Here is a 55,586-nt window from a genome sequence, read left to right as displayed (position 1 = left end):
TGATGCCGCGCCGAGAGTTCCTGCCACAACCCGGGTGTCTTCGAGGTCGTGGTGTTTGCCAGCGGGCCGAGCACGATCCCCGATGCCACCGTGTACGGGGCGCCCAACTTCGCCGTGGCGGCGGCGCGGGCGAACTGGCGGGCGAGCATCGCGTCCTTCACCCGCTCCGTCCGGCCCAGGCTCTTCAAGCCGACGGTGTGGGTCTTGTGCACGAACTTCGCCCACACGTACGTGGCGGTCAACGCGGCGAACGGCACCCCGAGCGCAAGCATCATCCGCAGCCCCGACCAATCACCATCGGCGAGCTGGCTGGCGCCAGACCACAACAGGGAGGCAGGCGTGGTCCAGGAACCGCCGGCCAGTGCCGAGGTGGCGGGCAGCAGCAGGGAGGCGATGGCGAAGTTCCGCAGCCGGTGCGGCGCCAGCGGCCACCGCGCCGCGACCGCGACGATCATGACCAGCATGGCCACGATCACCAGACCACACACCGTCGCCGTGGCCGCGACGTGGCCGACCGCCGACAGATCGGGCAGGTCGATGCCGTCGAGCTGGTGGATCGGCGGCTTCTCGGGGTGAATCCCGATGGACGGCGGCGGGTTTTGCACGACCATCGGCGGCGGCCCCTGGCTGATCGACGGCGCGGCCGGAGTCGCGGTGTGCAAGGGATCGCAGTCGTCGGGAGTGAGGATCGGGGTGCAGTTGGGGTTGCTCATGATGCTGCTTCCTGAGGGAGATGAATGAGGGTGCGGCGACGGCGCCGGTTGGGGCTTTGCTGCTTGGCGGCTTCGCGCATCGCCGCGTAGCGGGGCAGGAATTTCGCCCATTCGCTGTCGAAGTCACGGATCACCAGATCCAGCGCGAGGTCGCCGAATTCGTTGTCGGGCAACCGCTCCGATGCCGCGGTGACGTTCTTGAACACCGCGGGGGTGCGGCACAGGTACAGCACGCCGACCATCGCTTCTTCGCGGCTGTCGCGGGCGGCGCGGATCGCGCCTCGCAGCGCGATATCCATGTACTCGGGGTCCTTCTTCGACAACTCGACCTCGACCGCCCACCAGCCGTGGCGGCCCTTCACCACACCGAGGAACCGGCCGTCGTGCACGTGCGGGCGACCCAACCGCGGCTCCCGGCCGGTGGACACCTCCACCTCGCCGGTCTTGGGCGTGGCGGGGGCGGTCGCGCCGACCCGGTGCCGCAACACGCGCTCGGACACCCACAGCTGCGGGTCGGAACCGATGAGCATGATCCGGGCCTGGGCCACCGCGCGGTAGTGCTCGGCCAACCCCAACGGCGGATGCCAGTCGGCGGGACGCCATCCCAGGTAGCGGGCGGCGGTCACCCGCGTCGGGACCACCCACTTCTCCCCGGCCTGGACATCGTCGAGGTCGTAGATGCGGCCTTCGGCGTGCAGCTGCTTGGCCAGGCTGTAGACGTGGTTGCGTTCCATGCCCAGAAACCAGCCCAACACGTCCAACTGCATGGCGTGCATATCCACCAACCCGCGCAACGCCTGCGTCTTCCGCGGCGTCGACCGGGCCACCCGCTCACTACGCAGCAAGTCCTGCACCGTGGTGCGCGGCAACCCGACCCGGCGGGCGATCTCGGCCTGACTGACCTCCCGGGCCCGCAACGCCGCGACCTCACCCAGGACCTGCTCGACCTGCCGCGCTCGCACACCGAGCGTCCGGGCGATCTCCTGATACGCCGCGCCGGCCGCCCGCAGTCCGGCGATGATCTGATCGCGGTAGTCGAACTCCAACCCCGCGTAGCGATCCGGCCGTGGCGCCGTCCTCGTGTTGTGGTTCATCGGGTTCGCTCCCTTCGATCGATGGGGGCCGCGCGGCGGGCGGCGATATCGCGGCGCGCCTGCACGGCGACTTCGCCCATGACGTCAATCTCCGAATCCCGCCGCGCAGGCGCCGGTTGCGTGGTCGTCGCTTCGCTGCGGTCGCGGACGACGGTGCGTGCCGTGATCCCGAGTTGCTCGGCGATCTGGTCGGCCGACAGCCCTTGTGCGGTCAGCGCCGCCACTTGCTCCCGGCGCGCGTCACGGCGCTCGGTCCTCTTCGGCGGTGTCCAGCGCCCGCGCTGCGGCCGACCGCGCGGGTCGTCCAGCGCGGTTTCGTCCCACTCGAACGGCAGCGGCCACTTCCGTGTGCGGCCGTAGTCGCGGGCCCGCTGCGACGGCCCCGGGGTCAGCTGCAAACGGTCGAACAGCGCCTTGATCGCCCGTTCGCGCTCAGCCGAGATGGTCTGACCGGTGTGGTCGACCGGCAGACGGCGCCCCACCAAGGCCGAGAACGTCGCGTGACTAGGATCGAGCCCCAGCTCCCGCGCCAGATGCGATTGCGGATAGCCGAACGCCACCAGCGCCTGCACCCGACGACGAGCCCCGACGATCGGCACCCGCGCGTTCGCCTCGGTTACGTCCGCGACGCGTTCGGGGACCTCGACAGCGAGCAGGGCGCGCTCGATATCGGCGCTGATGCGTTCGGTGTCCGCGCGGGTGACATTGACGACCGTGGCCTTCGAGACTCCCGCCAACGCCGCCACATGCGTCTTCCGCAACCCCGCACCCAGCAACCGCTCCACGTGCGCCCGCGCCTCGCCGGCCTCGACGCGCGGCTGCCACCGGCCGTAGGCCATCTGCCGACGCCGCAACCGGTTGTAGGCAGGCGAACACAACCCCCGCCCCTCAGACCCGGGACCGCCGCACCCGCACGAGCACATGGGGGACCGGCCCGCCGCGCTCATCGGCTGCGCTCCCTGCCCTCACGGCCGTGACCAGCCGACCGGCGACGCGCGGCGATATCCGCCCGAGCCTGCAAGATGAACTCCCGCATCTCGGTCGCATCGATACCGCGGCGCTCACACGCGTTGACCGAGCGCTGCCAGCGCGCCAGCTGCAACGCCTCCAACTGCGCCTCGCTCCGAAACCGTTTCGGCACCGCCGATTCCGCGTCATACAGGTGCGCCTTCAACGGCCCTCGCGAACCACCCCGAGCACACAGCACCTGCGCCTCGTACTCACCACCAGGGCTCTTGCCCTCACGGGCGAGCTGGCGGCGGGTCCGCAGATGCTGCGGCGCCAAACCCCACGGCCACGTCGGGATACCGAACCGCTTGCCATCCGGATCGTGAAAACGGCTGCTCATCGCGACCGCTCGATCCCGCGGGAACGCTCCCGACGCAAACGGTCCCGATCAGCCGCGAGCTGGTCGCGGATCTTCACCGCCAACGCCGGACCATGGCGGTAGTCGAGCAACCGGTCCCACACCTCAGTTCGCTCGGCGTGAACCTGCGCCTGATGCTCACCGACGTGCCGCGCCCTCGACATCTCGAAGTCGTTGTCGCGGTAGCCCTTCGCCTCCGACACATCGCCAGCGGAGAACACCATGTCGGCCAACACCCCGTGAACGAGATCCAACCGAGCCTTCTCGGCCTCCAGCTCCGCCCGCTCCCCGCGACGGTCCTGTGCGCTCACCGCGCCACCCCCTCAGGCAGCTGCGACCGCGGCACACACGACCCCGCCGGTTCAGCCGGAACCCCGGCATCCACCGGACGGCAGATGTTCGGCGACGGCACGTAGTCCTGATGATCGATCCACGCAGCGGTGCAGCCGCCCATGCCGATGAGCAGCAGCACACCAAACGCGGCGAGCCGCACCATCGGCGGCAAGAACCCCAGCGGGGCGAACACCGCGCTCGTGCCGGTGAACTCCGGCCCGGCCATCGAATGCAACGGGTTGTGTCCGCCACGGCGGTCGAAATGCGTGACCGTGTACCCCTGAACAGGTGGGTCCTGCCTCCACTGAGTGCTCATCGCCGCACCCCCCACCGACGCTGCGCCCGCCAGAACCAGACCGCACCGGACACCATCAGGACGAAGCCCACAACCCCCGGCGCCGTCAGCACCGTGTAGCCCACTGCCACCGCAGCGAGGGCCAAGCCGAAGGAGCGCATCACGCTGCCCTCCGATCGGTGCTGCGGCCCAAGACGGCCGCCAGACGCGCACGCGCATCGGACGAGATAGGCGGCGCCGTGGCGACAATCTCGGCGACGTACTCCGCCAAGCGCTCGGCCTCGTTCTGCTGCTGGTCCACAGCCTTCTTCGCGGTGCTCATGCCACGTCCTCAGGTACGGGCGCAAGCACCGGCTGAACCAGCGCCAGCAACTCGGCGTGGTTGACCCGCAGCAGGTGGCCGTTGATCCGGAAGCCACGGAGGTGGCCCGCGGCGATCCAATTGCGAATCGTCTTCGCGTCGACGTCGACCAGGTTGGCCGCTGTCTTGAGGCTGATCAGTCGGCGGGCGTCGGACCCACTGACATCACCGAACGTCTTGTGCGACACGGTCGATCACTCCTTCGAGAAGTAAGGGAAATGCGTTGCAATTCCTCACTTTTCGGGAAATCGACAGACGTAATCAGTAGCTGGCGACATCAGGGGTGGACGTCGACAGAACGTCTCCTGTACAGTCAAGACGTCCCTAGTCGTCCCAAGGGGGTTGCGATGCCCAACGACCGGCTTCGAGAAGCACTGCTGCGCAATGGCCTGGATCTCGCCGAAGTCGCGGTAGCGACGGGCGTGGATGAGAAGACCGTCGAACGATGGATCACGCAGGGCCGCAGACCCTATCCCCGCCACCGCCATAAGGTCGCGTCGATGGTGCGCGAGACGGAGAACTATCTCTGGCCGGACGCGCTGCCCGCGGAGCGCCGAATCGAGATGGCACAGTCAGAATTGATCCAGGTGTATCCGCACCGGAACTCGATCCCCCTCGACGTGTGGACGCGCCTACTCACACAAGCGAAAGAACGAGTCGACGTGCTCGTTCTCGCGGGCCTGTTCCTTGCGGAAGAACCATCCTTCGCAAGGACTATCAGGCAGAAGACCCGTGAGGGCCTGAAAGTACGCATGCTGTTCGGCGATCCCGACGAGGACGAAGCGACCAAGCGAAGCGCCGAAGAACGGCTTGCTGCCGGGACCGTGCCAGCGAGGATTCGCAATGCATTGGCCCTCATCGAACCACTGGCGGAGATCGACGGTGTCGAAATTCGCTACCACCGGACCACGCTCTACAACTCAATTTTCAGGTTCGACGACGAGATGATCGTCAACATGCACGTGTACGGGCAGCCGGGCGCGTACGCCCCGGCGATGCACCTGAAGCTGTTGCCAGCCGCCGATCTCTTTGAGACGTACACAACCAGTTTCGAACAGGTATGGACTGGAAGTTACGAAACCAACTTGGGGAGCCACTCATGACCCGGACCGACTACTTTCACGATCCAGACGCCCCGTCTGCGAACAGCATCAAGGTGGCAGTGAGTGCGCTCGTTCAGGACGACAAAGGGCGGATACTCCTTATTCGTCGCACCGACAATGGCAAGTACTCAATTCCTGGCGGCGGCCTCGAGGCCGGTGAGACGGTGAGCGAAGCCGTAGCGCGCGAGGTGCGCGAAGAAACGGGAATCGAGGTGGCCGCCACCCAACTCGTCGGCGTGTTCTCTGATCCCGACCACGTCATCGCCTACGACGACGGCGAGGTTCGGCAAGAGTTCTCCATCTGCTTCCGCGCTGAGCCGGTTGGTGGTGCACTACGGCCAAGCGAGGAGTCGTCAGAAGTCGAGTGGGTAACACCGGACGAACTACCCGGACGTGATATCCATCCGTCTATAGAGCTTAGAATCCGCAAGGGACTCGAGGACAAGACAGCGCCATATTTCACCTAGGCGCGCGATGGAGCCAGCCCCATCCGCCACTCCGTCCGCTCCGCTGCGGCAATCAGATGCGGCGCCGCCTCGGCGACGGACTGTGACACCACATGCTCGGGTCCGTACCGCTCCCGAACCTCGGCGATTCGCTCGCGAACGCTTGTGACGTCTCCCTCCGGTGTCGTGGTCATGTCCGCCCACCAGAGCGCATCCCGCAAGGCGGATTCCTCGTCGGGCCATTCGAGAATTACTCCACGGCGTCGCGCCTCGATGCAAGCGCACGAATGATGCGCGACCAGTGCACACAGCCGATCGTCGACGCCCCGACCACGGAGGAACTCGGCCCCGTCGACAGGGTGGAATCCGAGTCGCATGAGCGCTGGGGCGTACCCGATGTCGTGCAACCATGCTGCCCTCACCAGCAGATCAGGATCGTCGACCACCGCTGCGGCACGTACCGCCTGTCGCGCAACACCCTCTACGTGAGCGAGCCGACGCGGGAGAGACACTAGGTAGCGGCGAGCCAACTGCATAGCCCATGCGACGCTATCGACAGCAGCCATACTGCGAACCTAGCTCCTTCGAATGTAGCGCAGAACGTTGGCCCGACTTTGGTCAATATGCTCCACAGCTGTGCGCGGATTCTTCGCACTCGGCCATGCCGGAACACCCACCCTGCGGAACGACGGCCGCCACGCCGCGCGGTCCAGGTCTTCGGACTCACGGGCCTATTCTGCGCACTATGAAACGCCAAGCCAAAGAATATTTGTGATCTCGATCACTAGATTATTTGATCGCATGATATCATGATATCATGCGATCAAATTCATGACCTGCATGAATGCACTCTTCGCCATTGAATAATGGCGATCTCACTAAAAACCGGCACAGAAGTGCCAGATATTGCGCCGTAATCACATCAGCATCAGCCGCTATAGTGCGTATCAGCACTGCGGGTGACTGATCCGCTAATCGGCTTGGACACTGTCCGATACGAGCCGTGCTCCGCCCTGACCAGAGGGCGGAGCACGGATTCGGCGGTTGTCGTGGTGCGCTCATAAGGATCAACACAATCGAGGAGCCGCCAATGGCGACCATATCGGCTTGTCCACATTCATGCAATCTCACGCGCGTGATAAACCCTGGCTTGATTAATGACTATGGGCAGTCGCCAGCTACCGCTTCAACTCTGACGTCCTCCCCCGGTCCATCTATGGACGTTCACGCTCGCCTACAGGACAATCCTCCGGCCTTCGCGCTGTCGATACTCCTGGTCTTCGCGATCTCGGCCATCATCGGTCTTGTTGCCGGGATCGTCCACCGAGCTGACGGAACCAGCCTCGCTCAGGCATTCATCCGAGGTAGTGGCGCAGCTGGTTTCAGCGTGGCCGCAGGCGCGGCAATCGTCACGCTCATCTGTCTAGCGTTCTAACTGGAAGCTAGCCTGCTGCTGGGCGACGGCAGCGCCTCGCCCAGACAGCACGCATCATCCGCGAATTCTTCGATCTCAAGACAAAATCGGCCGAGGAACGCGCCGCTGGTCCGTATCTGAGATAACCTCACCGCGCCGACCTCACCCGTGTGGACGCACTGGCTGCGCAGGTGCGCGACACTTTCGCCTATCTTGCAGCGACGAGAAGCCGCTCACGGAGTTGGTGGCGTAACACCCTTGGGTCTTCACCGCATGGCAGTCCCGGCGCAGCGCAATCATCCGCACTGGAAATCGTCGCCACCTGTGGCGACGTCGACGCCGTTATCCTGAAACAGTACATAAGCTCGCTAGGATCGGTTGTTGCGGGGTGTCGACTCCTTCGTTTCAGACTCTAATCCGCTGCGGGCGCAGCCCGCGGGAAGCGTCCGGAGAGCGGAACGCCTATCCTGCCTGCTGCTAGATCGGGTCTGGCACCTGTGGGTAGATCATTATTCCGGCCTTATTAGCTTTTCCTTCGAGCTTGACAACATTGAATCTCCCAGACTTCAAGCTCTTAACGAACGGCTTCTCAAGTGGCACACCTGCGCGGAATGAATTCCATGCTGTGATCAGGAAGTACAAGTGCTCAGAGATCCGCAACTGGTCCTTGCTCTTCTTAGCTTCATTTTCCCTCAAGTAAAATTGTTTGACCGGGTCATCTTCACTATCAAACTCCAGTCCATCCAGCTTGGAGAAGAATCTAACCGTGTCATCGAGATCGATACTTCCGAGCAACAGAGTCGCAAAACTAGTTAATCCCAACGACATCAAGTCGTTTACCTGGTGCCATTTACGGGCCAATGCGACCGCTCCGGTGATCGACAGCGCGCCCCCGGGGAGCTGGTTCTGGACATCTACCCAGCTGGTGATCTCGCTATTGGTCACCTTACGAGCTCCGTTTACACCGCGACGGACCGGACGGTGATGACCTTCAGACCACAAGATTGCCGTACGCGCGGCAGCTGCAACCGCAGGATGATTTGAATCCACGCGGCCAGACAGCTTCAGAGCATCCGCACCTGTCCGCGCAGCGCTGGTGTCGATTACCTCCTGCACGGAAGCCTCGACGTTGCGGGCAACGAACAACCAGATGGGTATCCCCGACTCGACAATTGCATGCAATCTATGCTGGCCATCGATAAGTTTACCCCGCGTATCAAAGGCTATTGACATATGGCTAGGCTGCCAACGCCCAGCCTTCATGTCGCTCGCCTGCGAAAGGTAGTGCGCCTTTCGGAGATTCCTGTTGGAATGATTCTTGCCCAGATATTGCTCCGCCTTTTCTGGATCGATGAGCTCCAGCTCCATCGTGATAGCAGGCTTCTCGGGCATAGCGCCAGTAGTCATTGAATTCCGTTCTGTCCGACTCGGGACAGGTCTCGGAGCCTTTGGCCTCCGTCTCATACGGGCGAATCTGCCCGCGTTGGCGATGCTAGCACGAAGTCCGTTTCAGCCGTGTGTATTTCGCGGTCCCGATGCCCACCACGACGCTGAGATACTGAGTCGTTGCGAGGTCGGTCCAGACGGTGGTTTCGCAGCACATCCGCGATGATGCAATCAGCCTGCACGCGTGGCTACGGAAGATCTGCCGATGCCGGACGGCCCGGAGCACAGGGCGATGCTAAATCAGACTGCAGCACAACAGATCTCCGCCTTCCTCTACGCACGACGGGCGGATCCGCCTACGGGAGGTTGAGATCAACGCTCATCTCCGGCAGTTGACGGGCGACGACACAATAATCGCGCACTCCTGCTCCGTCGGCTGTCCGGCAGATACTGGCATCGACAACTCATGTAGAACGACTGTTATCTGGGAACAAGCCATCGAGCCATGCCTTCACCGAGGCGACGTCACCATGCCCGTGTTCACGAAGAACGTCAACAACATCGCGACCACAGATCATGGCAATTGGGTGGCCATCTGAGCGCACCTCGTCATAGACCTGGCCATTGAAGTACGAGAGCGTGATGAAGACTCCGAAGTTCCGGTGGCGCAGTCGTGAGATGAGGCGGCTGACTTCCTTCACGCCGACCGAGTTGTCCATTGCCTTGCACTTCGCTTCCAGCGCGAAGTCAATCGCCACCCGGTCTGCCCGAGGACCGACCCTGTACTCACCGATCGCGTCCCTACCTCCGTCCCGGCTCCGTTGTGTGACGTCACAGCTCCCGGTGGCGGGAGCGAGGAGTCTCCAGATTGCAACGGCACATTTCTCGAAGTCGTGTGGATGACCATCGAAGTAGCGGTGAATCGTCCGCAGGATTTCAATGCCTTCTGGATCGTTAGGCAATTGGTCGGCTTTGGACCGCACCACTGTGGTTGAGGGTGCAATCAGGGCCTTGTACGTACGGCCCTCAACCCATGACCGCCATACCGGCGGGCAGTCACGGGCACTCGTTGCAGCCTGCCCATCGACAATGTCATTAAGCCAGGTTCTTGATAGGCATGGTGTTTCGAGCACCGTGAATCGCGCTCTGTAGTTCTGGAATCGCAGCCCTTCCTTAGTACGCCAGATCGCAGCAAGTTCGTCGTCGGCATGAAGTGTCTCTGCGCCCGGAGCAAGCAGGCCTCGAAACCTGACGGCTCGGCCGGGTGACGCTTTCTCGAACAGCAGAAACGGCGGTACCGAAGCACGGTCAGTCACAGACCCGTGTGACGACTCAAACGAGTCACGCAGTAACAGATTCCCTCCGCGCTGGGTGTCGTGCAGGTCACGGCCAGGTTCACGGTTGTCGCCGTAGTAGGTGAATACTCCCGTCTGCGGGTCCAATGAGTCCGGCCAGTCGACTTCCCCACCATTGGTGTACAAGACGGCTACTCGCACCGTGCGCTTCTTCGGCGACCCTGCGTAGCGAAACCCTCCTTGGTTCCCCACCGGCAGTAGCCGCGCCAAGGGATCGTCGCCCATATTGCCCTGACTGCCACCAAGATAGACCCTGTCCAACGTCAAATTCGTGGTCTTGAGGTCCTCAAAGGAAACATCTCCCGGCACAGCATCAACCCTAGCTGGCCTGTCCGACAACGAAAGATCTCTCTCGATCAGCGACGGCCAATGCTGTTACGCCGATGCCGCAGAGTCGTACATACAGATATCAAGCGTGCGCCCGGGCGCCAGCGATCGAGCGAGCATCCGGAGGCGGACGCGACGCTACTTCTTCGCAGACGCTAATCCGCTGCGGAACTCGACCCGCTCGCAGCGTCGAGGACAACCTCACAGCGACAGCCTCACCTGAGTTGATGCACAGATTGCACAGGTGCGCGACACTTCGGCATCCCGGCGCTGAGTAACCTAGCGCTCGCTATCGAGTTCTGAGTACTTGACGGCACGGCCGTAGACCTGCTCGATCGGGTAGCGCTCGGCGTTCTTCAGCACTTTCGCCTCAACTGCGGCAACGAGGTCGATCTCGAGCACGTCAGCAAGTCGTAGCAGGTAGATGAAGACGTCGGCGACCTCCTCCTCAACACGGGCGCGTCGTGTCGAGTTGCCCATGAGTGCTCGGCTCTGGTCATCGGTCAACCACTGGAAGAGCTCGGCGAGCTCTCCGACCTCCCCGGTCAGCGCCATGACGAGGTTCTTCGGGGTGTGGAAACCGGCCCACCCTCTTTCCGACACGAAGTCGGCCACCATGCGCTGGAGTCTCTCGATCGCCATTCGCTGGTTCTAGCAGGTGACGTCCCCCGGCCGCGGCGGAGGCTCTACAGGAACCTGTCGACAGCCGCATCACCGGTTATCAGAGCAGTCGATGTGCCCTGTGATCATGAAGATGCTACGCACCTCAACAGGATCCACCGGCAATCCGTGCAGCGGTGGTCTGTCCGATCGGTGTCCCACGCTGTGCGTTCAGGATGAAGGCGCACGGTCGCGTGGTCTTGGCCGCGGTATCGCGCCTATTCGGGCAGCACGTCGCTCAGCCACCGGGGTATCACGTACTCCCTGGCCCAGCCGGTGCCACCCGGCGCTGCCAGGCGGGCGTGCTGGGGTAGCGACCAGCGCTCGGTATGGGCGAAGCCGCGTTGGAGCGCGGGAGCGACGGGGTAAGTTCGACTGGAACATCGAAGGGCTGCACAAGTTTCGAACGATTGGGGGGCTGTGACGCTGAAAGCGTTTCGATCGACTGCTCGCGAAGTGTTAGCACTGGCCCACAAGGGGCAGTTGGTGGCTGCGATCACTGAGGAGGCCGGCAAGCGGGGCACCGTGGGAGAACGGCGATCGTGGGAGGCCAGTCTCCCAGCATTGGCCAGGGTGCTGAAGACTGCGGGTTTACACGAAGTGAGCATGCTGATCGAGTGTTCGGTCCCGGGCTCAAGCATGCGTGTTGATGTGGTGCTTGCGGGTGTCCATCCCACCACAGGTGCCGACAACTATGTCGTGGTGGAGTTGAAGCAATGGACCGACGCCCACCTGGGGTGGAATAGCGATCAGATCGTATGGACCCTCTACACCCAGGGTGACAAGTTACATCCCGTCGACCAGGTCCGCGGATACTGTCGATACTTTCAGCGCGACATTGCCATACTGCACGATCACCCTGAGGCACTCCATGGTGTGGCCTACTTGCACAACGCGAAGAAGAAGTTCGTCGAGCCGTTGTTCCAGCTGGACCCCGATCAGTTCGGACGCCTGTTCATCGGCGGCGAGAAGGGCGAGAAGAGCAAGTTCGTCACCTACCTGAAGTCGCAGTTCGCCGCAACATCGGGTCGGTTGGCGGCCACCCACTTCCTCGACAGTGACATCCGGCGGAAGGAAACACTCCTCAACTCGACAACTGCCGACCTCTCCAGGGGTAGCGACACCCTGGTCGAGAATCAGAGACTCGCCTTCCACGCAGTGATGAGTCGGATCAACATGTCACACAAAGCAAACCCCAAAACCATTGTGCTCGTGACCGGTGGCCCCGGTAGCGGCAAAAGCCTCATCGCGCTGTCGCTGTTGATGAGCCTCCGGAAAAAACCCGAGCTTCGGGTGCGGCTCGCCACGGGCTCGGAAGCCATCACCAAGACCTACCGGAGAATCTACGGCCGCCAGGAAAACGAACTGAAGAAGGAAATCACCTACTACAAGAACTTGCCACGGTTGGAGTACCCACTGGACGTGGTCATTTGCGACGAAGCACACCGGATACGCCGAGTCTCTACAGACCGGTTCACCGCGAAGAAGGACCGGGACAACCCGCCGCCGCAGATCGTCGAGCTGATCGATGCCGCAAAGGTACCAGTCTTCCTGCTCGACGAGAACCAAGTGGTAAGGCCTGACGAAGTCGGAACGGTCGACTATATCCGGGACCACGCCGCCCGAGCCGGTCTGCCGGTGTTCCAGATCAATCTCGACGGCCAATTCCGCTGCGGCGGTAGTGCAGCGTATGACGAATGGGTCTTGAACCTTCTCGGGCTGCGTGCGCTCGGGCCGATGCCGTGGAAGGGAGACAGCGATTTCACCGTCCGCGTGGCCCGCTCACCGCAGCAGATGGAGGACTTCCTCCGCTCGAAGATCACTCCCACGGTCACCGCGAGAATCACCGCCGGTTATTGCTGGGAGTGGACTCCCGACCCGGACGACGAGGGAGCCCTCGTACCCGACGTCAAGATCGGCGACTGGTCCAAGCCGTGGAACAAGTACCACGACGCCATCGGCAAGCCGAATGATCCCCCACCGAGCTGGCTGTGGGCTAACGACCCTCGCGGCTTCGAGCAAGTCGGATGCATCTACACTGCGCAAGGGTTTGAGTTCGATTGGGCTGGAGTAATTTTCGGGCCGGAGATCGTGGTCGAAGGGCAGAACCTGGTGGTGCGCCGGGACGCGAACAAGGACAAGAAGCTAAGGAGCAAGAGGCTCTTCGACGAGGATTTCGATATTCTCATCCGCAACACCTACAAGGTACTTCTGACCCGCGGCATGCAGGGAGTCGTCCTTTACGCGGTCGATCCGGCCACCCAGGACTTTCTGTCAGGACTTGTCGACTCTCTCCCATGACCTACGCGATCCGCTAAGTCATCCAGGATACGGGGCAGAAGGATTGGAATCCTCCATAGCCGGTGCGGTGCGGCGCCGACTGCAGACGCCGCGCAGGACCGGCCCGGCTCGATCGACAGTGAACACGCGACGTCCGCCCAGCAACGCCATCTCATGGGCAAACCGTTGCCACACCCAGCTCACGCTGGCCGCAATGGGAGGACACGCGCCCTTGGCTCGAACGACCCACCACACTGGATCAGGGAAGACGAGCCGGAAGATGTTAGGAGCCAGATTGATCCAGTTCACGGACTTGATGCCCGTTCCGAAGCCCGACCTGACCAAGGTGAAGTTCAACATCCGGGCGGGTGTCGGCGGCGCGGAGGCTTGGGACCTCCTCCTCGCCGATGACCCGGAGGACTGGCTGAACATGAATCGCCACCGAGAACGGCATCAGAACAACAACCTGGACCGCGCCAGATTTCTGTTGTCCTTCGCGCAGTACTACCCATACGGTCCCCAGTACTTTATCTTTGGAGGCTTTTTCCAAGTAAGCGCGATGGTTCCCGAACTGATCGGCGGCCCCGGGTACGAGCTGGTGCCACTAGCCATGCACTCGGAATACATCAAACGATTGATCATCAAGCTGGACAGGCCAGTCGGCAGGGACCTATATCTGCGTTGGTACGAGACACTCCAGGACAGCAAGCTCAACCCCACGGTTTACGAGCTGGCACCGGATACCAAACTGGGCACGTTCCCTGGTTTCCAGAACGTCAGACTCAAGCACGCAGAGCTTCAACGCATCCTCGCGAATAGTGAGCCGAGCTGGAAGGACGCCCTCTCGAGCGTGAAGGGCGTATATGTCATCACCGACCTGAGCAGCGGCCAGCTGTACGTGGGATCCGCTTCGAGCGAGGCAAATGGTCTGTGGCAGCGGTGGTCCAGCTACGCGAACCTGAAGAACCTGACTGGCGGCAACAGGGGACTCGAGCACCTGCGAGCAGAGCTAGGCGACGGCCACATCGTAGACAACTTCCAGTACTCGATCTTGGAGATCTTTGACCCGAAGACGAAGGCAGAGACGATCCTACTGCGGGAGTCGTTCTGGAAGCTTGCCCTCGACAGCCGCGCGCACGGTATGAACCGCAACTGAGGGTCGCGGTCTCCATCGCCCAATCGACATCATCGGGGACCGCTCAAGTGCTGACCGAACCGGCCAGCGCCGGGCGGCGGAAGACCAACGGGCTGCGGGGATCCAAGGGCGACTGAATCTCCGCTACTGCCGCACAGCGCGCTGACCGATCCAACCAGCGCGCGGCGCCGACGAACGACTGATCCCCTATCCGGGGGCCGGACGCGGGCTCGTAGAGTCTCTACCAGCGGTGACACACCCGCCGCGCTACTTCTTCGCAGACGCTAATCCGCTACGGAACTCGACCACGTCGCCGTCCGCCATGACGTAGTCCTTGCCTTCCATGCGCACCCTGCCCGCCGCTTTGGCTGCGGCCATGGAACCCGCTTCGACCAAGTCGTTGTAGGCGACCACTTCGGCTTTGATGAAGCCGCGTTCGAAGTCGGTGTGGATGACGCCTGCGGCCTTGGGGGCGGTGTCGCCTTGGTGGATGGTCCAAGCGCGGGCTTCTTTCGGGCCCGCGGTCAGGTAGGTCTGGAGGCCGAGGGTGTGGAAGCCGGCGCGGGCCAGGGCGTGCAGGCCGGGTTCGGTCTGGCCGATGGATTCGAGGAGTTCGAGGGCGGATTCCTCGTCGAGTTCCAGCAGTTCGGCTTCCACCTTGGCATCGAGGAAGACCGCGTCGGCCGGGGCGACAGAGGCTTTCAGCTCGGCTACCTTCGCCTCGTCGGTGAGCACCGACTCGTCGGCGTTGAAGACGTAGAGGAAGGGCTTGGTGGTGAGCAGCGAGAGTTCTTTCAGCAGCTCGGTATCCACCTTGTCCGCTGCGGCGAACAGGGTGGTGCCGCTGTCGAGGATCTCCTGCGCGGCCTTGGCGGCGTCGGCGACCGGCTTGCGGTCCTTCTTGACCTTGGCTTCCTTCTCCAACCGCACGACCGCCTTCTCCAGGGTCTGCAGGTCGGCGAGGATGAGCTCGGTCTCGATCACCTCGATGTCGGCGCTCGGGTCGACGCGGCCGTCGACGTGCACCACGTCGTCGTCGGCGAACACCCGCACCACCTGGCAGATGGCGTCGGCCTCGCGAATGTTGGCGAGGAACTTGTTGCCCAAGCCCGCACCTTCGGAGGCGCCCTTCACGATGCCGGCGATGTCGACGAACGACACGGTGGCAGGCACGATCCGCTCGGACGAGAAGATCTCCGCCAGCTTGTTCAGCCTCGGATCGGGCAGCGGGACCACGCCGACGTTCGGCTCGATCGTCGCGAAGGGGTAGTTCGCGGCGAGCACGTCGTTCTTGGTCAACGCGTTGAACAGCGTCGACTTCCCGACGTTAGGCAGACCGACAATTCCGAGGGTGAGACTCACGAGGAAGGGAGTCTACGCGGCGCACCGGCTCCGCTCCCCCGCGGCCGCCCGAACTCGAGCGTCCACACCAGCGCCGATACCTCCGCCCACGACACGAACACTGACATCACCGTCGGGCAAGACCGGCCCCGGCGATCCCCGCCCATGCCGCGAGTGGCACACCACGAAGCAGCCCTATCGGACTTCGGCGCGATCATGTGCCACTCGCAAGGCGCGCCTCAGGGGATGAGGACGACTTTGCCGAGGTTGGCGCGTCGCTCGATGGCGGTGTGGGCGGCGGCGGCTTCTTCGAGGGAGTATTCGGCGTGTACGGCGGGGCGTAGTTGGCCGGAGGCGAAGTACTGCCACAGCTCCTGGCGCCAGTGCTCGTACAGGTCGGGCTGTTTCTGCGCGATACGGGCCATTTGGAAGCCGATGACGGATTTCGCGCCGACGAGCAGGTCGTATGCCTGGATGGCGCCCCCGCCGGAGCTGTAGGCGACCAGGCGGCCGCCGGGCGCCAGGGCCGCGAGCGCGGGCGTCAGGAGGTCGCCGCCGACCGCATCGAGCACGTAGTCGGCGGGAGCGCCCCAGGACTCCCGGCTGTACTCGACCACGTCGTCGGCTCCGAGATTCCGTACGAAATCCGCCTTAGTGAGATCCGACACCGCTCCGACCACTCGGGCCGCGCCGCGCACCCGCGCGAGCTGGACCGCGAGATGACCGACGCCGCTCGCGGCGGCGGTGATCAAGGCGGACTCGCCTTCCTGCGGAGACGCGGCACTGAGCGCGCCAAGAGCCACCAGACCACTGCGCACCAGCGCGACCGCGTCGACCGCCGACGCTCCGTCGGGAATCGGCGAGGCCATGGCGGCCGACAGCAAGGCGTAGTCGGCATAGCCGTGTCCGAATACGAGCCCGGTCACGCGGTAGCCGGGCGTGTACCGCTCGACGCCATCGCCTACCGCGACCACCTCACCCGCGACCTCGCCGCCCAACGCGATCGGTTCGCGCTGCTCACGCACCTTTCGCACCACCGGCAGGGTCACCCCGACCGCCTCGACGCGGACCAGCAACTCCCCTGGTCCTGGCGTCGGCACCTCGGCCGAGACGAGCTCGAGCACCTCGGGACCACCGCTGCGCTCGTACTGCACCCGCCGCATCGCACCTCCAGAAATCGTTAGAAGGCGCAACGGTAACCGGATCACGAGGGGCGAAGACAGTCCACTACACGCTGTAGTGGTACATCTCACCGACGGTGTGAGCCGCTGGAGAGCTGTCCGCCTATTCGGTGATGTCCGACCGTGTCAACCCTCCGCGCGACCACCGCGACCATGAACCAGCGTCCGCGCCCATCGGGGAGCGAGCCGGCACGGCGCCGGCTCTACGGCTGCCCGGCCTGGTAGCACCACGCGGCCCCTGATGGGGCAGGTGTTGCGCGGTCAAGCGCTCGACTCGACGATCGTCCGCGCTTCAGTTCACGGACAACCCGGCGAAAGGCTCCCACCGCACCGCGACGAGGGAACGTACTGTTCGGCATCCGCCTCACCCGCGAGGACTCGGCCACCTGCCTGCTCGGTCGGCCTCCGACGAAACGGCGGTCCACGAGCACATCGACGTCGGCTGATCGCGCCATCTGTCGGTCCCCCGGCGTAGCCTGACCAGCATGGAGCCGACCACGGAGGTGGTGACGGCGCGTCCGGCGCCCGTGCTCGCCGCGTTCATCGACCGCTATATCGGGTATCGCATGTCCGGGTTCGCGGCGGCGACCCATCGTGGATTGCCTTCGCGGCACATGACTTTCATCGTCGCTATCGGCCCGACGATCGACGTCGTCGAGCAGACCGATCCGCGACAGTCTCCGCGGAACTACCGGTGCGTGCTGAGCGGCCTACAGGCGAGCACGGCACTGATCGCGCACGACGGTCATCAGGAGGGCGTGGCCGTGGCGCTCACGCCACTCGGTTGCCGCACCTTGTTCGGCATGCCCGCGGCGGCGCTGTGGGACACGTCGGTCGAATTGTCCGACGTCGTGGGTCCTGTCGGTCTCGAGCTGTGGGAACGGTTGCAATCCGCGCCGAGCTGGCCGGAACGTTTCGCCGTCTGCGATCGGGTGCTCTGCGCGCTCGCCGATCCCGACCGCGCGGTGCGTCCGGAACTCACCTGGGCCTGGCGCGCCGTGGTCGGCTCCGGCGGTGCGATCGCGGTCGGCCCGCTGGCCGAGCAGATCGGGTGGAGCAGGCAGCATCTGACGCGCCGGTTCAATCGCGAGTTCGGTCTGAGCCCGAAGCTCGCGGCCCGGATCACGCGTTTCGAACGAGCCCGCCGCATGCTCGCGCAGACGCCCTCCTACATCACCATCGCCCAGGTGGCAGCCGCGTGCGGCTATTACGACCAGGCCCATCTGGACCGCGATTTCGCCGACCTCGCCGGGACGAGCCCGACCGTCTGGCTCGCCGAGGAGGTTCCATCCGTCCAAGCCGCCGACGAGTCCGCCGGATGACGATTCAGCCATGACGAATCCGACAGAAACCAGCACCCGCACCGCCGTCTGGCCCACGCTGACCTTCCGCGATGCCCGCACCATGGCCACCTTCCTCGTCGAGGCGTTCGGCTTCCGGGAAGCCGCGCTCCACACCCGCGAGGGTGACCCGTCGATCGTGGAGCACGCGGAACTGCGCTGGCCGCTGGGCGGCGGCGTCATGTTCGGCTCGGCAGGTAAGGATGACAGCCCGTTCGGCACCCGCCCGACCGGCACCGACTCTGTCTATCTGGTCTGCGAGGAGCCCGACGCCTTGTTCGCCCGCGCGACCGCCGCGGGCGCCGAAGTGGTCCGCGACCTGCGCGACGAGGACTACGGCTCGCGCGGCTTCACGGTCCGCGACCCGGAGGGCAACCTCTGGAGCTTCGGCACCTATTGGGGCGCTTGATCGGCGCGGCCGACGACGCCCGTCCGCTACCTGACCGCGGGGCCTTGCCGAGGCCCCGCGGCAGCTCCCCCGTTGGCGGGCGAGGTCCTGCTCAGCGCCCGCCGAGCCCCGACATCGCGATGCCGCGGATGAACGCGCGCTGGGCGATCGCGTAGATCACCAGCAGCGGAACCAGGATGACGATCGCGGCGGCCATCAGGATCGGCCACTGGGTGTGGTACTGGCCTTGCAGGCGGACCAGGCCCAGTGTCGCGGTGGCGACGTCCTCGCGCTGGATCATGACCAGCGGCCAGAGGAAGTCGTTCCACACGGTGATCCAGGTGAGCACGGCGAGCACCATCAGGGCCGGACGGGTGTGTGGCAGCAGGACCCGCCAGTAGACCTGCCAGGTGTTGCAGCCGTCGAGGATGGCGGCCTCCTCCAGTTCGTCGGGCAGCGTGCGGAAGAACTGCCGCATCAGATAGGTGCCGAACGCGCTGCCGAACAGGCCGGGAACGATCATCGCCCACGGGGTGTCCACCCAGCCGAACGCCCGCATCAGCAGGAACTGCGGGATCACCGTCACGGTCAACGGAACCATCAGCGTCGCGAGGTAGGCGAGGAACAGCATGTCCCGCCCGCGAAAACGGAGGCGCGCGAACGCGTAACCGGCCAGCGAGCAGAAGAAGACCTGCCCCGCCGTGACACACAGCGCGTAGACCGTGGTGTTGAGCAGCATCCGCCCCATCGGCAGCAGTTCGAAGACCTTCCCGTAGTTCGACCACTGCGGCCGCTGCGGAAGGAAGGCCGCGTCGGCGATCTCACCGTCCCGCTTCAGCGAGCCCGACACCGCCCACAGGATCGGCAGCAGCGCGCACCACGCGATGCCCACCAGCACCGCGTATATCGCGGTCCCGCGCAGCAGGCGCCGCACGACCGCCCGGTCGACCCGGCCGAACGCGACGCTCGCGCGGTCGCGCCGGACCGGCAGTGCGCGCCGCACCACCTCGTAGGTGTTCACTGCTCCACCTCCGAACGCCGGGCCAGCCGCAGCTGCACCAGGGTCAGCAGGAACAGCATCGCGAAGATCACCCAGGCGAGCGCGGAGGCGTAACCGACCTCGTAGAAGCCGAACGCGTGCTGGAACAGCATGATCCCCAACAGGTATGTACCCGTCTCCGGTCCCCCGTTGCCGCCGGTCAGCGCGTAGGCCTGATCGAACGCCTGCACCGAATTGATGATCGTGATGATGAAGACGAACGACAACGGCCCTCGGATCAGCGGCAGCGTGATCGCGAAGAACCGCCGCAGCGCACCGGCTCCGTCGATCTTCGCGGCCTCGTAGAGCGTCTCCGGCACGCCCTGCATGGCGGCGAGCAGGATGACCGTCGCGAACGGCACGCTCTTCCACACGGTGACGATGCTGAGCGATACCAGCGCCCAGTCGGGGTCGGTCAGCCACGGCACCGCGCCGATGCTGAGCCCGCCCAGCGCCAGATTCAGCAGCCCGTCGTCGGTGAACAGGAACCGCCACACCACGGCCATGGCGACCGCCGAGGCGACCAACGGCAGAAACGCGATGGTCCGAAAGAGGCCGATGCCGGCCACCTTTCGATTCAGTGCGGCGGCGACGACCAGTCCGATGACCACCGTCGGCACCAAGGTCGATACGGTGAAAACCGCCGTGTTGCGTAATGCGATGAGAAACAACGGGTCGGAACCGAACAGCCGCCGGTAGTTGTCCACCCCGACAAAGCGCATGGGGCTGAACAAGTCCCACGAATGAAAACTCAGATAGAGCGAAAATCCCAAGGGGAACAACAAGAAAATCGCGACGGCCGCCACGTTGGGCGCGACGAATGCCCACCCGGCCCGTTCTCGACGCCGCGCCAACCGGGAGGCCACGCCCCTTTTGCCCGATGTTTGCGACCTTTGCGCGCCGGTCACGGCGTGTCCAGCAGCGCGTCGACGTCGGAGGCGAAACGCCCGTCCAAGGACGCGGCGGTGGCGGCGCCGCGCAGCACCCGGTTGGAGCCGCGTTCGAGCAGGGCGGACACCTTGCCCCACGCGGGCGTCACCGGCAGCGGGCGGGAGCTGGCCGGGCCGTCGGTGAACACCTCGAGATTGCGGATATCGCGGTGCGCGGCGGCGAAACCCGGTGAACTCATGGCCGATTTCAGCACCGGAACGAACAGCCCGGACGCGGCGATGATCGCCTGCCCCACCGGCCCGGTCGCGAACTTCACGAACTCCCAGGCCTGTTCGACGCGCGGACTGTCCGCGGCGATGGCCAGGCCGGTACTGCCGACGTCGGTGATGGCGCCGGGACCGCCGTGCGGGCCGACCGGCAGCACCGTGACGTCGATCGCGAGATCGTCGTGCCCGGCGAATTCGGAGTACAGCCAGTGGCCGCCCAGCGCCATCGCCGCCCGGCCACGCCGGAACAGGTCGGGCGCCGAAACCGAAAGCGTGTCGGCGGCTTTCGGCGCCACGCGGTGCCGTACGGCGAGATCGGCGTAGAACTGGAAGCCTTCGGCGAAGCGCGGATCGCCGAGGTTGGTCCTGGTCGGGTCGACCGATGGTGAGAACCATTCGGCGCCGTTGTTCATGCCGAAGCAGGCCGCCGAGAAGTACGGCACCCAGGCGTCGGCGAAACCCCACCGGGTCCGGCCGGACGAGTCGCGCCTGGTCAACGCCGTGGCTGCGGCCAGGAACTCGTCGAACGTCCAGGCGTCCCGCCAGCGTGCCGGCGGGGTGATCCCGGCCTCCTCGAACAGGGTCCGGTTGTAGTACAGGAACACGCCGGACCACTGTTCGGGCAGGGCGTACTGCCCGCCCGCGTAAGCGAAGGTGTCATACAGCGCCGGGTAGCTGTCGGCTTTCAGCTGGGCTGTGTAGCGGGGGTCGCGATCCAGCAGCGTGTTCAGATCCAGCAGGACGCCGCGCTCGGCCAGCCCGGAATAGAGCAGCTCCCACGCCATCAGCACGTCCGGGCACTTACCGCCCGCGCAGTAGGTGAGCATCTGCTGCAACGGATCCGGCCCCGACACGATGGTGCGAATCCGGATGCCGGGGTGCGATTTCCGGAACTCGTCGATGATCTTCAGCCGCACCCGCGCCTCTTCCGGCCTGGCCTGGAAGAAGAAGGTCAGCGCGTCGTCATCGGAACCGCAGCCGCCGCCGGCCAGCAGCGGCGCGGCCAGCGCCGACCCGAGCAGCGTCCGGCGACGGACCCGGGCGACGGGATTCGCACGCAACACAGCCCTCCTCCAGGGCGGATGTGGAGCTTCTCGAACCGCATGGCAGCATACGTTCGGCAATCACCTGGTGACGGCCGACACATGAACAATATTTCACGGTGCCCGCCCGGCGTCCGGAATCGGCACGACGGCGATCATCGATCGGATACGTTGTCACGTGTTTCAGCAAGATCCTGCGCGTTTTACAGGAGAGAAGGCAGATGGCGACAATCGAATATCTGCGGACCGATCCCGATCTGCCGCCCGTCGGCGTGGTCGACAAGTCCCCGATCACACCGGCCAAGAAATTGATCTTCGCCGGGATCGCCGTACTCGGCGCCATAGCCTGGGCGGTGCTCGCCATCTCGCGGGGCGAATCGGTGAACGCGGTGTGGATCGTGATCGCGGCGGTGTCCACCTACATCATCGCGTATCGGTTCTACGCCAGGTTCATCGAACGCAAGATAGTCGAACCACGTGACGACCTGGCCACGCCCGCCGAGATCCTGGAGAACGGCAAGGACTACATGCCGATGGACCGGCGGGTGCTCTACGGGCACCATTTCGCCGCCATCGCGGGCGCGGGTCCGCTGGTCGGGCCGGTGCTGGCCGCGCAGATGGGCTACCTGCCGGGGACCATCTGGATCGTGGTCGGCGTGGTACTGGCCGGCGCGGTGCAGGACTACCTGGTGCTGTGGGTCTCGATGAAGCGGCGCGGGCGCAGTCTGGGGCAGATGGCCAGGGACGAGCTGGGGGTGATCGGCGGCTGGTCGGCCATCGTCGGCGTGCTGGTGATCATGATGATCCTGCTGGCGGTGCTCGCTCTGGTGGTCGTCAACGCGCTCGCGCACAGCCCGTGGGGCGTCTTCTCGATCGGCATGACCATTCCGATCGCGCTGTTCATGGGCGTGTACCTGCGGTTCCTGCGGCCGGGCAAGGTCGGCGAGGTCTCCGTGATCGGATTCGCGCTGCTGCTGCTGGCCATCGTGAGCGGCGGTTGGGTGTCGGAAACCGACTGGGGCGCGGACTGGTTCACGCTCTCGCCGGTGACCATCTCGTGGCTGCTGATCGCCTACGGCTTCGTCGCCTCGGTGCTTCCGGTGTGGCTGCTGCTCGCGCCGCGCGATTACCTGTCGACGTTCATGAAGGTCGGCACCATCGTGCTGCTCGCGGTGGGCATCCTCGTCACGCTGCCGGTGCTGCACGCGCCCGCGGTCTCGTCGTTCGCGTCCACCGGCACCGGGCCTGCCTTCGCGGGCTCGCTGTTCCCGTTCCTGTTCATCACCATCGCCTGCGGCGCGCTGAGCGGGTTCCACGCGCTGGTCTCCTCCGGCACCACGCCGAAGCTGCTGGAGAAGGAATCGCACGCCCGGATGATCGGCTACGGCGGCATGCTGATGGAGTCGTTCGTCGCGGTCATGGCCATCATCACCGCCTCGATCATCGACCAGCACCTGTACTTCGCGATGAACGCGCCGCTCGGCCTCACCGGAGGCACCGCGGAGAAGGCCGCGGCCTACACCAACAGCCTCGGGCTCAGCGGTCCCGCGGTCACTCCGGCGGAGCTGAGCCAGGCAGCGAGCGACGTCGGCGAATCGTCGATCATCTCTCGCACGGGCGGCGCGCCGACGCTGGCGGTCGGCATCTCGGAGGTGTTCCACCAGTTCCTCGGCGGCGCGAGCATGAAGTCGTTCTGGTACCACTTCGCGATCATGTTCGAGGCGCTGTTCATCCTCACCACGATCGACGCGGGCACCCGGGTCGCGCGGTTCATGCTCTCGGACGCGCTAAGCAATTTCGGCGGGGCGGCGAAGAAGTTCCGTGATCCGTCCTGGCGGGTGGGCGCGTGGCTGTGCTCCGCCATCGTGGTCGCGGCATGGGGTTCGATCCTGCTGATGGGCGTCACCGACCCGCTGGGCGGCATCAACACGCTGTTCCCGCTGTTCGGCATCGCCAACCAGTTGCTCGCGGCCATCGCGTTGACCGTGGTGCTGGTGATCGTGGTGAAGAAGGGCCTCGCGAAATGGGCCTGGGTGCCTGGTATTCCGCTGGTCTGGGACCTGCTGGTGACCATGACGGCATCGTGGCAGAAGATCTTCTCCGCCGACCCGAAGCTCGGCTACTGGAAGCAGCACAGCATCTGCCAGGCCGCGCAGGACGCCGGCAAGTTGTGCCTGACGGCGAAGACGCAGGACGACATGACCGCGATCGTGCGCAACACCTTCATCCAGGGCACGTTGTCGATCGTGTTCGCGGTGCTGGTGCTGATCGTCGCGGTGGTCGGCGCCGTCGTGGCCTACCGCGCCTGGCGCTCCGGCGAGACGAAGACCACCGAGACACCGGAGGAGCCGTCGAAGATCTTCGCGCCCAGCGGTTTCGTCGCCACCGCGGCGGAGAAGGAAGTGCAGAAGCAGTGGGACGAGCTGATCGCGACCGGAAAGGTGCGCGCTCCCGGCGCGGCACACGTCCACGCGCGATGAGCGACTCGGCCACCCAGGGTGCCGACCGGTCCGGGCGACCGGCCGGCACCCGGTTGCGCGCCGCGGCCCGCGCCTGCCGCGACGGCGTTCGGGCGGCCATCTGGTGGTTCGACTCGATCCTCGGCGGGCAGGATTACCAGCGCTACGTCGAGCACCTGCGGCGCAGGCACCCGGGATGCGCCATTCCGACCGAGCGGGAGTACTGGCGGCAGCGGCATGCCGAGGCGGATCGCAATCCGGCCAATCGCTGCTGCTGACCGGCAGAATTTCGGCGCGCGCCGCCACACCCCATTTGGTAGTCGCCACAACCGCGAACCAGGCGACGGCTGTGCGATGTCATGACCGTTGTGCGAGGTGGGGACAACCACCGGCGGTGGTGGCCGATTCCCGCTAGCACGGGTCCGCCGCAGCTGCCATTGTGGTGGGCGTGACGATCACGGCATTGGATTTCGAACGTTGCTACCGGGCGGTGTCGACCCGGGACTCCCGATTCGACGGGCAATTCTTCACCGCGGTACGGACCACCGGAATCTATTGCCGCCCTTCGTGTCCGGCGATCACGCCGAAGCGGGCCAACGTGTCGTTCCTGCCGACCGCCGCGGCGGCGCAGCAGGCGGGCTACCGCGCCTGCCGCCGCTGCCTGCCCGACGCGGCGCCCGGATCGCCACTGTGGAACACGAGGGCGGATCTGGCCGCCCGGGCGATGCGGCTGATCGGGGACGGCGTGGTCGAGCGCGCCGGAGTACCCGGGCTGGCCGCCACCCTCGGCTACTCCCAGCGGCAAGTCACCCGGGTGCTGACCACGGAACTGGGCGCGGGGCCGCTGGCACTGGCCCGGGCGCACCGGGCACACACCGCGCGGCTGCTGATCCAGACCACCGCCATGCCCATGTCCGATATCGCGTTCGCGGCGGGCTTCGCCTCCATCCGCCAGTTCAACGACACGGTGCGCGAGGTGTTCGCGGTGAGCCCCACCACCATGCGGCTCGAGGCGCAGCGCGCGAAGAGCAGCGCCCCCGCGCGCCCGGCACAGGCCGGCAGCGGATCGCTCACCCTGCGGCTGCCCTACCGGGAACCGCTCGACCGGGCCTGGCTGGAATGGTTTCTGTCCGCCCATGTCGTACCGGGCATGGAATTGTGGGAGAACCGCGCCTACACCAGGAACCTGCGCACGCCACACGGGCACGCCACCGCGCGGCTGAGCTTCCAGCGCGACCACGTGCGCGCGGAATTGTCCCTGCACGACATGCGCGATCTCGCGCCGACGGTGGCCAGGCTCCGGCACCTGCTGGATCTGGACGCCGACCCGATCGGGATCGATGACGCGCTCGGTGTCGGTCCTGCGGCGCGCATGCCCTCCTCGGGACAATTGCCCGAGCAGGCCGCCGAGTACCTGCCGGACGCGGGGTCGGGGTCGCCGCCGGAAACCGAGGCGCTGACCGAGGCGGAGCCGCTCGACGCGGCGCGCCCGTCATTCACGCCGGGTATTCGGGTGCCCGGGTGCGTGGACGGAGCCGAACTCTTGCTGCGCACCATGATCGGGCAGCAGATCTCGGTGTCGGCCGCCGCCACGCACACCGCGCGGCTGGTCGAAGCGCTCGGTGAACGGGTGGACGGGCCGATTCCGCTGCTGTTCCCGGCACCCGAAGTCATCGCCGCGCGTGGCGCCGAGGTCTTGACCGGACCGGCGCGGCGCATCCGTTCCATCATCGCGGCCGCCGAGGCACTCGCTTCCGGCGAGCTGCCGCTGCACCAGGGACGTACCGCGGCCGACCTGCGCCGTGACCTGCTCGCGCTGGACGGCGTCGGACCGTGGACGGCCGACTACGTGATCATGCGCTTGCTCGCCGATCCGGACGTCCTGCTCGGGACCGACCTGATCGTCCGCCGCGGCGCGACCCTGCTCGGCGTTGATCTGACGGACACCGCGCGCTGGGCGCCGTGGCGGTCGTATTTGTCGATGCACCTGTGGAAAGCGGCGCTGACCAGCCGCGGCACACCTTCCGATGTCCCCGCGCTCGCCACCACGAAAGGCAGTGTCGAATCATGACCACCAGCATCACCGTCCACGCCGAGGCCGGCGGCGCCACCACCGCGACAGCGGATTTCGCCGTCACGCAGACCCCGCTCGGCCCGTTCACCACGCTCGTCGACTCCGACGGCGCGGTCCTGGCCTCCGGCTGGACATCCGACGCGGAAGACCTGCGCGGGCTGATCCACCCCACCCTGCGCCCCGGCCTGTTACGGCAGCGCGATTCGCTGGGCGAGGTGACCGGAGCCGTCACCGCCTACCACGAGGGTGATGTCACCGCGATCGATCGGATTCCGGTACGTCAGCAGTCCGGGGAGTTCCTCGTCCACGCCTGGGAGATACTCCGCGCCGTCCCGGCGGGCAGCCCCCTGACCTACACCGAATTCGCCGCCCGCGCCGGCCGCCCCGACGCCACGCGCGCCGCGGCCAACGCGTGCGCCCGCAACGCCGCGGCCCTCTTCGTGCCCTGCCACCGCATCCTGCGCATCGGCGGCGCACTCGGCGGCTTCCGTTGGGGATTACCGGTGAAACGGTGGCTGCTCGACCACGAGGGGTGAGCGTGCATAGCCCGCAGCGCTCGCGCGGGCAGGCCCATGGATCGCCGGTTGGCCGCGTGGGACCGGTGGCAGATTACCGGGGCCGGAAACCGGCTGTAGGCGATCATCAATCCCTCGCGGAGGGGAGGCAGGCCCACTCAGGCGATGGTCGCTTGCAGGTGGGAGCCCGCGCGGCCGCGCAGGACGTGCAGGCGGCTGGGGATGCGTTGACGCATCTCGTCCACGTGGCTGACCACGCCGACCACGCGGCCGCCCGCGCGCAATTCGTCCAGCACGCCCATCACGGCGTCCAGGGTGTCGGCGTCCAGGCCGCCGAAACCTTCGTCGATGAACAGGGTGTCCAGCACGAGGCCACCGGATTCGGCGGCGACGGTGTCGGCCAGGCCGAGCGCCAGCGACAGCGAGGCCATGAAGGTTTCGCCACCGGAGAGCGTTTTGGCCGGGCGGATCGCGCCGGTGTAATCGTCACGGATGTCCAGCCCGAGGCCGCCGCGGCGACCGCGCGGACCGGCCTTGTCCGAGTGGACGAATTCGTAGCGGCCGCCGGACATCCTGCGTAACCGCAGCGATCCCGCTTGGGCGACTTCTTCCAGACGAGCGGCGAGGACGTAGGAGTGCAGGGACATGCGGCGGTTGTTCGCCCCGCGCCCGGCGACCACGTCGGCGAGACCGTCCAGTTCATCGAACGCGCGCTGGGCCGGCGCGATCCGGTCCACGGCGGCCCAGAGTTGGCCGCCGAGGTCTTCGAGCTGGCCGGCCCGCCTGCTCGCTTCGGCATGGGTGGCCACCGCCGCGTTGAGCGCGGTCTGCGCGTCCGCCACGAGCGCGTCGATCTCGGCCGGATCGCCGGGCTCCTGCTCCGCCGCCGCCCGGATCTCCGGTTCCGCCAGCACCGCTTCGGCCGCGGCTCGGGCACGGTCGGCGGCCACGAGTTCCGCGTCGATCTCGGCCTGCCGCCGCGGGCTGCGGGACGCGGCGGCGACGACCTTCGCGTAGGCGGTCAAGAGCGCGACATCGTCGCGAGCGGTGACGGCAGCGGCGGCGAGGCGCAACGGGTCGTCCAGACCAGCGGAGCCAGAAACACCCGTTTCGCCGGAGTCCAGCGACAGAGCCGAACCCGCGCCGGGCGACCCCGCCTCATCGGTGGCGGCCGAGGCGCCGGGAACAAGCAGCGGACCGCCGAACTCGCCCTCCGGCACGAAACCCGCGGCGCGCGCGAGGTTCCGGACCCGGTCGGCGATGACCGACACCTGTTCTCGCGCCGCCACAGCTTCGGCGCGGGCGTCGCGCAGGGCGGTGGCCTCGCTGACGAGGGCGGCGAGCCGTGCACGGCGGCGGTCGATGGTCTGGTCGGCGCCCGCCGCGGTACGCAGCCGTTCGGTGAGTTCGACCAAGCGCTCCTCGGCGGAGACGATGGTGGCGGCGACCGCGCTGCGGCGCGCCTCGGATGCGCGCAACTCCTCGTGCAGGCGGGCCTCGCCGTCGCGCAAACGGGTGAGTTCGGCTTCCAGCCCATCGGCGTTCGCGGCCAGTTCCGAGGTGTCCTCGTAGCGGTCGGTCGCGGCGCGCAGCGCGGCGGCGAGTTCGACGCGGTCGGTATCGCCGCCGCGAGCGATGAGCGCTTCGATCTCGCGCTCGAGCCCGGTGATGCGGGCCAGCGCGCGGTCGCGGGTGACCTCCGCGGCGCGCTCGGCCGCCACGGCGGCCTCCTCCTCGTCCTTGGACACCGCGGCGTCGGTGGGCCGGGCGGGTGCGGGATGCTCCGCCGAACCGCAGACCGCGCACGGACTCCCGTCCACCAATTCGCCGGCCAGTTCGGCGGCCATCCCGCTGAGCCTGCGCTCGCGCAGATCCAGTACGCGTTCCTTTGCGTCGAGATGCGCGGTGCGGGCGGCGTCGAACTCGATCCGGGCGTGATCGAGCGCGGTTCGGCGCGCCGCCAGCTCGACCGCGGCCGTCGCGGCGGTCTGTAGCCGCTCGGTCTCCGCGGTGATGCCTGGCAGGGCCGCGGCCGCTTCGGTGGCCTCACGCAGCCGGGCCTCGGCCGCGGTGAGCGCGGCGGGCAGTTCGTCACGCCGCGTCGCGAGTTCGGTGACGCGCCGGGCCAGCGTCGCGTCCTCGGTGCGCAGCGTGGCGAGTTCACCATCGAGCCTGGTCGCGGTGGCGGCATCGGTCCGCACCTCGTCCAGCGCGCCGATCTGCGCGCTCCAGCGCTGGGTCGCCGCGTCGATGTCGGCATCATCCCGGACCTGCTCGCCGTCGGGATCGACCAGTTCGGCGCCACCGAGTTCGACGCTCTCCGGTTCCCGCAGCCTGGCCGCGAGTCGTTGGGCCGCGGCCTGCTTTTCGCCGTCGCGCCTGCGCTGGGTTTGCACCGCCGAACGCGCTTCGTCGATAGCGGCAGCGACCGGCTCGGCCCGGCGAGCGAGGTCGAGTTCGGCTTGCAGCTCGGTCCGCCGGCCGGTGCCAGCGGCATAGTCGTCCAGCTGGGCGCGCGCCACACTCAGGCGGCGACGCAGCTCGCGCAGCCGACGCGCCTGTTCGGCCTGCTCCCGGACGCGCGCCGAATCTTGTTGGCGGCGTTGTACCTCCGCGACGGCGGCGGCGAGATCGGCGCGTGCCGTGGCAAGCAGGTCCTGCGACCATCCGACGCACTCGGCGGGACCGACCGAATCCGCCACTCCGGCCGCCATACCCACTTGCGTGATCAGCCGCTTGACGCCGTCCGCGCGAGCGTCCAGGGCCGCTTCGGCAACGCGACGCTGGTCGGCGAGCCAGTGCTCCGCGGTGCCGAACCGTCCGGTGTCGAAGAGCTTTTCGAGCAGTTTCTCGCGATCTTCGTTGTCCGCGCGCAGGAAGCGGGCGAAATCGCCCTGCGGCAACAGCACCACCTGGAAGAACTGGTCGGCGCTCATGCCGAGCAGGCGCAGCACCTCCTCGCCGATATCCGGTATTCGGGACAGGTTCTCTCCGCGGCCGTCCAGCCAGGTCAGCGTCGCCTTCGGGTTGATGGTGCGTGTGCCGGTACCATCGCGCTTCGCACGCTGGAACTCGGGGCTGCGGGTCAGGCGAACTCGCCGCCCACCCAAGGTCGCCTCCAAGACCACTTGCGGTGGTTTTTGCTCCGGGGCGTGATCGGAGTGCAGTCGCTTGCTCTCCCCGCGCGCGCCGGGGACCCTGCCGTAGAGCGCGAACGCGATGGCGTCCAGCACCGTGGTCTTGCCCGCGCCGGTCTGACCGTGCAGCAGGAACAGCCCGTCGGCGCCGAGCGCGTCGAAGTCGACGACCGTGGTGCCGGCGAACGGACCGAAGGCGGTCATCTCGAGCTTGTGCAGCCTCATCCCGCCGCGCCTACGCCCGGCTCCGGCAGGACGCTCATGCGGTCAGTTCCTCGGCGGCGGCCACCGCGGCCACTTGCTCCGGCTCCGCGACGGCGGCGGACAGCGCCCGCTCCAGCCAGCTCATCTCGCTCGAGCTGGGTACGCCGCGGACGTCGGTGAGGAAGCTGCGGGCTACTTCGATGTCGCGGCGGCCGTGCACTCGCTCACGGTAGCGCAGCTCGGGATTCCCCTCGGGCCGCGCCCATTCGACGTGGACGGCGTAGGGGAACCGTTCGCGCAGTTTGCGCATGGCGTCGACCGGGCGGGCGGCGTCGGTGAGCACGGCGGATACGTAGTGCTGTTCGGCCCCGCTGTGCTGCGCACCGCTCAGCAGCTCGTCCAGGGTGCCGGTCAGTTTGCTCAGGCCCCGTACCGTCGGCAGGTCCCGGCGGCGCACCGTGTGCAGACCGGACGCGTCCAGGTCGATGATCCAGACGGCTTTGCGATGCGCGTTCTCGCCGAACGAATACGGCAGCGGCGAGCCGGAGTAGCGGACCTGCTCGGCCAGCGTCTGCGGCGAATGCAGGTGGCCGAGCGCCACGTAGTCGATGCCGTCGAAGGCGGCCAGCGGGACCGTCTCCACCCCGCCGACCGAAATCGAGCGCTCCGATCCGGTGGATTCCCCGCCGACCACGAAGGCGTGCGCCAGCACGACCGTCCGCGCCCCCGGCCGTCGCGCGATGTCGGCTCGCACCCGGGCCATGGCCGCGTCGAGGATTTCGGCATGCGAACGCGCTTGCGGCACTTCGAGTTCTGCGCGGGTGATCTCCGGCTCCAGGTACGGGATGCCGTAGAACGCCACCGGTCCGTGCGCGTCCTCGAGCAGAACGGGGTGATCAACGTCGGCCACGGTGGTACGCAGATGCAGTCCGCCCGCCGCGGCGAAACTCGCGCCGGCGCCCAGCCGGGCGGGCGAATCGTGATTCCCAGAGGTGGCGACGATCTGGGCCCCCGCCGCCCGGATCGCCTCGAATCCACGGTTGCACACCGCGATCGCGTCGGCGCTGGGAATCGACCGGTCGTACACGTCACCCGGTAGCACCACCACGTCGACCGACTCCTCGGCCACCAGCTCCGCGATGGCGGCCAGTGAACGCGCCTGATCGGCAAGCAGATCGACCCCATGGAACGTGCGCCCGATGTGCCAGTCCGAGGTGTGCAGCATCCGCATGCCGCGAAACCGTAGGGCAACCCACCGACAGACTTCAATCGCACCGCCCGCTGCGCCGGGTTTGCCCAGCAGAGGCCCGGCGTGTCCAGCGGAGGGGACGGACGTGTTCGAGCCGGTCGGCCCGCCGAGCCGAATCATCACATATCGCATGGCCTCCCGAACCCCGGCCCCGGATGCCGGAATCCGGATGGTTCGCCGAACGCGCTGGCAGAACCGGTTGTCGACCCGATGCCGAACAGTTGCCGGGTGCCGATCTTGTCGGTGACCTACGGCACTATCAGCGCTATGACCGCACCGATGCTCGTCGCACTGACGCTGGTGTTCGCCGCCGGTTTCGGCCTGGGCTGGCTGGGCCACGCCGCACGGGCCGGGCAGCGCGCCGCGGCGGCGGAAGCGCGGCTCGCGGTCGCCGCCGACAACGAACGGCTGCTACGGCAGTCGCTCACCGCGGCCAACGAGGATGCCGCGCGAAGGCATTCGCACGCCGTCGGCGCGATGGTGGAACCGCTGCGCGCGGCGGTGGGGGCGTTGAACGAGCACATCCAGCAGGTGGAGCGGCAGCGGCTCACCGCGTATTCCGGCCTGCGCGAACAGGTCGCGAACATGCAGCGCACCTCGCACCAGCTCACCGGGCAGACGGGGCAGCTGGTCGCGGCGCTGCGCGCGCCCCAGGTCCGGGGCCGATGGGGGGAGATCCAGCTGGAGCGGGTGGTAGAGCTGGCCGGGATGACCAGGCACTGCGACTTCGGCACCCAGGTGACCCGCACCGGTCGCGACGAGGGCGACCGCACGGTGCGACCGGACCTGGTGGTGCGCCTGTCCGGCGGCAGGCACATCGTGGTGGACGCCAAGGTGCCGTTCGCCGCCTACCTGGACGCCTGCGGCACCGACGACCCCGACGTGCGCGCCGAGCTGCTCACCCGGCACGCCAAGCATCTGCGCGCGCATGTCGATCAGCTGTCGGACAAGGCGTACTGGGCCGTTTTCGATCCCGCGCCGGAATTCGTGGTCTTGTTCGTGCCGGGCGACCCGTTCCTGGACGCGGCTCTGACCACCGACTCGGAGCTGCTGGAGTACGCGTTCGGTCGCAACGTGATCCTCGCTACGCCGACCACCCTGATCGCGTTGCTGCGCACCATCGCCTTCGGCTGGCGGCAAGAGGCGCTGTCCAGGGACATGGCTACCGTGCAGCGGCTGGGCCGTGAGCTGTATCACCGGCTGGGCATGACGGGCAAGCACCTGGACCGGCTGGGTACGCAACTCGGCAGGGCGGTGGAGGCTTTCAACTACACCGTGGCCTCGGTGGAGTCGCGGGTGATGGTCACCGCGCGCAAACTGCACGACCTGGAGATAGCCGAGCAGGAAGTGCCCGCCATCGGGCGCGTGGATTCCCGGCCCCGCGCGGTGGGCTTCGCCGACGCGGGCGAGTAACCAGGAGTATGGCCGTGCCGCCACGCCGCCACGAGCGGCGGCAACTAGTGTGCATGTCGTGGCTGCTTCCGAACGTGTGCGATCCCGGGTGCCCGCGCCGCAACGCTCGATCCTGCCGTCGGTGCCGGGGATCCCGGTCGGCGCGGCGATCCTGATCGCGGTTGCCTGCACGTTTCTGGGGTTCCTGATCGATGCCGGCGGCGGCAACAACGAGCTGACCGGCACGTTCGCCGCGCTGTACATCCTCGGGTGTGTGGCGGCGGTCGCCGCCGTCCGCTATCGAGGCTTGTTCAGCACGATGGTGCTGCCGCCGCTGCTGCTGTTCGTCGCCGTGCCGCTGGCCTATCAGCAGCTCACCGGCCGTGGCTCGACCTCGCTGAAGGACATCCTGCTGAACCTGGCGATCCCGCTGGTGAACCGGTTCCCGACCATGATGCTCGCCACGGTGGTCGTCCTGCTGATCGGTGGCGCGCGGATCTATCTGCACCGCCGCGAAGAGGAGTCCACTCGTCCGCCGTCGACCCGTCGCGGCGCGGGCTGGGGCAAGGCGCCTGCGAAGAAGACCAAGCCCGGCCGTCCGTCCCGTGGTCTCGCGGACTCGTCACGCCGCAAAACCCGCCGTCCGAAGGCGGAGCCCGCCGAACCCGAGGCGGACGGCTCGGACGAGTCCACCCCACGGCCGGCCCGCCGACCAGCGGCGCAGGTCGCCGATACCCCGCCGCGCGTCGCACCCGCTCGCCCGCGGGAAGGACGGGCGCCCGCCAGGGGCGCTACCCGCCCGGCCGGGGCTGTGCCGCGGCCCGAAGGAGAACCACCGCGCGGCGCGGGCCGTCGCCGCGATATGCCCCCGCATCCCCAGCCCAATGTGCGTTACCGCGAACGTGATTCGGGCCGCCCGGAACGGCGCAGGCCGGAGAACCTGTAGCCGGTTCGCTCGGGTGCGAGGGCGCGGCTACCGCGCCTGCGGACGTGGCGACCTCACCACGACGCGGCGCGGTATCGGAGGTGTTGCTCGGCCCGCACGCACGCGAAAATCGAGGCGCGCGGACCGGAGCCGGCCCCGTCGGGCGCGGCCCGGCGTCAGCGACGGGCGTCGCGCAGTTCGCGGGGAAGGGAGAAGACGAGGGTCTCGTTGGCCGTGGTGACCGGCTGGACCTCGCCGTAGCCGTGCTCGGCCAGCATGTCCAGCACGCCGCGGACCAGGATCTCGGGCACCGAGGCGCCCGAGGTGATGCCGATCGTGCGAACGCCGTCGAGCCAGGCCGGGTCGACCTCGCGAGCGAAGTCCACCAGGTACGCGGCCTTGGCGCCCGCACCGAGCGCCACCTCCACCAGGCGCACCGAGTTCGACGAATTGCGCGAGCCGACCACGATCACCAGGTCGCATTCCGGCGCCATCGCCTTCACCGCGACCTGGCGGTTCTGCGTGGCGTAGCAGATGTCGTCGCTCGGCGGGTCCTGCAGGGCGGGGAAGCGCTCCCGCAGCCGCTGCACCGTCTCCATCGTCTCGTCCACGCTCAACGTGGTCTGCGAGAGCCAGATCACCTTCGACTCGTCGCGCACGTTGACGTTGTCCACCGCGCCGGGCCCGTCGACCAGTTGGACGTGCTCTGGCGCCTCACCCGCGGTGCCCTCGACCTCCTCGTGCCCCTCGTGACCGATCAGCAGGATGTCGTAGTCGTCGCGGGCGAAGCGCTTCGCCTCCTGGTGCACCTTGGTGACCAGCGGACAGGTGGCGTCGATGGTGTGCAGACTGCGCGCGGCGGCCGAAGCGTGCACCGCGGGCGACACGCCGTGCGCGGAGAACACCACGACCGCGCCCTCGGGGACCTCGTCGGTCTCGTCCACGAAGATCACGCCGCGGTCGCGCAGCGTCTCCACCACGTGGCGGTTGTGCACGATCTCCTTGCGTACGTAGATCGGCGCACCGTGCTTGTCCAGCGCCTTCTCGACGGTTTCGACCGCGCGGTCCACGCCGGCGCAGTACCCGCGTGGTTCCGCGAGCAGCACGCGTTTTCCGCCCTCGGCGAGGGCGTTTCCGACGCCTGCCGAGCGCGCGATTCCGACGTTCAAGGGAATGGCCGAAGACATGCCCACAGGATACGTGCGGACCGCGACCACGCCACGTCCGGGAGTTGCCCGTCACATCCGCGCCGGAGCCGGTGCGTACGGGCCGCGAACTGGGGCGGAGAGCCCGCCGTGGCCGAGTTGCCGACCCGCCGCGGCGAATGTCTCGGACACTCCCGCCGGGACCTGCGTTTATTCTCCGCATTATGAGCACAGCGCCGCGCAATTCCCGCCGATCGGCCGCACGCCGTAACCGGCGAATATCGGAACCGGGCGCGCCCCTCCTTTGCATAACACACCATTTCGGGCAGGCTAGGACCATGTTTCGACCACCCTTTCTGGCCCGCGTCGCCGCCGGCGCCGCCGTATACGCCCTCGAGGAATCCCGCCGGCTACCCACGGCGGCAATGAATTTCCCGATCACGGCCATCAGTCAGGTGCTGCAGACGACGATGCACGTCCAGCAGTTCGTCACCAGCCTGGCCCTGAAGGGCGACGCGGTATTCGACCGGCTGTCCAACCACCCGGTCGAGCAGCCGGAGTGGGCCACCTTCGACGAGGACCTCGCCGACGACCCGAGCCCCACCGCGCATCGCGGCAGTCGATTCGATCTCTTCACCGCCGACGATCCCGAACCGTTCCGCGCGAACGAGTCCTTCTCCGCCGACGACACCCGCGCCGAAGCGACCAACGGCCATGTCGCCTCGGTGACGAGGATCGCCGAGGAGCCGGCCGAAGAACCGGAGCCGGGCAACTCGGAAACCGATCCCGAGCCTGCCGCGGAAGCGCCCGAGATCGCCGAACCGGAAGTCGCCGTCCGCTACGACTACGCCACCATGACCCTGGCCCAGCTGCGCGCCCGGCTGCGCCTGCTGACGGTCGAGGACCTCACCGCGCTGCTGGAGTACGAGCAGCGCACCCGCGCCAGGGCGCCGTTCGTGACCATGCTCACGAACCGGATCGCCACTGTGCAGGCCCAGTGACCGAACCCCGGACTCCTTCGTCGCCGACGGCAAGCCGGGAGACCTCCGGCGTGCCCGCCGCCGCACCGGCCAACTCCGCCGAGCACCCCTGGCCGGTGCGTTCGGTGTCCATGAAGGTCGCCCAGTGGATCGACCGGCTGGGCAGCATCTGGGTGGAGGGCCAGATCACCCAGATCAACCTCCGTCCGGGCACCCGCACCGCGTTCCTGGTGCTGCGGGACCCCTCCGCCGACATGTCGCTGTCGGTGACCTGCGATCCGGACCTCATTCGCAATTCCCCCGTCCCCCTGCAAGAGGGCAGCCGGGTGGTCGTCTACGGCAAGCTCTCGTTCTTCACCGGGCGCGGCACGATCTCGTTGCGCGTCCTGGAGATTCGGCCGGTGGGCATCGGCGAGCTGCTGGCCCGCATCGAACGGCTGAAGGCGCTGCTGGCCGCCGAGGGCCTGTTCGACCCCCGGCTCAAGCGCCCGATCCCGTTCCTGCCAGGGACGATCGGCCTCATCACCGGCCGCGCGAGCGCCGCGGAGCGCGACGTGCTGAGCGTCGCCCGCAACCGCTGGCCCGCGGTACGTTTCGAAATCCGCAACACAGCCGTACAAGGACCCACCGCGGTCGCGCAGATGCTCACGGCGTTGGCCGAACTCGATCGGCATCCCGCCGTCGAGGTGATCGTGCTGGCGCGCGGCGGCGGCAGCGTGGAAGACCTGCTCCCGTTCTCCGACGAGGCGCTGTGCCGCGCCATCGTGGCCGCCACCACGCCGATCGTGAGCGCGATCGGCCACGAACCGGACAACCCGCTCAGCGACCTGGTCGCCGATCTGCGCGCGGCCACCCCGACCGATGCCGCCAAGCGGATCGTCCCTGACGCCGCCGCCGAACTGGCCTGCATCCGCGAGCTGCGCGAACGCACCGCCGCCGCGCTGCGCGGCTGGGTGGACCGGGAGACCAGGGCGCTCGCCCAGCTGCGGTCGCGGCCCGTGCTGGCCGACCCGCTGCGCGAAATCGATCGCCGCCAGGAAGATGTCGAACGCCTGCGCACGGCCGCGCACCGCTCGGCCGAACAGCTGATCCGCACCGAATCCACGGCCACCCGGCACCTGCGCGAGAAACTCACCGCCGTCGGTCCGGCCGCGACGCTGGCCCGTGGCTACGCTGTCGTACAGCGTGTCACCGGCCGGGACCGGGAGGTGGTTCGCTCGATCGAGGACGCGCCCGCGGGCAGCCAGTTGCGTATCCGGGTGGCCGACGGGGCCGTCACGGCCGCCGCGCTCGGCGCCCAGGCGCTCGGCGCGAAGCACACCGATACAGGGAGGAACTGACCTTGGCCGAGTCCGGCAAGTCCACGGGCAAGAACGGGACGGGAGCCGATCCGGCCGACGACGCGGCCGAGATCGCCGGTTTCGGTTACGAACGCGCCCGTGACGAACTCGTCAACGTCGTGAAGATCCTCGAACAGGGCGGCCTCGACCTGGACGAATCCCTGGCCCTGTGGGAACGTGGCGAGGCGCTGGCCACCCGCTGCGAAGAGCACCTTGCGGGCGCGCGCAAGCGCGTCGAGGACGCGCTGCACCGCACCGACCTGGAGCGGCAGGAATGACCATCCGCCGCGCCACACCCGACATCCGCACCACCGACCTGGCCGCCAGCCGGGATTTCTACCGGCTGCTCGGCTTCGAGGAGGCGATGGACCTGGGCTGGGTCGTGACCATGGCCTCACCGTCCAACCCGACCGCCCAGGTCCTGCTCGTAGGTCCCGACGCCGAGCGACTCCAGCCGGACATGAGCGTGGAGGTCGACGACGTCGACGCCGTACACGCCGAGGTGCTCGCCGCCGGCGCCGACATCGTCTACCCCCTGCGCGACGAGCCGTGGGGGGTGCGCCGCTTCTTCGTCCGCGACCCGAGCGGGACCATCGTCAACGTGGTGAGCCACCGCTGACGACGGTCCCGTGCACCGCGCTTACCGCGGTGCGGCCGCTACCCGGAACCGCGCGACGCCGTCCGCGGTGCTCACCTGCTCGAACCCGGCTTTCTCCAGCACACGCACCGACGGCGGATTGGACAACTCCACGTCGGCGCGCACCACGCGGACGCCCGGCGCGGTGAACGCGTGCGCCGTCAGCGCGGCGGTTGCCTCGGTCGCGTAACCACGACCGCGCCGCGAGGCGACGATGCCGTACCCGATCTCCAGCTCACCGTCGGTGGGCGGCCAGAACAGCCCGATCGATCCGACGACGAGCCCACTCGATCGTTCGACGATCAGCCGGTGCCCGAAGGATCCGAGCCAGTCCGAATGCTCGGCGAGCAGGCCGGCGATGACGCGATCGCCCTCGGCCGGGAAATCCGCCGCCCACGCGGCCCGACGCTGGTCGTCGAGCACGGCGGCCGCCGCATCGACGGTCCACAACCGCAGGATCAGGCGTTCGGTGAGCAGATCGGAGGAAAGGAGAACAGACACGTGACACTCCTGGTCATCGAGAAGAGACCGGTTCGCGTCGGCGCGTCTGCGAAAGAATCAGGGGCGCCCGAACCGGCGAAGGACATGCGAAATACAGCTGACGACAGCCATATTCATCGACCTCCGAGATCCGGTTCGGCACGTGTCTCGTACCGCGGCAAACTTAACGGTCGCGCGCGACCGAAGGCAAGCGTGTTCAGGGCTTCAGTGGTTGCGCCGCGGCGATCGCCTGGGCGAGCGTGGTGAACGCCGCCTGATTGCCCGCGCCGGTGATCAGCACGCGGGACTGGCCGAGGTCGGTGATCCACGCGGTCTCCGAGCCCTGCTCGGCGTAGACGATCCACTTCTGCGCGCCGACCTGCTCGGTACCGCTGGCGTACCGGGACCCGAGCACGAACCGGGCCAGCGCCTCCTCGGTGGCGTTGCTCTGGCTGAAACGCATGTAGGTGCCCTGCGGCGTGATGTAGCCGACCGTGCTGACCGGTCCGCCGCCATTGCCGCCGATGGACTCGCGGCTGCCGGAATTCGGCGTCCATTCCGCGGGCAGGTCCGGGTTGCGGATCGGGAACGGCAGGGATCGAGCGTCGGCGGTGAGCGCCGCCCGCGCGTCGAAGTGCGGGATCTGCCCCTGCGTCGGACCGTTCGCCGCGAAACTGCACTGGCTGGCCAACCCCGCGAAAACCAGCGCGATCAACACCAACGGGATCAGCGACCAGAACAGATCCCGGTAGTCGTTCAGGATGCGTGGCTTTTGGTACGACACGCTCCCAGTATCCACTCGGACGGCGACGCCGCCTCGCGCACCCCGACGCCGCCGAGCAGGGGTGTACGCCCGTGCCACATCGAATGAGACAATTGACCGGTACGTACCGACGCACAGGAGGCACCCCGCAATGACGGCAACTTCTCCCACACCTAGCCGCCGCGAGGCGCCCGACCGCAACCTCGCACTCGAGCTGGTCCGCGTGACCGAGGCCGGGGCGATGGCCGCGGGCCGGTGGGTCGGACGCGGTGACAAGGAGGGGGGCGACGGCGCCGCCGTCGACGCCATGCGGCAGCTGGTCAGCTCGGTGTCCATGCGCGGCATCGTCGTCATCGGCGAGGGCGAGAAGGACGAGGCGCCCATGCTGTACAACGGCGAGGCCGTCGGCGACGGCACCGGCCCCGAAGTGGACTTCGCGGTGGATCCCATCGACGGCACCACGCTGATGTCCAAGGGCGTCCCCGGCGCGATCTCGGTGCTCGCGGTCGCCGAGCGCGGCGCCATGTTCGATCCGTCCGCGGTGTTCTACATGCACAAGATCGCCGTCGGCCCCGATGCCGCCGATGTGATCGATATCTCGGCTCCGATCGGCGAGAACATCAGCCGGGTCGCCAAGGCCAAGAACTCCTCGAAGTCCGACCTGACCGTCTGCATCCTGGACCGCCCCCGGCACGCCGAGCTGATCCAGCAGGTGCGCGACGCGGGCGCCCGCATCCGCCTGATCTCCGACGGCGACGTCGCGGGGGCCATCGCCGCGGCTCGCCCGGAATCCGGCACCGACATCCTGGTCGGCATCGGCGGCACGCCCGAGGGCATCATCGCCGCCGCCGCGATCCGCTGTATGGGCGGTGAGTTGCAGGGCATGCTCGCGCCGAAGGACGACGAGGAGCGGCAGAAGGCCATCGACGCCGGCCACGACCTCGACCGCGTGCTCACCACCGAGGACCTCGTCTCCGGCGAGAACGTCTTCTTCTGCGCCACCGGCGTCACCGACGGCGACCTGCTGCGCGGCGTGCGCTACTACGGCGGCGGCGCCTCCACCCAGTCGATCGTGATGCGCTCGAAGTCCGGCACGGTCCGCATGATCGACGCCTACCACCGCCTGACCAAGCTGCGCGAATACTCCTCGGTCGATTTCATCGGCGACGAACACGCGGTCCCGCCGCTGCCGTGATTTTTTTCCAGCGCCTGCGGCGCTGGGTGTTCGCGGCCCCTTTGTGGCTCGCGTGTGCGTGACCACCGCTTGCGACTTCGTCGCGGACGCGGTGGCCACGCACACGCGAGCCGGGCCGCGAACGGAACATGCTCGCCGTCACCCTGCTCGAGGCCGACGTGCGGCCGATCCGGCCGTGGGAACGGCCGCCCGCCTGCTCGGTCTCGCTTCGCTCGGAACCGGGGGTGGGCCGCGACACCCCGTGTGCGTGATTTCGCTGTCCGGGGCGAAACAGCTGTCCAGGGCAATCCCGCGTGCAAATCGGAGCGCGCGCGGCGTCCCTGCGGCGAGCCCGCGAAGCGGCTACTCGGACTCCAGCCGGGCCGCGAGCGGACATTGCTCGGTCCCGTCCCTGTATGCCAGGCGACGGATCACTATCGGAGTGCTCGCAGCCCTGCTTGCCAACCGAGGTAGTGCACAGCCATGCACAGGCGATTCGGTCCGCTCGGTTCGAGGCTCGCGAGTCGGGGCCGAATAAGCACTTGGCGCTGCCACCGCAGCAGCTCAGGGTTTGTCGTTTTCACCTGTACGACAGTGGGCACGGCGTTCAGGTAGTGGGTGGCGCGGGCAGCCGGAGGGCGGTTCGTATTCCCGAGCGCGGGGCGGCGGGGGTGTGCGAATGACCTCAGGCGTGGCTGCCCCATGGGCAGCGGCCGCGGCATAGGGTCGGGATCATGAGCGAGGAGACGCAGTATCGCATCGAGCACGACACCATGGGCGAGGTCCGGGTTCCGGTGGACGCTTTGTGGCGGGCGCAGACCCAGCGGGCCGTGGAGAACTTCCCGATCAGCGGACGCGGCTTGGAGCGGGCGCAGATTCGAGCGCTCGGCCTGCTGAAGGCCGCGTGTGCCACGGTGAACCGTGACCTGGGTCTGCTCGATCCCGCGAAGGCCGATGCGATCATCGCCGCGGCGAACGAGATCGCAGAGGGCAGGCACGACGGCCAGTTCCCGATCGACGTCTTCCAAACCGGCTCCGGTACCAGCTCCAACATGAACGCCAACGAGGTGATCGCTTCGCTGGCCAAGGCCAACGGCGTCACGGTCCACCCGAACGACGACGTGAACATGTCCCAGTCGTCCAACGACACCTTCCCCACCGCAACGCATCTCGCCGCCACCGAAGCGGTCATCACCGACCTGGTTCCCGCGCTGGAGCATCTGCGGCTGGCGCTGCTGGACAAGTCGACGGAGTGGCGCACCGTGGTGAAGTCCGGTCGCACGCACCTGATGGACGCCGTCCCGGTGACCCTCGGCCAGGAGTTCGGCGGCTACACCCGCCAGGTCGCGGCGGGCATCGACCGCATCATGGCGACGCTGCCGCGGCTCGGCGAGCTGCCGATCGGCGGAACGGCGGTCGGCACCGGACTGAACGCGCCGGAGGGCTTCGGCGCGAAGGTCGTCGCGGAACTCGTGCGCTCCACCGGCATCGATGCGTTGCGCGAGGCCGAGGACCACTTCGAGGCGCAGGCCGCGCGCGACGGGCTGGTCGAGGCATCCGGCGCGCTCCGCACGATCGCGGTGAGCCTGACCAAGATCGCCAACGACATCCGCTGGATGGGCTCGGGCCCGCTCACCGGATTGGCCGAGCTCCAACTGCCGGATCTGCAACCGGGCAGCTCGATCATGCCCGGCAAGGTCAACCCGGTGCTCCCCGAGGCGGTGACCCAGGTCGGCGCGCAGGTGATCGGCAACGATGCCGCGGTCGCCTTCGCCGGCGCGAACGGCGCGTTCGAACTGAACGTGTACATCCCGGTGATGGCGCGCAACTTGCTGGAGTCGATTCGCCTGCTGGCCAACGTCGCCCGCCTGTTCGCGGACAAGTGCGTGCGCGGCCTGGTCGCCAATGTCGAGCACCTGCGCATGCTCGCGGAGTCCTCCCCCTCGATCGTCACGCCGCTGAACTCCGCGATCGGCTACGAGGAGGCGGCCGCGGTCGCGAAGGAAGCGCTGCGCGAGAAGAAGACCATTCGCCAGACCGTCATCGATCGCGGCTTGCTGGACGAGAAGCTGACCGAGGAGGAACTCGACCGCCGCCTCGACGTGCTGGCCATGGCGAAGGTGAAAGAACAGGACTGACGGAACGGGACTACGGAACCGGCCTCGTCGCCGCGCGAGGCGGGATCTCCGCCGGCCATCAGGAGCGAGGAACCGGGAATCCTGTCTCGTCCCCACCGCTGAGCGTCGGAGCGATGCCAGAGGAGTCGCGTCCCAGCAAGCCGCGCGGAAACGAACGCCACCTCGGGAAACCGGGGGTTTGCCGAGGTGGCGTTCGACGGGAGAATTCCGAACTCCGACCGGGCGACCCGACCGCGAGCGCGGAAGGGAGCGCCCGTGGGCCGGGACGGCGGGTCAGTCGCGCAGGCGCGAGAGTTCCTCGCGCGCCAGCTCGCCGTCCGGGCCCAAGTCGGTGCGGGTGAAGATGTTCCACCGCCGCAGCAGCGGGGCGAAGACCAGCTCGTCCTCCTTGGCACGGTCGTAGATGCCCGCCTCGGCGAGCACCTCGTCGCTGCTGCGGCCGTTCGGCAGCGTCACCGTGGGGACCTCGAAACCGGCGACCCGGTCGGCGATGGCCCGCACGGTCTGGTCGGGCGCCAGATCCAGGGCGGCGGCGACCAGGTCGGCGAAGAACACCGATTGCAGTTCGTCGTCCAGCGCGATGCGCTCGGCGATGGCGGTCACGAGGGGGTTCTCGCCGAGCGCCGCGGTGTTGCGATGCCGGACCGCGCTGGCGGCCTCCTCGAACGCGCAGTTCGCCAGCACGTCCAGCAAGTGCATCGCCGGGCGGCGGAAGCCCTTGGTCATGTGCTCCATGCGCAACCGCTCCAGTTCGACCGGGTCGACGGCCCTGGTCACCATGAGGTAGTTGCGGATGGTGATCTCGTGGCGGTTCTCCTCGGCCGTCCAGCGGCCGACCCAGCGCCACCACGCGCCGGTGCGCAGGTACTTGCCGATCTCCCGGTGGTAGGAGGGCAGGTTGTCGGCGATCAGCACCGAGACGGTCAGCGCCAGCTTGGCGGTTTCGCTGAGCTCGGACTGCTCCGGCGCCCAGTCGGTACCGCCGAGGAAGGCGAAGTTGCGGCCGTCGTCCCACGGGACGAGGTCGTGTGGCTGCCACCCGTCGGCGACATCGATGTGCTTACGCAGCAGCAGTTCTACGTCCACCGCGAGCGATTCGAGCAATTCGCGATCGGTCAGGAGAGTTTGCACCGAGATAACCTAGCGGCTTGGCCCGCGTAGCGGGGGCGGATGGATGGGATTCATAGGTAACCGGAACCGGAGGCACGGCAACCGGGACCGCACCGCGATCCCGGACGCCGTACATCTGGTTCCTACTTGGGCGTGACGGTGATAGTACCGTTCACCCAGGTGATGGTGCCGCCGCTGAAGTCGCTCTGCTTGCCACCGGGGATGTCCTTCTCGTCGCTGACAGGGTAACCGAGCTGCCCCTGCGCACCGCCGTTGTCTTCCCACGCCTTGCGGATCTCGCCCCAGACTACGTGCGGATCGCCGTCCTTGGCCTCGTAGATCGTGCCGCCCGCGAAGTCCTGGTACTCCCCGTCCTCGGGGCCCTTCTCCTCCGCCTCCAGCGGAAGACCGAGCGTGCCGGTCGGGCCACCGAGCTGCGTGTACTTCTCGTAGATATCGCCGTCGACGGCGATCTCGCCGCCCGGCGTGGCGATCTTGGTGCCTTCCGCGCTCGCGCCCGTGGTGGCCGTCGCGCCCGTGGTGCCGGTCGACTCCTCTCCGGTGCGCGTCGGGCTCCCGGTGCCGCTGCCGGGGCTCATCATCGAGGTGACCATGCCGGTCATACTGGCCATACCGCTCTTGACGCTGTCGCCTTTGTCGTCATCGTCGCCGCAGCCGGCCAAGACCAGCCCTGCCGCGGCGAGCACTGCGGTGAATCCAGCCGTTCGTCGAGCGAAGTGGTGCATGTCCATCCTCTCGCTGTGGGCTACCGGCACACCACGTACTCCGTGACGACGCCGCACATAGCCTCGGCCGATTGTCAGGCGATGACCCGGTGACCGACAGGCGGTCACCGGGTCATACCGAACAGCTATCGCGGCGGATGATACCCACCGGATATGCCGTGAAACACAGCGTGCGACGGCCGTGCGGGATCAGGCGTTCGGGCCGTACTCCTCCAGCATCTCGGTGACCAGCGCCGCGATCGGCGATCGCTCGCTACGGGTCAGCGTGATGTGCGCGAAAAGCGGGTGACCTTTCAGCTTCTCGACCACCGCCGCGACACCGTCGTGCCTGCCGACACGCAGGTTGTCGCGCTGGGCCACGTCGTGGGTGAGCACCACCCGCGAGCCGGTTCCCAGGCGGCTGAGCACCGTGAGCAGCACGTTCCGCTCCAGTGACTGGGCCTCGTCCACGATCACGAAGGAGTCGTGCAGCGACCGCCCGCGAATGTGGGTCAGCGGCAACACCTCCAGCATGTCGCGGCTGAGCACCTCCTCCATCACCTCGCGGCTGGCCAGCCCGTCGAGCGTGTCGAAGACCGCCTGGGCCCACGGGCCCATCTTCTCGCTCTCGGTGCCGGGCAGGTAGCCCAGCTCCTGGCCGCCCACCGCGTAGAGCGGACGGAAGACGACCACCTTGCGCTGCGTCCGCCGTTCCAGCACCGCCTCCAGGCCCGCGGTCAACGCCAGCGCCGACTTGCCGGTACCCGCTCGGCCACCCAGCGAGACGATGCCGACGCTCTCGTCCAGCAGCAGGTCGAGCGCGATGCGCTGCTCGGCGGAACGGCCGTGCAACCCGAACGCCTCGCGTTCGCGCACCAGCTGCACCCGCTTGTCCGGCGTGACCCGGCCCAGCGCACTGGAGCTGACGCCGAGCAACCGAACGCCGGTGTGGCAGGGCAGCTCTCGCGCTTCGTCCAGATCGATCACCGATTCGGCGTAGAGCTGATCGATGCGCGCGGTGCTGACATCGAGTTCCACCATGCCGGACCAGCCGGAGGTCACCACGTCCTGGGCGTGGTACTCGTCGGCGTGCAAGCCCACCGCACTCGCCTTCACCCGCAGCGGGATGTCCTTGGACACCAACACCACCTCGCGGCCCTCGGCCGCGAGGTTGAGCGCACAGGCCAGGATCCGGGAGTCGTTGGTGTCGGTGCGGAAGCCGACCGGAAGGACCGCGGGATCGGTGTGGTTCAGTTCCACCTGCAACGTGCCGCCCTCGGTGCCGATCGGCACCTGCTGATCGAGCCTGCCGTACTGCAGGCGCAGATCGTCCAGATTGCGCAGGGCTTCTCGCGCGAACCAGCCCAGTTCGTGATGGTGCCTTTTGGCTTCGAGTTCACTGATGACCACCAGGGGTAATACCACGTCGTGTTCGCCGAACCGCGTGAAGGACCAAGGATCCGACAGCAGGACGGACGTGTCGATGACGAAGGTTGTGCCGGCTGATTGCGAGGGGCGGGCCCCCTTCGCGGCGGCTCCGCCTTTCGCGGAGCTGGAGTTCGCCGAGGGAGCGGAAACGGAGCGTGCAGCAGTCACGGTGGGCTCCTCTGTGTTCGCGCGGCAGTCGCACGAACGATCTCGCTGGACCGGTCCGTCCTGATGGACCCGACGTTGCCGTCAGGTGCCACGAGGGCCGGGTCCCGGCCCCCTCGTACTGAGTAGCTCAGTCACGGTCAGGACCTCCCGTACGAGCCACACCGCCGCGGCCCGCACACCCGACGCTACCTCCGATTACCATGTCCGCGCTCGGGGACCGGGAGGCGTGTCCGTGAACTTGTCGTAAACCGGCACGTCGCGGCTATTCACCGCAGCACGTCCAGCAGCACCGGAACATGGCTGTGTGCCGGATCCTGTACGGCCGTGAGCAATGTGACCGGACCTTCGGCGGCGAGGTCCCGCAAATCCCGCAAATCTTGCTGAACTTCCGGAGCGGCGAGCTCGGCACGGTAGCGGCGGGCGAATTCCGCGCCTCGCGCGTCCCGGTCGGCGTGGAACCAGCGCCGCAACTCGGTGGAGGGGGTGAGGTCCTTGGGCCAGCGATCGACCCGCGCTTGCGCTTTGGTGATCCCCCTCGGCCAGAGTCGATCGACCAGCATCCGGGCGCCGTCGTCCGGGTCCGGGCTGTCGTAGACGCGCTTGACGCGGAAGCCGGGCTGCGGTTGCGGGGTCATAGCAGTCATCGCAGCACGGGGTTCGAGCGGCTACAGGATTCGCCACGCCGTCGCTGTCGGCCGATTCGACGGATAGAGTCGCTGGTATGTCCGGTAACGAGGATTTGGAGAAGCTGTCGTCGAAGGAGCTGCACGACCGGGCGATGAGGCTCGCCGTGCGACGCGGTGATGTGAAGTTCCTGTGGCGGTTGCTCACGTCGATCCCGGCGGCGGAAGCCGCCGCGGGCAATGTCGGCGAGAGCGAGGCGGACATCAAGTACGTGCTGCCGATGCTCGACGACTACGTCCACGCGGGTGACGGCGCGGTCGCCGAGGTGTTGCGGCCGGTATACCTGGACTACTTGGCCCAGCACTCCTGAGGCCGGGTCAGCCGCGGGTGAGCGCGGCCCGCCAGAGGCCGGCGGCGGTGCCGCGCAGGAAGTTCCCCCAGCTGAAGTGGTCGTGCCACAGGATGATTCGGCCGTCGCGCAGTTCGAACGTGCCGGTGACCCAGAAACCGACCCGCACCGGCCCGAAGCGCAGGTAATCGGTGCGGTCGGTGAGTACGACGTCGCCGTCGGCCGCGATGTGATGCAGGTCCACCCCGAAGCCGATCGAATCGCGGCTCAGGCCGCGCAGCACGCCGCCGACGCGGCGGATGCCGCGCAGGTCGGGCAGCGAGGTGTTCTTCCAGACGATGTCCGGGTGCAGCAGGTCGATCGCCTCCTCGGCGGCGCCCATCTCCAGCGCGGCGAAGAACTCCCGCACGGTGGTGATCGAGTCCTGTCTCAGGTCGGGTTCGTCGGTCATGGTCCGAGCGTAGGCCGCGCCGGTCATCCGCGGCGCGCGATGAGCACGGCCAGTCCGTCCAGAATGCGCGCGATGCCGAATCTCAGCGCACCCGCCCCTCCCGCGACCGCGCCTTCCTCGGCGAACGCGGCGGCCGCGGCCGGGTATCGTTCGGCCGCGGCCGCCACCATCTCGGCGAACTGCCCCGCGACCTGTTTCTCGAACTCCTCGGCGTCCGCCATCCGCACCTGCTGCGCCAGGCTGCGGGCGTGCCCGGTCAACAGGACGATGGTGTCCAGGCGTTCGGCGGTGGTGAGCCCGGTCCCGGCGAGCGCGCCCAGCGCGGCTTCCATCCAGGCCAGCTCGTTCGGGCCGATCGGACGCATGCCCACCAACGCTTCCAGCGACCAGGGATGAGCGCGGAAGCGTTCGTAGATCGTCTCGCACCACACGGCCAGCAGATCCCGCCAAGCGTCCTGCGACGCCTCCGCGCCCGCGCTCATCTCCGGCGGCGCGCCCAGCGCCGTGTCCAGCATCAGCGCGACGAGTTCGGCCTTGCCGGGCACGTAGCGGTACAGCGACATCTTCGTGAAGCCGAGCCGTTCGGCCAGCCGCTGCATGGACAGGTGCGCCAGTCCTTCGGCATCGGCCAGCTCGATGGCCTCCGCGACGATCCGCTCCAAGGACAGCGCTGGTTTGGGGCCCCGCTTGGGGCGCTGACCGGTGCCCCAGAGCAATTCGAGTGCGGTCGGTGTCGGCATGCCCGAAATCCTTCCGGAGAACGTCTTGACGTGAAACTGTGTCCACCATACTCTTATTCGAGTCCTGCGGATACAGTTTCCATTGGACGCAGATTTTGACGGGAGCTCATCATGCGCAACACCACCGTGCTCATCTCCGGCGCCGGCGTCGCCGGACCCGCGCTGGCCTACTGGCTGCGCCATTACGGGTTCGCGGTCACCGTGGTGGAGCGCGCTCCGGCGCTGCGCCCCGGGGGCCAGGCGATCGACTTCAAGGGCCGTACCCACCGCACGGTGCTGGAGCGGATGGGCGTGCTGAAGGACATCGAGCAACGCAGGACGGGCACCACCGACACCGTGTTCGTGGACGAGCAGGGCGCCCGGCTGGCCCTGATGTCGGGCGAATTCACCGGCGGCGACGTCGAGATCCTGCGCGGCGACCTGGCCGAGATCTTCTACCGGCGCACGGCAGACCACTGCGAATACCTGTTCGGCGATTCGATCACCGCGCTCACCGAGAACGCGGACGGCGTCGACGTCGAGTTCGAGCACGCGGACGCCCGCACCTTCGACCTCGTCTTCGGCGCCGACGGCATCCACTCGCGGGTCCGCAGGCTGGCGTTCGGCCCCTCGCGCGACTTCGTGAAATATCTGGGTTACTACTACGCCGTCGCGGGCGCCAGCCCATGGAGCGGCAAGACCACCGGGCCACGCGAGCGGGTGACCGCGCACGCCCACAACGCTCCCGGACGACTCGCGATCAGCGGCGGCCCGAAGGCACAGCAGATGTACATGTTCGCCTCCCCCGAACTCGACTACGACCGGGACGACAGCGCCGCCCAGCGCCGCATCCTCGCGGAGACCTACGCCGAGGTGGGCTGGGAAGTACCGCGGATGCTCACCGAGCTGGCCGGATTCGACGACTTCTACATGGACACGATCAGCCAGGTGCGCATGCCGGACGGATACACCAAGGGACGTATCGCGCTGGTCGGCGACGCCGGATACGGAAACACGCTCGGCGGCTTCGGCACCGGGCTCGCCGTCGTTGGCGCGTACGTCATCGCGGGCGAGCTGGCATCGGCCGGCGGCGATCACACCGTGGCGTTCGCCCGCTACGACGAGATCATGAAGCGCTACGCGAAGATCGCGGGCAACAGCAACACCGGTCGTTTCCTGGCGCCCAAGACCGCGCGCGGCATCAGGATGCGCAACTGGTTCCTCGGTTCCCGGCTGTTCGCGCTGATGACGAAATACAGCGACAACGCCGCCAACGACATCGATCTGAAGGACTACCCCGCACTGGTCGGCGCGGCGAACGCGCGCTGAGCATTCGTCAGCGGCCTTGACAACGATCGGATCGGCCGCGCCCATCGGGATTCGGCACAACCTCCCAGTTCGGAACCGTCGCGCCGCCGACGACGAGCGGCACGACGGGGCGCACCGAGAAGTCGGCTGTGTTTCGATGGAACCGGAGTGCGGCGGGACGCGTCTATAAGGTCAGACGGCACTGACGGAAGGGGCGGCGATGGCGGACAGCCCGTTTCCCGGGTACATCGAAGCTGCGAAAACCGGGGCGCTGCGGGTACGGATGGACCCGCAAGGGTTCGTGGAGATCGACCAGGCGTGCCAGGAGTTGATCGACGCGCTCGTGGCAGCGCAAACCGACGCTCGCGAACTCGGCGAGCGGCAGCACTGGGGTCTGGGGGAGGACGATTCGAAGCTGACCTCCGCCGTCGAGTTGGTGCGACTGTTCCGCGAGAAAGCTTTCGGCGGCCCGAACAACGCGTTCGACACACTGACCGAGTACATCTCCGTGGCGCAGGAAATCCGATCCATGTTCCAGTCCATCCGCGATGGCTACGTTCGGACCGATACGGAATTCGCGGCGGCGGTGCGGGAGCTCAGCGTATGAAGGCCGGTACAGGCGTTGTGGCAACCCGGTTCGTCGCGGGAGCGGTAGGACTCGTCCTGCTCGCCGGATGCGGCGACGGGACGACACGGAGCGAACCGGCGACGTCGACCACCGGCCCGACCGGTTCCGGCCCGGGCACATCGACCGAGGCGAATGCACAGTCCGCGTTCGATCCCTGCACCGCGCTGACGCCCCAGTTTCTCGCGGAGCGGCAGTGGGACTCGAGGCCCCCGGAACCCAGACAGGACAGCCAAGGCGGCATCACCTGGAAGGGATGCCGTTACGTCGCACGGACTGGATACGGATTCGTCGTCGAGACCACCAACGGCACCCTCGACCAGGTTCGCAGCAAATACCCCTCCGCCGTAGACGTTTCCACAGTGGATCGGAGAGCTGTGCGCTACGAAGCCCGTCCGGACGTACCCGGTGGCTGCACGATCAACGTCGAGATGAGGTCCGGCTCGCTCTACATCCTGACGAATGTTCCGCAGACGTCGGCGAACAAGAACCTCGTCGCCTGCGATATCGCCACCGATATCGCCCGAGCAATCGCACCACTGCTGCCCGCGGGCAGCTGACCACCGGGGGAAGCGATCATGAGACAGACCGACGGCCGCGCGATCACCAATCCGGAGAACGCGCACAGTTTCTCGCACGCGGAGATCAAGCAGGCCGCCGACGCGATGAATCCGGCCGGGCTCGAAGGGGCGTTCGCGGCGTGGTCGGCCATCGCGGCGGCGGTCACGAACGCGGGGCAGCGGTTCGAGAACGCGATCAAGAACGCGGTGGAACAGAACTGGGAGGGCGCGGCGGCCGACAGCGCGGTGCGCGGCGTGCGGGACTACGCGGCGCGGGTGGGCGAACTCGGCGAGGCCCTCGGCGCGCAGAGCCTGCCACTGTCGGCGGCAGCGGACGCGGCGGCCAAATTCAAGGCGTCGGTGCCGGAATTGGTGGACGCCTCGGCAGGCGCGGCGAATGCCGAACAGCGCAACTCGCGTGAGGAACAGGCCCGCGACGAGATGAACACCCAGTACATCCAGCCGTACGGGGCGACCGCTCCGGCCATTCCCACGCTGCCGCCACCGGTGGGTCCCGCCGCCACGACGCCGACGGGGATCGAGACGGGCACCGGTACGGCTGTGAACTCCGACGTGGGTGCACAGCCGGTGGACGCCGACCGCCCCACCGACACCTCTTCCTCCAGTGAGGAGCCTTCATCCGAAGGCACCGCCTCGGCCGATGCCGTGGAGGAGGAAGGCACCTCGGACGAGCCTGCGCCGCCGGCGGCGGAGGATACCTCGGAAACGACCACGCCACAGGCCGTCGCACAAGGCCAGGACACGGCGACCACCGCACCGGTCTCCGCTACGAGCGCACAGACGACGACAACCTCGGGCACGCCGTTCGTGTCCACGACGACGCCGCCTACCAGCGCACCCGCCGCCGTCGTCCCCACAGCGTTCGACGGCAGACCGAACGGCACACCGGCCCGGCCGGGCACGCCCGGTGCGGCCGGAACTCCCGGCGTCGCGGACAACGAGGCGCGGTCGGGCACTTCACGCCCTGCCCAACCCACTGGCCCCGGGGCGGCGAATCCGCAGACCACCACGGCGGGACGCCCGGCAGCGCCCGGCGGCGCGGGGTACTCGGGCATGGTCCCACCGGGGCTGCGCGGCAGACGCACGGACGACGACGAGCACAAGTCGCCGAAGTACCTGCGCACCGAGGAACACGCGAAGGAGTTGCTCGGCGAAGTGCAACCGACCGTGCCGCCCGCATTGGGCGAGAAATGACGGCGCAGTGGTCGCTGTCGGCCGAGCAGTTCGCCGCGGCCTGGTTCGGCACGGGGCTGGATCGCATGCCGTTCCCATTCCGATTCACCAGCCGGTTCCCCGGCCTGCACGAGTACCGGGAGTATCAACGGCAGTTCCGCGCCGAGCTGGGCCGCGACGAGCGTCTGCCCCTGCGCAGCGCGATCACCACGCTCGCCGGTCCCGACTGGCGCATCGAACTGTTCGGTCACGACAACACGCGCGAGGGCGTCGAACTGCGCGCCGTCGCCGCTGGGACGCGCACCGGATCCGGTGTGCTCGCCGTGCAGACGCCGGGCCCGGACGGCGGCCGAGTCCGGTTGCGCCGCTACCGAACCGATCAGCTCGCCACCGAATTGGCGCGCTTGCTCCCGGACACCCCGGCCGGAACGGTCGGCGAGAAGAGCTTCCTGCTCGACGACCTGAACGACGATCGCCCCGATGTGTTCGGAAACGCGCCGGCCAGTCAGGCCAAGGAACGCTACCGGCGTTTCTGGCGGCAATCGTGCACCACTCGCGGGACCGCGGTCGTGCTACTCGGCCCGCGCAACGCCGAACCGCTGCGCACCGGCCGCCTCCGCTGGATCGATACGCCCGATGGCCGCTACTGCGAGGTGCCCGCCAACCGCGCTCTGATGATCCGCCCCGGCACCAGCGCCGACATCACCCGATACCTGGACGAGTCGATCGTGCGGGCCAAGGCGCGCCTGGACCGGTGATACCGACCGCCGCGCCCGCTCGGCCCCAGCGGCGACGAGTCGCGGCTTTTCCCGAGAAGGGGCCTCTGGGCTGTGCCTGTGCCACTCGCGGTTCACCTCGCGCCGCTGCGCGGAAACCGGCGTCAGCCCAGCAGGCGCCACTCCTCGAGGCCGTCGTACAGCGGAACGTCCTGCGCCAGCTTGCTCACCCGGGCGCGCAGTGCGTCCAGGTCGGCGTTGCCGGCCAGCGCGCTCGCGATGATGTCGGCGACCTCGGCGAACTCGGTGTCGCCGAAGCCACGGGTGGCCAGGGCGGCGGTGCCGATCCGCAGGCCGGAGGTGACCATCGGGGGCCGCGGGTCGAACGGAACGGCGTTGCGGTTCACGGTGATACCGATCTCGTGCAGCAGGTCCTCGCCCTGCTGGCCGTCGAGTTCGGAGTTGCGCAGGTCGACCAGCACCAGGTGCACGTCGGTGCCGCCGGTGAGCACGCTGACGCCCTTGTCCTTGACGTCGGCGGCGGTGAGCCGCTCGGCCAGGATCTTCGCGCCCGACAGGGTGCGTTCCTGACGGTTCTTGAACTCCTCGCCCGCGGCGATCTTGAAGGCGACGGCCTTGGCGGCGATGGCGTGCATGAGCGGACCGCCCTGCTGGCCCGGGAACACCGCGCTGTTCAGCTTTTTCGCGTACTCCTGCTTGGCCAGGATGAGGCCGGAGCGCGGACCGCCGAGGGTCTTGTGCACGGTGGAGGACACCACGTCGGCGTAGGGCACCGGCGAGGGGTGCAGACCGGCGGCGACCAGGCCCGCGAAGTGCGCCATGTCCACCCACAGGTACGCGCCGACCTCGTCGGCGATCGAGCGGAACGCCGCGAAGTCCTGATGGCGCGGGTAGGCCGACCAGCCCGCCACGATCACCTTCGGACGCGCCTGCAGGGCGATCTCGCGCACCTCGTCCATGTCGACGCGGTGGTCTTCCTTGCTCACTCCGTAGGAGTGCACCTCGTAGAGCTTGCCGGAGAAGTTCAGGCGCATGCCGTGGGTCAGGTGACCGCCGTGCGCGAGGTCGAGACCGAGCAGCTTGTCGCCCGGGTCCATCAGCGACATCAGCACCGCGGCGTTGGCCTGCGCGCCGGAGTGCGGCTGCACGTTGGCGAATTCGGCGCCGAACAATTCCTTGGCGCGGTCGCGCGCCAGGGTCTCCACCACGTCGACGTGCTCGCAGCCGCCGTAGTAGCGCCGCCCCGGGTAACCCTCGGCGTACTTGTTGGTGAGCACGCTGCCCTGCGCCTGCAGCACCGCGCGCGGCACGAAGTTCTCCGAGGCGATCATCTCGAGCGTGTCGCGTTCGCGGGCGAGCTCGCCTGCCATCGCGGCAGCGAGCTCCGGATCGAGCTCACCGAGAGACTGGGAATTGACAGAGGCGGTCGTCTGCGTCACGACCTCAGTCTATGGGCCGCGGGCCCGGCCCTCGAGCAGGGGGTTCACCCCGTCGGCGCGTCGTGCGGTACGGCCGTGACGTGCGACACTCCCCGCGCGCGCCGCCGCACCATGGTCAGCGGGAGTCGTCGTCCTGCGGGAGGTAGCTCTCCAACAGCACCGCGAGATGCCTCTGCGCGTCTTCCAGCGGGCGCGTGGACTTCATGGCCCGCGCCTGGATGATGGCTCCCTCCATCGCGCTGAACGCGAAACTGCTGAACGAGCGCGCGTCGGCGGCGGTCATGCCCGCCGAGACCAGCGCAGCGCCGAGCCGCTCGTGCCAGGCGGCGAACACCTCTCCCGCGGCCGCCTGCACCCGGGGCTCGGACTCGGCCAGCGCCGCCCCGACGACCGGGCACCCGGCGCGATAGCCGGTCTTGCGCAGCGCGGGCACCCACCAACCGAGCAGCGAATCGAACCAGCGGCGCGGCGGCGCGGCGGTGACCTTGTCGATCACCTCGCCGATCCGCGCGCCCGCCACCCGGGTGGCGGTCTCGACCAGCTCGCTCTTCCCCGCCGGGAAGTGCTGGTAGAGCGAGTTGCGTGAGGCGTTGCTGCGTTCCAGCAGGGTGGCCAGTCCCGCGGCGTGCACACCCTGCTCGCGGACCAGTTCGATGGCGCTTTCGATCAGCCTGGCGCGCGGCCCTGCGGTCATGCGAACTCCTTACTCGAGGGTTGCGTGAACCGATCGGTCCATGTTGCAATCATCCCAGATGTGGACCGATCGGTTCATCGAAAGGATGGGATTGATGTCCGAAGCCACGGTCGACCCGGCGCAACTGTCCGGTCTCGAACTCCTGCGCACCGCGATGAGCCGGACGGATCGCCCGCCGTTCATCGGCGATCTGCTCGGCATGGAGGTCGACGAACTCGAACACGGCAAGGTGGTCTTCGCGCTGCGCACCCGGCCCGACTTCGCCAACCCGCTCGGGACCACCCACGGCGGCATCTGCGCGACCCTGCTCGACTCGGTGATGGGCTGCGCGGTGCACACCACGCTGGAGCCCGGCGTCGGGTACACGACGCTGGAGCTGAAGATCAACTACATCCGGGCCGTGCCCACCGGCGGACAGCGCCTCACCGCCACCGGCACCACGATCCACGTCGGGCGCACCACCGCGACCGCCGAGGGACGGGTGGTCGACGAGCAGGGCCGCTTGGTCGCGCACGCCACCACCACCTGCGTCATCTTTCGCGCACAACAGTGACCCGACGAGCACTGCCATGGCCGCGCGAACACCGAGCGCCGCTGCGGGTGCCGGTCACCGCGTCGATCGACGAGGCGGACGCGTAGCCGATCTCGCAGCACGGCTACCGCTCCGGGTGGGCCCGCGACATCGCCGCCGACCCGGATGTTCCCGCCGGACACCGGCTCACGCGGCCGCGCGCAACGCTCCCGGCGTGAGCGGCTCGTCGAGCAGCCTGCGGAAGCGGTCGGCCCGGTCCTCGGCGTCGGACGCGCGATCGAGCCACCCGCCCAGCAGTCGGTACCCCTCGACGTAGGTGGAGATGTACGCCCGCCACAGCGGCGAGGACAGGAAGCGCAGCGACTGGCGCGCCCGCTCGGGCGTCGTCAGGTTCCATTTCTGCAAGAACTCCGCCACCTCGTCGTGCGACCGCCCCCGATCGTGCAGCAGCAGTGCGGCGTCCTGGCGCACGCTCAACAGCTTGGCGGAGGCGTTCGAAAGGCGTTCGGCTCGTTCGCCGTCGAAGCGCAGTCCCAGATCCGCGTAGATCTCCT

General features: G+C 67.7%; 57 protein-coding genes (1 of these 57 running past the window's edge). 25 read left to right on the top strand and 32 right to left on the bottom strand.

The genetic code is table 11. From position 1 onward, the window contains the following. The 9 genes from ACGF7Y_RS15595 to ACGF7Y_RS15555 form a co-directional block, all read right to left on the bottom strand. On the bottom strand, window positions 1-713 hold a 713-nt coding region (locus ACGF7Y_RS15595), incomplete at its 3' end, for a hypothetical protein (RefSeq protein ID WP_393233969.1). Further along, complete coding sequence (locus ACGF7Y_RS15590) at window positions 710-1,807, bottom strand: hypothetical protein (RefSeq protein ID WP_393233966.1); 1,098 nt, start codon at window positions 1,805-1,807, stop codon at window positions 710-712. The genes ACGF7Y_RS15590 and ACGF7Y_RS15595, both read right to left, overlap by 4 nt. Next, window positions 1,804-2,685 carry a helix-turn-helix domain-containing protein gene (locus tag ACGF7Y_RS15585; protein WP_393233963.1) on the bottom strand — a complete coding sequence of 294 codons (882 nt, stop codon included), beginning with the start codon at window positions 2,683-2,685 and terminating at the stop codon, window positions 1,804-1,806. The genes ACGF7Y_RS15590 and ACGF7Y_RS15585 overlap by 4 nt, the downstream gene beginning before the upstream one ends. Window positions 2,686-2,750: 65 nt before the next feature. After that, a complete protein-coding gene (locus ACGF7Y_RS15580) occupies window positions 2,751-3,155 on the bottom strand; it encodes a hypothetical protein (RefSeq protein ID WP_393233961.1) in 405 nt (134 codons plus the stop codon). Continuing rightward, window positions 3,152-3,484, bottom strand: coding sequence for a hypothetical protein (locus ACGF7Y_RS15575; protein WP_393233958.1), 333 nt, complete (start codon window positions 3,482-3,484; stop codon window positions 3,152-3,154). The genes ACGF7Y_RS15580 and ACGF7Y_RS15575 overlap by 4 nt, the downstream gene beginning before the upstream one ends. Further along, entirely contained in the window at window positions 3,481-3,822 is a 342-nt protein-coding gene (locus ACGF7Y_RS15570; RefSeq protein WP_393233955.1) for a hypothetical protein, read from the bottom strand. Before ACGF7Y_RS15570 ends, ACGF7Y_RS15575 begins: the two co-directional genes overlap by 4 nt. Continuing rightward, the gene (locus ACGF7Y_RS15565; protein ID WP_280297074.1) at window positions 3,819-3,965 is read right to left on the bottom strand and encodes a hypothetical protein; all 147 of its coding nucleotides are present in this window, start codon (window positions 3,963-3,965) and stop codon (window positions 3,819-3,821) included. Before ACGF7Y_RS15565 ends, ACGF7Y_RS15570 begins: the two co-directional genes overlap by 4 nt. Further along, window positions 3,962-4,123, bottom strand: a complete 162-nt coding sequence (locus ACGF7Y_RS15560; protein ID WP_393233953.1) for a hypothetical protein — start codon at window positions 4,121-4,123, stop codon at window positions 3,962-3,964. The genes ACGF7Y_RS15565 and ACGF7Y_RS15560 overlap by 4 nt, the downstream gene beginning before the upstream one ends. Further along, a complete protein-coding gene (locus ACGF7Y_RS15555) occupies window positions 4,120-4,350 on the bottom strand; it encodes a helix-turn-helix domain-containing protein (protein ID WP_063025242.1) in 231 nt (76 codons plus the stop codon). The genes ACGF7Y_RS15560 and ACGF7Y_RS15555 overlap by 4 nt, the downstream gene beginning before the upstream one ends. A gap of 159 nt (window positions 4,351-4,509) precedes the next feature. Between ACGF7Y_RS15555 and ACGF7Y_RS15550 the strand changes: the two genes are divergently transcribed. Beyond that, the gene (locus tag ACGF7Y_RS15550) at window positions 4,510-5,265 is read left to right on the top strand and encodes an XRE family transcriptional regulator (RefSeq protein WP_393233950.1); all 756 of its coding nucleotides are present in this window, start codon (window positions 4,510-4,512) and stop codon (window positions 5,263-5,265) included. Beyond that, window positions 5,262-5,732, top strand: a complete 471-nt coding sequence (locus ACGF7Y_RS15545; protein ID WP_393233948.1) for an NUDIX hydrolase — start codon at window positions 5,262-5,264, stop codon at window positions 5,730-5,732. Before ACGF7Y_RS15550 ends, ACGF7Y_RS15545 begins: the two co-directional genes overlap by 4 nt. On the opposite strand, the gene ACGF7Y_RS15540 is transcribed toward ACGF7Y_RS15545, so the two are convergent. From ACGF7Y_RS15540 to ACGF7Y_RS15525, 4 genes are all read right to left on the bottom strand, one after another. After that, window positions 5,729-6,247, bottom strand: coding sequence for an HD domain-containing protein (locus ACGF7Y_RS15540; protein WP_393234023.1), 519 nt, complete (start codon window positions 6,245-6,247; stop codon window positions 5,729-5,731). The two genes, ACGF7Y_RS15545 and ACGF7Y_RS15540, sit on opposite strands and share 4 nt — an antisense overlap. Window positions 6,248-7,602: 1,355 nt before the next feature. Beyond that, the gene (locus ACGF7Y_RS15535) at window positions 7,603-8,517 is read right to left on the bottom strand and encodes a hypothetical protein (RefSeq protein WP_393233946.1); all 915 of its coding nucleotides are present in this window, start codon (window positions 8,515-8,517) and stop codon (window positions 7,603-7,605) included. 458 nt (window positions 8,518-8,975) lie between these two features. Next, the gene (locus ACGF7Y_RS15530; RefSeq protein ID WP_393233943.1) at window positions 8,976-10,175 is read right to left on the bottom strand and encodes a restriction endonuclease; all 1,200 of its coding nucleotides are present in this window, start codon (window positions 10,173-10,175) and stop codon (window positions 8,976-8,978) included. A 297-nt stretch (window positions 10,176-10,472) separates the two neighbouring features. Beyond that, on the bottom strand, window positions 10,473-10,835 hold the full coding sequence (locus ACGF7Y_RS15525) for a nucleotide pyrophosphohydrolase (protein WP_393233940.1): 363 nt from the start codon (window positions 10,833-10,835) through the stop codon (window positions 10,473-10,475). 438 nt (window positions 10,836-11,273) lie between these two features. On the opposite strand from ACGF7Y_RS15525, the gene ACGF7Y_RS15520 reads away from it, so the two are divergent. Then, entirely contained in the window at window positions 11,274-13,154 is a 1,881-nt protein-coding gene (locus ACGF7Y_RS15520; protein WP_393233938.1) for a DNA/RNA helicase domain-containing protein, read from the top strand. Between the two features lie 274 nt (window positions 13,155-13,428). Continuing rightward, entirely contained in the window at window positions 13,429-14,289 is an 861-nt protein-coding gene (locus tag ACGF7Y_RS15515) for a GIY-YIG nuclease family protein (RefSeq protein WP_393233936.1), read from the top strand. Window positions 14,290-14,535: 246 nt separating this feature from the next. Here the strand turns inward: ACGF7Y_RS15515 and ychF are convergent, their stop codons facing one another. Together ychF and ACGF7Y_RS15505 are read right to left on the bottom strand one after the other, a co-directional pair. Then, window positions 14,536-15,630, bottom strand: a complete 1,095-nt coding sequence (ychF, locus tag ACGF7Y_RS15510; protein WP_393233933.1) for a redox-regulated ATPase YchF — start codon at window positions 15,628-15,630, stop codon at window positions 14,536-14,538. A gap of 218 nt (window positions 15,631-15,848) precedes the next feature. Then, window positions 15,849-16,772, bottom strand: coding sequence for a zinc-binding alcohol dehydrogenase family protein (locus tag ACGF7Y_RS15505; RefSeq protein WP_393233931.1), 924 nt, complete (start codon window positions 16,770-16,772; stop codon window positions 15,849-15,851). A gap of 503 nt (window positions 16,773-17,275) precedes the next feature. On the opposite strand from ACGF7Y_RS15505, the gene ACGF7Y_RS15500 reads away from it, so the two are divergent. Both ACGF7Y_RS15500 and ACGF7Y_RS15495 read left to right on the top strand, forming a co-directional pair. Beyond that, the gene (locus ACGF7Y_RS15500) at window positions 17,276-18,112 is read left to right on the top strand and encodes a helix-turn-helix domain-containing protein (RefSeq protein ID WP_393233929.1); all 837 of its coding nucleotides are present in this window, start codon (window positions 17,276-17,278) and stop codon (window positions 18,110-18,112) included. 10 nt (window positions 18,113-18,122) lie between these two features. Continuing rightward, the gene (locus ACGF7Y_RS15495; protein ID WP_393233927.1) at window positions 18,123-18,539 is read left to right on the top strand and encodes a VOC family protein; all 417 of its coding nucleotides are present in this window, start codon (window positions 18,123-18,125) and stop codon (window positions 18,537-18,539) included. 91 nt (window positions 18,540-18,630) lie between these two features. Here the strand turns inward: ACGF7Y_RS15495 and ACGF7Y_RS15490 are convergent, their stop codons facing one another. The 3 genes from ACGF7Y_RS15490 to ACGF7Y_RS15480 all read right to left on the bottom strand — a co-directional run bounded on the left by ACGF7Y_RS15490 (window position 18,631) and on the right by ACGF7Y_RS15480 (window position 21,775). Further along, window positions 18,631-19,452 carry a carbohydrate ABC transporter permease gene (locus ACGF7Y_RS15490; RefSeq protein WP_393234021.1) on the bottom strand — a complete coding sequence of 274 codons (822 nt, stop codon included), beginning with the start codon at window positions 19,450-19,452 and terminating at the stop codon, window positions 18,631-18,633. Window positions 19,453-19,535: 83 nt separating this feature from the next. Continuing rightward, on the bottom strand, window positions 19,536-20,411 hold the full coding sequence (locus ACGF7Y_RS15485) for a carbohydrate ABC transporter permease (RefSeq protein WP_393234018.1): 876 nt from the start codon (window positions 20,409-20,411) through the stop codon (window positions 19,536-19,538). A 50-nt stretch (window positions 20,412-20,461) separates the two neighbouring features. Further along, complete coding sequence (locus ACGF7Y_RS15480; protein WP_393233924.1) at window positions 20,462-21,775, bottom strand: ABC transporter substrate-binding protein; 1,314 nt, start codon at window positions 21,773-21,775, stop codon at window positions 20,462-20,464. A gap of 203 nt (window positions 21,776-21,978) precedes the next feature. Between ACGF7Y_RS15480 and ACGF7Y_RS15475 the strand changes: the two genes are divergently transcribed. From ACGF7Y_RS15475 to ACGF7Y_RS15460, 4 genes are all read left to right on the top strand, one after another. Then, on the top strand, window positions 21,979-24,237 hold the full coding sequence (locus ACGF7Y_RS15475; RefSeq protein WP_393233922.1) for a carbon starvation CstA family protein: 2,259 nt from the start codon (window positions 21,979-21,981) through the stop codon (window positions 24,235-24,237). Window positions 24,238-24,290: 53 nt separating this feature from the next. Continuing rightward, the gene (locus ACGF7Y_RS15470) at window positions 24,291-24,494 is read left to right on the top strand and encodes a YbdD/YjiX family protein (protein WP_063051221.1); all 204 of its coding nucleotides are present in this window, start codon (window positions 24,291-24,293) and stop codon (window positions 24,492-24,494) included. A gap of 170 nt (window positions 24,495-24,664) precedes the next feature. Continuing rightward, the gene (locus tag ACGF7Y_RS15465; protein WP_393233919.1) at window positions 24,665-26,287 is read left to right on the top strand and encodes a DNA-3-methyladenine glycosylase 2 family protein; all 1,623 of its coding nucleotides are present in this window, start codon (window positions 24,665-24,667) and stop codon (window positions 26,285-26,287) included. After that, window positions 26,284-26,826, top strand: a complete 543-nt coding sequence (locus ACGF7Y_RS15460) for a methylated-DNA--[protein]-cysteine S-methyltransferase (protein WP_393233916.1) — start codon at window positions 26,284-26,286, stop codon at window positions 26,824-26,826. The genes ACGF7Y_RS15465 and ACGF7Y_RS15460 overlap by 4 nt, the downstream gene beginning before the upstream one ends. A gap of 137 nt (window positions 26,827-26,963) precedes the next feature. Here the strand turns inward: ACGF7Y_RS15460 and ACGF7Y_RS15455 are convergent, their stop codons facing one another. Both ACGF7Y_RS15455 and ACGF7Y_RS15450 read right to left on the bottom strand, forming a co-directional pair. Continuing rightward, window positions 26,964-30,167: an AAA family ATPase gene (locus ACGF7Y_RS15455; RefSeq protein WP_393233913.1), complete on the bottom strand. Its 3,204-nt coding sequence runs from the start codon at window positions 30,165-30,167 to the stop codon at window positions 26,964-26,966. Window positions 30,168-30,201: 34 nt separating this feature from the next. Beyond that, on the bottom strand, window positions 30,202-31,377 hold the full coding sequence (locus ACGF7Y_RS15450) for an exonuclease SbcCD subunit D (protein ID WP_393233910.1): 1,176 nt from the start codon (window positions 31,375-31,377) through the stop codon (window positions 30,202-30,204). A 285-nt stretch (window positions 31,378-31,662) separates the two neighbouring features. Here ACGF7Y_RS15450 and ACGF7Y_RS15445 point away from each other — a divergent pair, with 285 nt between their 5' ends. Beyond that, window positions 31,663-32,808 carry a DNA recombination protein RmuC gene (locus ACGF7Y_RS15445; protein ID WP_393233907.1) on the top strand — a complete coding sequence of 382 codons (1,146 nt, stop codon included), beginning with the start codon at window positions 31,663-31,665 and terminating at the stop codon, window positions 32,806-32,808. A gap of 58 nt (window positions 32,809-32,866) precedes the next feature. Further along, window positions 32,867-33,733: a DUF6542 domain-containing protein gene (locus tag ACGF7Y_RS15440; protein WP_393233904.1), complete on the top strand. Its 867-nt coding sequence runs from the start codon at window positions 32,867-32,869 to the stop codon at window positions 33,731-33,733. Window positions 33,734-33,888: 155 nt separating this feature from the next. Here the strand turns inward: ACGF7Y_RS15440 and ACGF7Y_RS15435 are convergent, their stop codons facing one another. Beyond that, entirely contained in the window at window positions 33,889-34,899 is a 1,011-nt protein-coding gene (locus tag ACGF7Y_RS15435; protein ID WP_393233902.1) for a 4-hydroxy-3-methylbut-2-enyl diphosphate reductase, read from the bottom strand. Window positions 34,900-35,195: 296 nt separating this feature from the next. On the opposite strand from ACGF7Y_RS15435, the gene ACGF7Y_RS15430 reads away from it, so the two are divergent. Genes ACGF7Y_RS15430 through ACGF7Y_RS15415 form a run of 4 tightly spaced genes read left to right on the top strand, consistent with a single transcriptional unit; the run spans window position 35,196 to window position 37,796 of the window. Further along, window positions 35,196-35,858, top strand: a complete 663-nt coding sequence (locus ACGF7Y_RS15430) for a lipid droplet-associated protein (protein ID WP_393233899.1) — start codon at window positions 35,196-35,198, stop codon at window positions 35,856-35,858. Then, window positions 35,855-37,177 carry an exodeoxyribonuclease VII large subunit gene (gene xseA, locus ACGF7Y_RS15425; RefSeq protein WP_393233896.1) on the top strand — a complete coding sequence of 441 codons (1,323 nt, stop codon included), beginning with the start codon at window positions 35,855-35,857 and terminating at the stop codon, window positions 37,175-37,177. The genes ACGF7Y_RS15430 and xseA overlap by 4 nt, the downstream gene beginning before the upstream one ends. Before the next feature lie 2 nt (window positions 37,178-37,179). After that, on the top strand, window positions 37,180-37,455 hold the full coding sequence (locus ACGF7Y_RS15420; RefSeq protein WP_040869581.1) for an exodeoxyribonuclease VII small subunit: 276 nt from the start codon (window positions 37,180-37,182) through the stop codon (window positions 37,453-37,455). Continuing rightward, window positions 37,452-37,796, top strand: coding sequence for a VOC family protein (locus ACGF7Y_RS15415; protein ID WP_393233894.1), 345 nt, complete (start codon window positions 37,452-37,454; stop codon window positions 37,794-37,796). The genes ACGF7Y_RS15420 and ACGF7Y_RS15415 overlap by 4 nt, the downstream gene beginning before the upstream one ends. A gap of 21 nt (window positions 37,797-37,817) precedes the next feature. Here the strand turns inward: ACGF7Y_RS15415 and ACGF7Y_RS15410 are convergent, their stop codons facing one another. After that, complete coding sequence (locus ACGF7Y_RS15410; protein ID WP_393233891.1) at window positions 37,818-38,315, bottom strand: GNAT family N-acetyltransferase; 498 nt, start codon at window positions 38,313-38,315, stop codon at window positions 37,818-37,820. Between the two features lie 196 nt (window positions 38,316-38,511). Continuing rightward, window positions 38,512-39,078 (bottom strand): DUF4245 domain-containing protein, encoded by a 567-nt coding sequence (locus tag ACGF7Y_RS15405; RefSeq protein ID WP_040869587.1) that lies wholly within the window; start codon window positions 39,076-39,078, stop codon window positions 38,512-38,514. A 130-nt stretch (window positions 39,079-39,208) separates the two neighbouring features. Here ACGF7Y_RS15405 and glpX point away from each other — a divergent pair, with 130 nt between their 5' ends. Together glpX and ACGF7Y_RS15395 are read left to right on the top strand one after the other, a co-directional pair. Next, window positions 39,209-40,252 carry a class II fructose-bisphosphatase gene (gene glpX / locus ACGF7Y_RS15400; protein WP_062972466.1) on the top strand — a complete coding sequence of 348 codons (1,044 nt, stop codon included), beginning with the start codon at window positions 39,209-39,211 and terminating at the stop codon, window positions 40,250-40,252. Between the two features lie 713 nt (window positions 40,253-40,965). Next, window positions 40,966-42,369 carry a class II fumarate hydratase gene (locus ACGF7Y_RS15395; protein ID WP_393233889.1) on the top strand — a complete coding sequence of 468 codons (1,404 nt, stop codon included), beginning with the start codon at window positions 40,966-40,968 and terminating at the stop codon, window positions 42,367-42,369. Between the two features lie 273 nt (window positions 42,370-42,642). On the opposite strand, the gene ACGF7Y_RS15390 is transcribed toward ACGF7Y_RS15395, so the two are convergent. The 4 genes from ACGF7Y_RS15390 to ACGF7Y_RS15375 form a co-directional block, all read right to left on the bottom strand. Then, entirely contained in the window at window positions 42,643-43,500 is an 858-nt protein-coding gene (locus ACGF7Y_RS15390; protein WP_357121752.1) for an acyl-ACP desaturase, read from the bottom strand. Window positions 43,501-43,622: 122 nt separating this feature from the next. Next, window positions 43,623-44,225, bottom strand: a complete 603-nt coding sequence (locus ACGF7Y_RS15385; RefSeq protein WP_393233886.1) for an LGFP repeat-containing protein — start codon at window positions 44,223-44,225, stop codon at window positions 43,623-43,625. Between the two features lie 189 nt (window positions 44,226-44,414). Continuing rightward, on the bottom strand, window positions 44,415-45,800 hold the full coding sequence (locus ACGF7Y_RS15380) for a PhoH family protein (protein WP_357036043.1): 1,386 nt from the start codon (window positions 45,798-45,800) through the stop codon (window positions 44,415-44,417). Between the two features lie 266 nt (window positions 45,801-46,066). Next, window positions 46,067-46,435 (bottom strand): DUF488 domain-containing protein, encoded by a 369-nt coding sequence (locus ACGF7Y_RS15375; protein ID WP_393233882.1) that lies wholly within the window; start codon window positions 46,433-46,435, stop codon window positions 46,067-46,069. Between the two features lie 86 nt (window positions 46,436-46,521). Between ACGF7Y_RS15375 and ACGF7Y_RS15370 the strand changes: the two genes are divergently transcribed. Continuing rightward, window positions 46,522-46,794: a hypothetical protein gene (locus ACGF7Y_RS15370; protein ID WP_358213085.1), complete on the top strand. Its 273-nt coding sequence runs from the start codon at window positions 46,522-46,524 to the stop codon at window positions 46,792-46,794. Between the two features lie 7 nt (window positions 46,795-46,801). On the opposite strand, the gene ACGF7Y_RS15365 is transcribed toward ACGF7Y_RS15370, so the two are convergent. Beyond that, window positions 46,802-47,224: a limonene-1,2-epoxide hydrolase family protein gene (locus tag ACGF7Y_RS15365; protein ID WP_393233879.1), complete on the bottom strand. Its 423-nt coding sequence runs from the start codon at window positions 47,222-47,224 to the stop codon at window positions 46,802-46,804. A gap of 23 nt (window positions 47,225-47,247) precedes the next feature. After that, the gene (locus ACGF7Y_RS15360; RefSeq protein WP_393233877.1) at window positions 47,248-47,964 is read right to left on the bottom strand and encodes a TetR/AcrR family transcriptional regulator; all 717 of its coding nucleotides are present in this window, start codon (window positions 47,962-47,964) and stop codon (window positions 47,248-47,250) included. Between the two features lie 111 nt (window positions 47,965-48,075). Here ACGF7Y_RS15360 and ACGF7Y_RS15355 point away from each other — a divergent pair, with 111 nt between their 5' ends. From ACGF7Y_RS15355 to ACGF7Y_RS15335, 5 genes are all read left to right on the top strand, one after another. Beyond that, window positions 48,076-49,272, top strand: coding sequence for an FAD-dependent monooxygenase (locus ACGF7Y_RS15355; protein WP_393233874.1), 1,197 nt, complete (start codon window positions 48,076-48,078; stop codon window positions 49,270-49,272). Window positions 49,273-49,471: 199 nt separating this feature from the next. After that, a complete protein-coding gene (locus ACGF7Y_RS15350) occupies window positions 49,472-49,858 on the top strand; it encodes a hypothetical protein (protein ID WP_393233871.1) in 387 nt (128 codons plus the stop codon). Beyond that, window positions 49,855-50,436 carry a DUF3558 domain-containing protein gene (locus ACGF7Y_RS15345; RefSeq protein WP_393233868.1) on the top strand — a complete coding sequence of 194 codons (582 nt, stop codon included), beginning with the start codon at window positions 49,855-49,857 and terminating at the stop codon, window positions 50,434-50,436. The genes ACGF7Y_RS15350 and ACGF7Y_RS15345 overlap by 4 nt, the downstream gene beginning before the upstream one ends. Before the next feature lie 18 nt (window positions 50,437-50,454). After that, window positions 50,455-51,651 (top strand): hypothetical protein, encoded by a 1,197-nt coding sequence (locus tag ACGF7Y_RS15340; RefSeq protein WP_393233865.1) that lies wholly within the window; start codon window positions 50,455-50,457, stop codon window positions 51,649-51,651. Next, complete coding sequence (locus tag ACGF7Y_RS15335; RefSeq protein ID WP_393233863.1) at window positions 51,648-52,388, top strand: ESX secretion-associated protein EspG; 741 nt, start codon at window positions 51,648-51,650, stop codon at window positions 52,386-52,388. The genes ACGF7Y_RS15340 and ACGF7Y_RS15335 overlap by 4 nt, the downstream gene beginning before the upstream one ends. A 122-nt stretch (window positions 52,389-52,510) precedes the next feature. On the opposite strand, the gene glyA is transcribed toward ACGF7Y_RS15335, so the two are convergent. Together glyA and ACGF7Y_RS15325 are read right to left on the bottom strand one after the other, a co-directional pair. Then, on the bottom strand, window positions 52,511-53,806 hold the full coding sequence (glyA, locus tag ACGF7Y_RS15330) for a serine hydroxymethyltransferase (protein ID WP_393233861.1): 1,296 nt from the start codon (window positions 53,804-53,806) through the stop codon (window positions 52,511-52,513). 115 nt (window positions 53,807-53,921) lie between these two features. Continuing rightward, window positions 53,922-54,500, bottom strand: coding sequence for a TetR/AcrR family transcriptional regulator (locus tag ACGF7Y_RS15325; protein WP_393233858.1), 579 nt, complete (start codon window positions 54,498-54,500; stop codon window positions 53,922-53,924). Window positions 54,501-54,594: 94 nt separating this feature from the next. Between ACGF7Y_RS15325 and ACGF7Y_RS15320 the strand changes: the two genes are divergently transcribed. Continuing rightward, entirely contained in the window at window positions 54,595-55,053 is a 459-nt protein-coding gene (locus ACGF7Y_RS15320; RefSeq protein WP_393233855.1) for a PaaI family thioesterase, read from the top strand. A gap of 165 nt (window positions 55,054-55,218) precedes the next feature. On the opposite strand, the gene ACGF7Y_RS15315 is transcribed toward ACGF7Y_RS15320, so the two are convergent. Next, a protein-coding gene (locus ACGF7Y_RS15315) for a DUF885 domain-containing protein (protein ID WP_393233852.1) crosses the window boundary here: on the bottom strand, window positions 55,219-55,586 show its end. It continues 832 nt past the right edge of the window; 368 of the gene's 1,200 nt are visible here — the last part of the coding sequence; the start codon falls outside the window, past its right edge — the gene reads right to left on this strand; the stop codon is at window positions 55,219-55,221.

Source organism: Nocardia sp. NPDC047654 (assembly GCF_043205035.1).
Taxonomy (GTDB): Bacteria; Actinomycetota; Actinomycetes; order Mycobacteriales; family Mycobacteriaceae; genus Nocardia.
Note: the sequence above shows the minus strand (reverse complement) of the source record. Positions and strands in the feature narration are given on the sequence as shown.

Bases quoted from the DNA above. Each gene is read 5' to 3' on its own strand.
- ACGF7Y_RS15590 (WP_393233966.1), bottom strand. From the start codon at position 1,807: ATGAACCACAACACGAGGACGGCGCCACGGCCGGATCGCTACGCGGGG.
- ACGF7Y_RS15580 (WP_393233961.1), bottom strand. From the start codon at position 3,155: ATGAGCAGCCGTTTTCACGATCCGGATGGCAAGCGGTTCGGTATCCCG.
- ACGF7Y_RS15570 (WP_393233955.1), bottom strand. From the start codon at position 3,822: ATGAGCACTCAGTGGAGGCAGGACCCACCTGTTCAGGGGTACACGGTC.
- ACGF7Y_RS15560 (WP_393233953.1), bottom strand. From the start codon at position 4,123: ATGAGCACCGCGAAGAAGGCTGTGGACCAGCAGCAGAACGAGGCCGAG.
- ACGF7Y_RS15550 (WP_393233950.1), top strand. From the start codon at position 4,510: ATGCCCAACGACCGGCTTCGAGAAGCACTGCTGCGCAATGGCCTGGAT.
- ACGF7Y_RS15545 (WP_393233948.1), top strand. From the start codon at position 5,262: ATGACCCGGACCGACTACTTTCACGATCCAGACGCCCCGTCTGCGAAC.
- ACGF7Y_RS15540 (WP_393234023.1), bottom strand. From the start codon at position 6,247: ATGCAGTTGGCTCGCCGCTACCTAGTGTCTCTCCCGCGTCGGCTCGCT.
- ACGF7Y_RS15535 (WP_393233946.1), bottom strand. From the start codon at position 8,517: ATGCCCGAGAAGCCTGCTATCACGATGGAGCTGGAGCTCATCGATCCA.
- ACGF7Y_RS15525 (WP_393233940.1), bottom strand. From the start codon at position 10,835: ATGGCGATCGAGAGACTCCAGCGCATGGTGGCCGACTTCGTGTCGGAA.
- ACGF7Y_RS15505 (WP_393233931.1), bottom strand. From the start codon at position 16,772: ATGCGGCGGGTGCAGTACGAGCGCAGCGGTGGTCCCGAGGTGCTCGAG.
- ACGF7Y_RS15500 (WP_393233929.1), top strand. From the start codon at position 17,276: ATGGAGCCGACCACGGAGGTGGTGACGGCGCGTCCGGCGCCCGTGCTC.
- ACGF7Y_RS15495 (WP_393233927.1), top strand. From the start codon at position 18,123: ATGACGAATCCGACAGAAACCAGCACCCGCACCGCCGTCTGGCCCACG.
- ACGF7Y_RS15475 (WP_393233922.1), top strand. From the start codon at position 21,979: ATGGCGACAATCGAATATCTGCGGACCGATCCCGATCTGCCGCCCGTC.
- ACGF7Y_RS15460 (WP_393233916.1), top strand. From the start codon at position 26,284: ATGACCACCAGCATCACCGTCCACGCCGAGGCCGGCGGCGCCACCACC.
- ACGF7Y_RS15455 (WP_393233913.1), bottom strand. From the start codon at position 30,167: ATGAGGCTGCACAAGCTCGAGATGACCGCCTTCGGTCCGTTCGCCGGC.
- ACGF7Y_RS15450 (WP_393233910.1), bottom strand. From the start codon at position 31,377: ATGCGGATGCTGCACACCTCGGACTGGCACATCGGGCGCACGTTCCAT.
- ACGF7Y_RS15445 (WP_393233907.1), top strand. From the start codon at position 31,663: ATGACCGCACCGATGCTCGTCGCACTGACGCTGGTGTTCGCCGCCGGT.
- ACGF7Y_RS15435 (WP_393233902.1), bottom strand. From the start codon at position 34,899: ATGTCTTCGGCCATTCCCTTGAACGTCGGAATCGCGCGCTCGGCAGGC.
- ACGF7Y_RS15430 (WP_393233899.1), top strand. From the start codon at position 35,196: ATGTTTCGACCACCCTTTCTGGCCCGCGTCGCCGCCGGCGCCGCCGTA.
- ACGF7Y_RS15415 (WP_393233894.1), top strand. From the start codon at position 37,452: ATGACCATCCGCCGCGCCACACCCGACATCCGCACCACCGACCTGGCC.
- glpX (WP_062972466.1), top strand. From the start codon at position 39,209: ATGACGGCAACTTCTCCCACACCTAGCCGCCGCGAGGCGCCCGACCGC.
- ACGF7Y_RS15395 (WP_393233889.1), top strand. From the start codon at position 40,966: ATGAGCGAGGAGACGCAGTATCGCATCGAGCACGACACCATGGGCGAG.
- ACGF7Y_RS15385 (WP_393233886.1), bottom strand. From the start codon at position 44,225: ATGCACCACTTCGCTCGACGAACGGCTGGATTCACCGCAGTGCTCGCC.
- ACGF7Y_RS15375 (WP_393233882.1), bottom strand. From the start codon at position 46,435: ATGACCCCGCAACCGCAGCCCGGCTTCCGCGTCAAGCGCGTCTACGAC.
- ACGF7Y_RS15370 (WP_358213085.1), top strand. From the start codon at position 46,522: ATGTCCGGTAACGAGGATTTGGAGAAGCTGTCGTCGAAGGAGCTGCAC.
- ACGF7Y_RS15365 (WP_393233879.1), bottom strand. From the start codon at position 47,224: ATGACCGACGAACCCGACCTGAGACAGGACTCGATCACCACCGTGCGG.
- ACGF7Y_RS15360 (WP_393233877.1), bottom strand. From the start codon at position 47,964: ATGCCGACACCGACCGCACTCGAATTGCTCTGGGGCACCGGTCAGCGC.
- ACGF7Y_RS15355 (WP_393233874.1), top strand. From the start codon at position 48,076: ATGCGCAACACCACCGTGCTCATCTCCGGCGCCGGCGTCGCCGGACCC.
- ACGF7Y_RS15350 (WP_393233871.1), top strand. From the start codon at position 49,472: ATGGCGGACAGCCCGTTTCCCGGGTACATCGAAGCTGCGAAAACCGGG.
- ACGF7Y_RS15345 (WP_393233868.1), top strand. From the start codon at position 49,855: ATGAAGGCCGGTACAGGCGTTGTGGCAACCCGGTTCGTCGCGGGAGCG.
- ACGF7Y_RS15340 (WP_393233865.1), top strand. From the start codon at position 50,455: ATGAGACAGACCGACGGCCGCGCGATCACCAATCCGGAGAACGCGCAC.
- ACGF7Y_RS15335 (WP_393233863.1), top strand. From the start codon at position 51,648: ATGACGGCGCAGTGGTCGCTGTCGGCCGAGCAGTTCGCCGCGGCCTGG.
- ACGF7Y_RS15325 (WP_393233858.1), bottom strand. From the start codon at position 54,500: ATGACCGCAGGGCCGCGCGCCAGGCTGATCGAAAGCGCCATCGAACTG.
- ACGF7Y_RS15320 (WP_393233855.1), top strand. From the start codon at position 54,595: ATGTCCGAAGCCACGGTCGACCCGGCGCAACTGTCCGGTCTCGAACTC.